General features: G+C 39.9%; 54 protein-coding genes, 3 pseudogenes and 1 other annotated feature. Of the genes and pseudogenes, 12 read left to right on the top strand and 45 right to left on the bottom strand.

Annotated features, from left to right (window positions below; translation table 11 throughout):
* A partial coding sequence (locus tag DOT_RS19515; protein ID WP_009622533.1) for an EamA family transporter occupies positions 1-824 on the bottom strand: 824 nt, incomplete at its 3' end.
* Between the two features lie 317 nt (positions 825-1141).
* Here DOT_RS19515 and DOT_RS19510 point away from each other — a divergent pair.
* From DOT_RS19510 to cax, 4 genes are all read left to right on the top strand, one after another.
* Positions 1142-1549 (top strand): hypothetical protein, encoded by a 408-nt coding sequence (locus DOT_RS19510; protein ID WP_009622531.1) that lies wholly within the window; start codon positions 1142-1144, stop codon positions 1547-1549.
* Between the two features lie 287 nt (positions 1550-1836).
* Positions 1837-2838, top strand: a complete 1002-nt coding sequence (locus tag DOT_RS19505; RefSeq protein WP_009622529.1) for a methyl-accepting chemotaxis protein — start codon at positions 1837-1839, stop codon at positions 2836-2838.
* Between the two features lie 562 nt (positions 2839-3400).
* The gene (locus DOT_RS19500; RefSeq protein WP_009622526.1) at positions 3401-3811 is read left to right on the top strand and encodes a DUF202 domain-containing protein; all 411 of its coding nucleotides are present in this window, start codon (positions 3401-3403) and stop codon (positions 3809-3811) included.
* A gap of 176 nt (positions 3812-3987) precedes the next feature.
* Positions 3988-5022: a calcium/proton exchanger gene (gene cax / locus DOT_RS19495; protein WP_009622525.1), complete on the top strand. Its 1035-nt coding sequence runs from the start codon at positions 3988-3990 to the stop codon at positions 5020-5022.
* A gap of 77 nt (positions 5023-5099) precedes the next feature.
* Here the strand turns inward: cax and dmpI are convergent, their stop codons facing one another.
* The 7 genes and pseudogenes from dmpI to DOT_RS19465 form a co-directional block, all read right to left on the bottom strand.
* Positions 5100-5294 carry a 4-oxalocrotonate tautomerase DmpI gene (gene dmpI, locus DOT_RS19490; protein WP_009622524.1) on the bottom strand — a complete coding sequence of 65 codons (195 nt, stop codon included), beginning with the start codon at positions 5292-5294 and terminating at the stop codon, positions 5100-5102.
* A 133-nt stretch (positions 5295-5427) separates the two neighbouring features.
* A pseudogene (locus DOT_RS31990) lies at positions 5428-5547 on the bottom strand (DUF3102 domain-containing protein); the annotation flags it as partial.
* Between the two features lie 338 nt (positions 5548-5885).
* The gene (locus DOT_RS19485) at positions 5886-6191 is read right to left on the bottom strand and encodes a type II toxin-antitoxin system RelE/ParE family toxin (protein ID WP_040412967.1); all 306 of its coding nucleotides are present in this window, start codon (positions 6189-6191) and stop codon (positions 5886-5888) included.
* Entirely contained in the window at positions 6178-6447 is a 270-nt protein-coding gene (locus DOT_RS19480; RefSeq protein WP_009622520.1) for a type II toxin-antitoxin system prevent-host-death family antitoxin, read from the bottom strand. Before DOT_RS19480 ends, DOT_RS19485 begins: the two co-directional genes overlap by 14 nt.
* Before the next feature lie 176 nt (positions 6448-6623).
* A complete protein-coding gene (locus tag DOT_RS19475; protein ID WP_040412964.1) occupies positions 6624-6857 on the bottom strand; it encodes a hypothetical protein in 234 nt (77 codons plus the stop codon).
* Positions 6854-7171 carry a hypothetical protein gene (locus tag DOT_RS19470; RefSeq protein ID WP_009622518.1) on the bottom strand — a complete coding sequence of 106 codons (318 nt, stop codon included), beginning with the start codon at positions 7169-7171 and terminating at the stop codon, positions 6854-6856. Before DOT_RS19470 ends, DOT_RS19475 begins: the two co-directional genes overlap by 4 nt.
* 65 nt (positions 7172-7236) lie before the next feature.
* Positions 7237-7632, bottom strand: coding sequence for an RHS repeat domain-containing protein (locus DOT_RS19465; protein WP_009622517.1), 396 nt, complete (start codon positions 7630-7632; stop codon positions 7237-7239).
* A gap of 670 nt (positions 7633-8302) precedes the next feature.
* On the opposite strand from DOT_RS19465, the gene DOT_RS19460 reads away from it, so the two are divergent.
* Complete coding sequence (locus DOT_RS19460) at positions 8303-8485, top strand: helix-turn-helix domain-containing protein (protein WP_040412982.1); 183 nt, start codon at positions 8303-8305, stop codon at positions 8483-8485.
* A gap of 265 nt (positions 8486-8750) precedes the next feature.
* Positions 8751-8891 (top strand): hypothetical protein, encoded by a 141-nt coding sequence (locus tag DOT_RS30685; RefSeq protein WP_009622515.1) that lies wholly within the window; start codon positions 8751-8753, stop codon positions 8889-8891.
* A 521-nt stretch (positions 8892-9412) separates the two neighbouring features.
* On the opposite strand, the pseudogene DOT_RS28915 reads toward DOT_RS30685, so the two are convergent.
* Positions 9413-11014, bottom strand: a pseudogene (locus DOT_RS28915) (IS1182 family transposase).
* Positions 11015-11140: 126 nt separating this feature from the next.
* Between DOT_RS28915 and DOT_RS19445 the strand changes: the two are divergent.
* From DOT_RS19445 to DOT_RS19435, 3 genes are all read left to right on the top strand, one after another.
* Positions 11141-11485 (top strand): hypothetical protein, encoded by a 345-nt coding sequence (locus DOT_RS19445; RefSeq protein ID WP_009622507.1) that lies wholly within the window; start codon positions 11141-11143, stop codon positions 11483-11485.
* A 67-nt stretch (positions 11486-11552) separates the two neighbouring features.
* The gene (locus DOT_RS19440; protein WP_009622505.1) at positions 11553-11777 is read left to right on the top strand and encodes a hypothetical protein; all 225 of its coding nucleotides are present in this window, start codon (positions 11553-11555) and stop codon (positions 11775-11777) included.
* Positions 11778-12322: 545 nt separating this feature from the next.
* Positions 12323-12625 carry a hypothetical protein gene (locus DOT_RS19435; RefSeq protein WP_009622503.1) on the top strand — a complete coding sequence of 101 codons (303 nt, stop codon included), beginning with the start codon at positions 12323-12325 and terminating at the stop codon, positions 12623-12625.
* Between the two features lie 781 nt (positions 12626-13406).
* On the opposite strand, the pseudogene DOT_RS31985 reads toward DOT_RS19435, so the two are convergent.
* The 27 genes and pseudogenes from DOT_RS31985 to DOT_RS19320 all read right to left on the bottom strand — a co-directional run.
* Positions 13407-13591, bottom strand: a pseudogene (locus DOT_RS31985) (hypothetical protein); the annotation flags it as partial.
* Positions 13592-14053: 462 nt separating this feature from the next.
* Positions 14054-14533, bottom strand: a complete 480-nt coding sequence (locus DOT_RS19425) for a hypothetical protein (RefSeq protein WP_157998497.1) — start codon at positions 14531-14533, stop codon at positions 14054-14056.
* Between the two features lie 230 nt (positions 14534-14763).
* A complete protein-coding gene (locus tag DOT_RS19420) occupies positions 14764-15183 on the bottom strand; it encodes a disulfide oxidoreductase (RefSeq protein ID WP_009622495.1) in 420 nt (139 codons plus the stop codon).
* Positions 15176-15868 carry a thioredoxin domain-containing protein gene (locus tag DOT_RS19415; protein ID WP_009622493.1) on the bottom strand — a complete coding sequence of 231 codons (693 nt, stop codon included), beginning with the start codon at positions 15866-15868 and terminating at the stop codon, positions 15176-15178. Before DOT_RS19415 ends, DOT_RS19420 begins: the two co-directional genes overlap by 8 nt.
* A 39-nt stretch (positions 15869-15907) precedes the next feature.
* Positions 15908-16234, bottom strand: a complete 327-nt coding sequence (locus DOT_RS19410; RefSeq protein ID WP_009622491.1) for a sigma-70 family RNA polymerase sigma factor — start codon at positions 16232-16234, stop codon at positions 15908-15910.
* Between the two features lie 394 nt (positions 16235-16628).
* Positions 16629-16832, bottom strand: a complete 204-nt coding sequence (locus DOT_RS28905; RefSeq protein ID WP_242833873.1) for a DUF5348 domain-containing protein — start codon at positions 16830-16832, stop codon at positions 16629-16631.
* A 40-nt stretch (positions 16833-16872) separates the two neighbouring features.
* On the bottom strand, positions 16873-17142 hold the full coding sequence (locus DOT_RS19405; RefSeq protein ID WP_192807829.1) for a hypothetical protein: 270 nt from the start codon (positions 17140-17142) through the stop codon (positions 16873-16875).
* Positions 17143-17314: 172 nt separating this feature from the next.
* On the bottom strand, positions 17315-17815 hold the full coding sequence (locus DOT_RS29390) for a transposase (RefSeq protein WP_282433475.1): 501 nt from the start codon (positions 17813-17815) through the stop codon (positions 17315-17317).
* Positions 17816-17848: 33 nt separating this feature from the next.
* The gene (locus tag DOT_RS30680; protein WP_157998496.1) at positions 17849-17989 is read right to left on the bottom strand and encodes a hypothetical protein; all 141 of its coding nucleotides are present in this window, start codon (positions 17987-17989) and stop codon (positions 17849-17851) included.
* A gap of 30 nt (positions 17990-18019) precedes the next feature.
* Positions 18020-18232 (bottom strand): hypothetical protein, encoded by a 213-nt coding sequence (locus DOT_RS29880; protein ID WP_157998495.1) that lies wholly within the window; start codon positions 18230-18232, stop codon positions 18020-18022.
* 48 nt (positions 18233-18280) lie between these two features.
* Positions 18281-18550, bottom strand: coding sequence for a DUF4372 domain-containing protein (locus DOT_RS29385; RefSeq protein ID WP_009622481.1), 270 nt, complete (start codon positions 18548-18550; stop codon positions 18281-18283).
* A 589-nt stretch (positions 18551-19139) separates the two neighbouring features.
* Positions 19140-19808 carry a GPR1/FUN34/YaaH family transporter gene (locus DOT_RS19395; RefSeq protein ID WP_009622478.1) on the bottom strand — a complete coding sequence of 223 codons (669 nt, stop codon included), beginning with the start codon at positions 19806-19808 and terminating at the stop codon, positions 19140-19142.
* Positions 19809-20465: 657 nt separating this feature from the next.
* The gene (locus tag DOT_RS19390) at positions 20466-22043 is read right to left on the bottom strand and encodes an ASKHA domain-containing protein (RefSeq protein WP_009622474.1); all 1578 of its coding nucleotides are present in this window, start codon (positions 22041-22043) and stop codon (positions 20466-20468) included.
* 245 nt (positions 22044-22288) lie between these two features.
* The gene (locus DOT_RS19385; protein WP_009622472.1) at positions 22289-23155 is read right to left on the bottom strand and encodes a GNAT family N-acetyltransferase; all 867 of its coding nucleotides are present in this window, start codon (positions 23153-23155) and stop codon (positions 22289-22291) included.
* Between the two features lie 312 nt (positions 23156-23467).
* Positions 23468-25066, bottom strand: a complete 1599-nt coding sequence (locus DOT_RS19380; RefSeq protein ID WP_009622470.1) for an L-lactate permease — start codon at positions 25064-25066, stop codon at positions 23468-23470.
* 67 nt (positions 25067-25133) lie between these two features.
* Positions 25134-26441 carry a phenylacetate--CoA ligase gene (locus DOT_RS19375; RefSeq protein ID WP_050809918.1) on the bottom strand — a complete coding sequence of 436 codons (1308 nt, stop codon included), beginning with the start codon at positions 26439-26441 and terminating at the stop codon, positions 25134-25136.
* 551 nt (positions 26442-26992) lie between these two features.
* The gene (locus tag DOT_RS19370) at positions 26993-27622 is read right to left on the bottom strand and encodes a DUF2238 domain-containing protein (RefSeq protein WP_009622465.1); all 630 of its coding nucleotides are present in this window, start codon (positions 27620-27622) and stop codon (positions 26993-26995) included.
* Positions 27623-27679: 57 nt separating this feature from the next.
* Entirely contained in the window at positions 27680-28411 is a 732-nt protein-coding gene (locus tag DOT_RS19365) for a hypothetical protein (protein WP_009622464.1), read from the bottom strand.
* Positions 28408-28995, bottom strand: a complete 588-nt coding sequence (locus DOT_RS19360) for a hypothetical protein (RefSeq protein WP_242833872.1) — start codon at positions 28993-28995, stop codon at positions 28408-28410. The genes DOT_RS19365 and DOT_RS19360 overlap by 4 nt, the downstream gene beginning before the upstream one ends.
* A 121-nt stretch (positions 28996-29116) precedes the next feature.
* Positions 29117-30019, bottom strand: coding sequence for an ABC transporter ATP-binding protein (locus tag DOT_RS19355; RefSeq protein ID WP_009622461.1), 903 nt, complete (start codon positions 30017-30019; stop codon positions 29117-29119).
* Between the two features lie 2 nt (positions 30020-30021).
* On the bottom strand, positions 30022-30402 hold the full coding sequence (locus DOT_RS19350; protein ID WP_009622459.1) for a GntR family transcriptional regulator: 381 nt from the start codon (positions 30400-30402) through the stop codon (positions 30022-30024).
* Positions 30403-30584: 182 nt separating this feature from the next.
* Positions 30585-31214: a histidine phosphatase family protein gene (locus DOT_RS19345; RefSeq protein ID WP_009622457.1), complete on the bottom strand. Its 630-nt coding sequence runs from the start codon at positions 31212-31214 to the stop codon at positions 30585-30587.
* Positions 31215-31350: 136 nt separating this feature from the next.
* Positions 31351-32193 carry a 1,4-dihydroxy-6-naphthoate synthase gene (locus DOT_RS19340; protein ID WP_009622455.1) on the bottom strand — a complete coding sequence of 281 codons (843 nt, stop codon included), beginning with the start codon at positions 32191-32193 and terminating at the stop codon, positions 31351-31353.
* On the bottom strand, positions 32193-32816 hold the full coding sequence (locus tag DOT_RS19335) for a futalosine hydrolase (protein WP_202798713.1): 624 nt from the start codon (positions 32814-32816) through the stop codon (positions 32193-32195). The genes DOT_RS19340 and DOT_RS19335 overlap by 1 nt, the downstream gene beginning before the upstream one ends.
* A 274-nt stretch (positions 32817-33090) precedes the next feature.
* On the bottom strand, positions 33091-33816 hold the full coding sequence (locus DOT_RS19330) for a nitrite and sulphite reductase 4Fe-4S domain protein (protein ID WP_009622451.1): 726 nt from the start codon (positions 33814-33816) through the stop codon (positions 33091-33093).
* 124 nt (positions 33817-33940) lie between these two features.
* Entirely contained in the window at positions 33941-34540 is a 600-nt protein-coding gene (locus DOT_RS19325) for a DsbA family oxidoreductase (RefSeq protein WP_083824190.1), read from the bottom strand.
* A gap of 5 nt (positions 34541-34545) precedes the next feature.
* Positions 34546-35175 (bottom strand): hypothetical protein, encoded by a 630-nt coding sequence (locus tag DOT_RS19320; RefSeq protein WP_009622444.1) that lies wholly within the window; start codon positions 35173-35175, stop codon positions 34546-34548.
* Between the two features lie 387 nt (positions 35176-35562).
* Here DOT_RS19320 and aspD point away from each other — a divergent pair, with 387 nt between their 5' ends.
* The 3 genes from aspD to DOT_RS19305 all read left to right on the top strand — a co-directional run bounded on the left by aspD (position 35563) and on the right by DOT_RS19305 (position 38578).
* Positions 35563-37212, top strand: coding sequence for an aspartate 4-decarboxylase (gene aspD, locus DOT_RS19315; protein ID WP_009622443.1), 1650 nt, complete (start codon positions 35563-35565; stop codon positions 37210-37212).
* A 35-nt stretch (positions 37213-37247) separates the two neighbouring features.
* Positions 37248-37436: a DUF2892 domain-containing protein gene (locus tag DOT_RS19310; protein WP_040412973.1), complete on the top strand. Its 189-nt coding sequence runs from the start codon at positions 37248-37250 to the stop codon at positions 37434-37436.
* A gap of 182 nt (positions 37437-37618) precedes the next feature.
* The gene (locus DOT_RS19305) at positions 37619-38578 is read left to right on the top strand and encodes an NAD(P)-dependent oxidoreductase (protein WP_009622441.1); all 960 of its coding nucleotides are present in this window, start codon (positions 37619-37621) and stop codon (positions 38576-38578) included.
* Positions 38579-38661: 83 nt separating this feature from the next.
* On the opposite strand, the gene DOT_RS19300 is transcribed toward DOT_RS19305, so the two are convergent.
* From DOT_RS19300 to DOT_RS19260, 9 genes are all read right to left on the bottom strand, one after another.
* Positions 38662-39552 carry a formate/nitrite transporter family protein gene (locus DOT_RS19300; RefSeq protein ID WP_009622431.1) on the bottom strand — a complete coding sequence of 297 codons (891 nt, stop codon included), beginning with the start codon at positions 39550-39552 and terminating at the stop codon, positions 38662-38664.
* 435 nt (positions 39553-39987) lie between these two features.
* Positions 39988-41163, bottom strand: a complete 1176-nt coding sequence (locus DOT_RS19295; RefSeq protein ID WP_009622428.1) for a cache domain-containing protein — start codon at positions 41161-41163, stop codon at positions 39988-39990.
* A gap of 381 nt (positions 41164-41544) precedes the next feature.
* Positions 41545-42690, bottom strand: a complete 1146-nt coding sequence (locus DOT_RS19290) for a bifunctional 3-deoxy-7-phosphoheptulonate synthase/chorismate mutase (RefSeq protein ID WP_009622424.1) — start codon at positions 42688-42690, stop codon at positions 41545-41547.
* 116 nt (positions 42691-42806) lie between these two features.
* Positions 42807-43062, bottom strand: a binding site (T-box leader).
* A 286-nt stretch (positions 43063-43348) separates the two neighbouring features.
* Complete coding sequence (locus DOT_RS19285) at positions 43349-44074, bottom strand: ABC transporter ATP-binding protein (protein WP_009622422.1); 726 nt, start codon at positions 44072-44074, stop codon at positions 43349-43351.
* The gene (locus DOT_RS19280) at positions 44067-44840 is read right to left on the bottom strand and encodes an ABC transporter ATP-binding protein (RefSeq protein ID WP_009622420.1); all 774 of its coding nucleotides are present in this window, start codon (positions 44838-44840) and stop codon (positions 44067-44069) included. The genes DOT_RS19285 and DOT_RS19280 overlap by 8 nt, the downstream gene beginning before the upstream one ends.
* A complete protein-coding gene (locus tag DOT_RS19275; protein ID WP_009622418.1) occupies positions 44837-45892 on the bottom strand; it encodes a branched-chain amino acid ABC transporter permease in 1056 nt (351 codons plus the stop codon). The genes DOT_RS19280 and DOT_RS19275 overlap by 4 nt, the downstream gene beginning before the upstream one ends.
* Before the next feature lie 2 nt (positions 45893-45894).
* Entirely contained in the window at positions 45895-46788 is an 894-nt protein-coding gene (locus DOT_RS19270) for a branched-chain amino acid ABC transporter permease (protein ID WP_009622416.1), read from the bottom strand.
* A gap of 160 nt (positions 46789-46948) precedes the next feature.
* The gene (locus tag DOT_RS19265) at positions 46949-48127 is read right to left on the bottom strand and encodes an ABC transporter substrate-binding protein (RefSeq protein ID WP_009622414.1); all 1179 of its coding nucleotides are present in this window, start codon (positions 48125-48127) and stop codon (positions 46949-46951) included.
* A gap of 173 nt (positions 48128-48300) precedes the next feature.
* On the bottom strand, positions 48301-48882 hold the full coding sequence (locus tag DOT_RS19260) for a hypothetical protein (protein ID WP_207637057.1): 582 nt from the start codon (positions 48880-48882) through the stop codon (positions 48301-48303).
* Positions 48883-49103: the final 221 nt, after the last annotated feature.

Genomic DNA, 49103 nt, shown 5'->3' with positions numbered 1-49103 from the left:
CCGATCCAAAATGTAATGCCAACACGTTCTCCCAGGAAAAGCCAAGCCAATAAGGTACCTGCAATAGGCTGAAAGAAAAAGTAAAGACCTCCACTACCTGCATCAACCATTTGCAACCCTTTGTTCCACAGAAAAAAAGCAGCAGCTGTAGCAACGATACCAAGATACAAAACTCCGCTCCAAATAGCTGGTTGTGAGAGAGCATAGATCTGGGCTTGGTCTATCTGGAAAAAAGCAAACGGTGTTATTAGCACTGTCGCTATTAAAATAGCGTAAGTGGTAACGACAAGTTGAGAATAACTACTGGGGATTCGTTTTATCAGCACAGACATTAATGCCCAAGATAAAGCAGCTATCCCTAACACCATACCACCAAGCTGATTTGCATCTCCTATATCTCCAACTCCTACTATGCATAATACGCCAATCATAGCTATGCAAGTTGACAACCCTTTTCGAAAAGTGATCTTTTCTTTCAGCAAGAGACGAGCAAATATAACCATTAACGCTGGTGTAGCCGAGGTAATCATTGCCCCCATTTGAGCGGATGAGAGCTTCGTTCCAACAAACTGAGTCCAGATTGAAATGTCATAACCGATCACACCGATTGCTAGAATATGGGGGAAATCCTGCCTACGAATACGCCAAGATTGGCGAGTGACCATTCCGACCGTTATAAGTGTGATAAGAGCCACCACATAGCGAAGCCAAACTAACTCTATTGGCTGGATGACTGTAAGCACAACTTTACTAACAACATACATGCCACCCCAAATTGTTGCAGCTGTAGCTAGGTATATTGAACCCAGATGTTTATTTGTCATTTATTTTCCTCCGTACTTCAATCTGTTCAAGACCGAAGTTCAACAGGAACATCATTTTCAAACAATGGTTTAAAAAACACCTTTATCACCTCCACAATTACAATTCAATTTAAGATAGGATTTTTCCTTCACGACAATCTGAAAAGTATTGATTTACATACCCCTTGCTACATTTCATTTGAGGAACTAAGGCTAAGGCATAATAACATACTATTTGTACTAACAGACTTTCAAGACTAAAATAAGTAAGCTATAATAGACAACACAATATTACTTTTCGAGCGGGTAAAGATAATTTTATATAGAGGGGGATTAAGATGTTTACTCAAGCTTACACACCTGAACAATCAGCCTTTGGCAAACTTGAAAATGGACGCGATGTGCTTATTCTATATGTAAAGGAATTTAGTAAAGAAGTTAAAGCGATCAATCAATCCGGTCTGTCAGGGTATACCTATAATTGGTTTGCGACTGAACACAAGGATGCCTATGTCCTCCAAGTAACTTGGGAGAATGAAATCCACATTACTATTCGCTTCAACTCTCAGCATTTCGGCCTTATTCACCAATTACTTCAACCAAAGGATGTTATCCTTACTACAACTCCGATATCTGAACTTATGGAGAATGCCCAAAAAAACGCTTATAACTTTCTTGAGTTCAATGACGTGCTCACGTTTAGTGATTTATCATTTGCCGTTCCTAGTCTAGAGTACTTATCGTAAGCTCACTAGTTGTGTTTCTCCTCCAACGAAATCTCTTTTATCGTACTAGTCAGAAAGTATAAACTTCGTTTGTATACTGCAAGAATGCTAATTCGTGCGAAGACAGTGTCTTCGGGCGCCAGCCAAGTTTTCTTTAAGAATATCCGCAAAAAATCCTTAAATTAGTTAGGCAAAAAAGAAATATGTTGCAATTTCCTACGTCTATCATATAATAAAAATCAGAATTGGCAATGAAGCCTACCTGATTTTTGGGTGGGCTATGTTTATTTTTAAGAGGTGGTGTCTACATGTCCAACGACAAACTTGTTATTGATTCTTCCATTCTACTTAGTGAACTTAAAGACGCTAACCAAGAAATGGGGCAAGTCATCGATTCCATCCGACAAATCGCCCAACATACCAATCTTTTGTCTCTTAATTCTGCAATCGAAGCGGCAAGAGCAGGCGAAGCAGGTCGAGGCTTTAGCGTGGTGGCGGATGAAATAAAAAAGCTGGCTACACGCAGTTTAACTTCAACTAAAGAAAGTACCAAAATCATTGAAAATATCCAAAGCAAGGCCAATGAAATAATGGCTGTACGTACTGCCGATGTCGCTTATGACACAATCGATAAAATTGATCGGAATCTTTTTGAACGCAATTGTGATGCCCAAGCATGGGCCGGTTTTGATAAAGTGAAAAACTGCTTTTGCACGACAGATACCGATCGCTTTTCTGTAACTAACACGTTACTTAAAAAACTTGTTGACATTTATGAAGTTTATCTAGACCTTTATGTGCTGGATACTGAAGGCACTATCGTTTCAGCAGGTGTCCACCATGAATTCATCGGACAGAACATGGCAGATAAAGTCTGGTTTAAAGACGCTAAAGCTGCAAACGCCATCTCTGTAAGTGATCTTTATCTTTCCAATATTGATAAATCGCATACCGTGGCTTATACATGTCCGATCCGCAATGACGAAGGTCAGTTATTAGGGTACTTCTCCACCAGGTTTAATTGGAATTTTATTTATGACATTATTGAATCAGCTCGCATCGGTAAGAATGGGGACATATTCATTATCAATAACGCTGGCTACGTCATTGCTTGCCGAAACCGCAAGGGTATTCTTTCGGATAATTTGAAGCACCTTAGTGCTGCCCAACTCGCGATGAAAGGCGAAACTTACGGATATATCTTTGAAAAGGATACTTCAGGCACTAAGATTTACGGTTACGCTCATACTCGAGGTTATAACGCTTATAAAGGGAAAAACTGGTCTGCACTAGTAAGTGAAATCCTCTAAAGCATAAGGCTCTGCTCCGCACTCAAACCCTTTAGAGCAAGTATTAAGGAGACGTCTTTTTCCTTCTTAAACCAATAAGCAAATTATTAAAACGGCTTGTGAGCCGTTTTAATAATTTGCTTATTTACATTGCAGTGTTTAACTTTTAGGAGGGCTATCTCAGTGTCAACCTTCCGCCATTGCATGTTTAGACATGCTTTCGTCCTCCTCTAGGTTTTATGAACGACAGGTGGCTATATTTAAGGAAAAGCATCACTAAAACAGCGTCAATTACAATAATGGCGAGGACACCTAAAACCATTCACTTTCACTCCCTTTTTTATAATTCACCGGACCTCAAGTAAAGATTAACATCGTGTTATCGCCAAGTCTATAGCAGATCTGTATGATCATAATCGATTTATACTATTGCTCAATTCCTTAGCTGACAAATATATTATGTCGTATTATTCAGATTTATGCAGAATAACTGCAATGCATGATCGAATTCATACCTTATAAATTAATTGTTTTTACAATTATTGTTTTAATTGTTAAACTATAATTATTGGGAGGTAACTGTATGCTAGAAATAATTGACCAAAAGAAACCTGTAGGTGTTGGTAACCGCCGTGTTCATATGGCAAATGAAAGGACATTTCTGGCGTGGATTAGAACAAGCATTGGGATAATGGCATTCGGTTTTGTTGTGGAGAGATTTGCATTGTTCATAAAGCAAATGTCCTACGTGTTAAAACAACCAAATATTGAAAGTGTACTACCTCCTTCTCATGGTTATTCTGCAATTGCCGGAATCTTCCTCGTAGGTCTCGGGGCCTTAATGAGCGTGCTTGCATATATCCGCTATAAGAAGGTCGAGAGACAAATAAACGAAGATACATATCATACCTCATCAATACTTAGCATACTGCTTACCATTTCAGTTCTTGCAGTCGGGATCTTCCTTGTACTCTATTTGATTCAAAGCACTTAAACCACGTCTGCTAACCTTATAATATTTGCCACAAGTCTCCCTTTAAAACGAAAACAGGTGGTAGCTTAGCTTCCACCCTTGTTATTGAGACAAAATATCAATTCCTTTATTTGACATATTTACTCAAATAGATTTTAATTGTTTTAGAAATGATAGATTAAAAGGAGGTTAGGTTTTTGAAGTTTCTCAATCTGTTACTTTTGGCGATTCCCGCCAGTATTTTCCTTCGACTGTCTGATTACTCACCTGTCTTACTTTTTATCGCTGCGGGTTTAAGCATAATTCCACTTGCCGGCTATATGGGGAAAGCCACAGAAGAAATAGCCATCTTTGTTGGTCCAAGAATTGGAGGTTTACTTAATGCCACCTTTGGTAATGCTGCAGAACTGATCATCACCATTTTCGCCCTAAAGGCTGGCCTTGTTGAAGTGGTCAAAGCCTCAATAACAGGCTCCATCATCGGCAACCTTCTTCTGGTCTTGGGATTAAGCATGCTCCTTGGCGGTTTTAAGTATAAGACTCAAAAGTTCAATCAAGCAGCAGCTGGTATGCATACTTCGATGCTCCTTATGGCTGTTACTGGACTGATCATTCCCGCTGTCTTTCTAAACACACACTCCAATCCCGCTGCAGAGCCCTTAAGCCTTGGCGTTGCCTTTGTCCTGATGCTCGTCTATTTATTAAGTTTAATCTTCTCTCTTCATACACACAAGGATGTTTTTCGGCCGAGTCAAGAACATTCAGAAAATCCAACATGGTCAAAACCGAAAGCTTTGTTGATTTTACTCATTGCTACGTTATTCGTCGTCTTAGAAAGCGAATTTCTGGTGGAAGGAATTGATCCTGTAGTTAAAACTCTGGGGATCAGCGAACTCTTCATTGGAGTTATCGTTATTCCGATCATCGGCAATGCCGCTGAACATTCCACCAGCGTAATCATGGCCCTGAAAAATAAAATGGAAATCAGTCTAGAAATTGCCATTGGCTCAAGCACTCAAATTGCGCTCTTTGTCGCCCCTCTGTTAGTATTTCTAGGCTACTTTATGGGCCACCCTCTTGATCTCCTGTTTACCAGTTATGAACTCATCGTCATCATCATGGGGATCGTTATAACCGCAATGATTAATTTGGATGGGCGCTCTAACTGGCTTGAAGGAGCACAGCTTTTGGCGGCCTATGCTATTATGGCTTTAGCCTTCCTTTTTGTGTAGAAACGTGTTTTTAAGTTTAACTATTAATTTTAAGAGGAGACGCTCAGGCGTCTCCTCTTAAAGATCATTAATCGTTTTTACTGCTCTGCTAATACCTTACTAAGCATCTTGCCCCCAGTACCCCAGTTGTCTAATTCATTTTCTTTCAGCAATACGATAAATTTGTCTTCTGGAATACCTAGAGTCTCACTAGCTAGCTTAGTAAAGCCACTAATCAGTTTTTCCTTTTGCTCTTTTGTGTATTTGCCTGCTTCCATTTGAATAAATGGCATTTGAATTCCCCCTTTAATTTTCAGAAATTGATATACGCTAATTATAAAATTAAACACCCTGCTTAACAAGGCGCTACATGAACAAACTACATCATCAAAATTAACCCCCTATCAAGATAACAGGGGTTCGAGAACCTGCCAGGATGAGCGCTTGGGTGTAAGTCAAATTCGTCAGCGCTGACGAATTTGACTTACCGTCACTGTCGGAAGAGGCAAGTAGTTTCATCTCTTACTCTTCGAAGAGCTGCATCAGCTCCTTCCATGCCTTACGAAATGTTTTTAGATAGAAATCTCAATCTTCATCATCTCGAAAGATATTTTGCTGATGAATACCTCTACTCGTGATATGGTAAGTGCCCCCAGGAACCCACACCCTCTTTTTCCTCGACATAGCCCCACCTCGCATAAATGCCTGCTCTTTATCGACATCCTTATTTCACCACATGCCGAGGTATCCAACTATAGCAAAGTATATAAACTCTAGAATATCGAATAATGAAAGAAACGAGAGGTTCCCGGACCCTGTGCGAAACGGCGACGCTAGGAGACACATTACGACACCGGGGGAGCGGACGAAGGAGGCGCTCTGCGTTATTTCAATAAGTCGGGATAGTCCCGCATTCCATGAAGTACTCTGTATACTACGACCTCGTCATCAATTACCTTATAAAAAATAATGTAGCTATCGATAATCAGCATACGGTATTCCTGTTTTGCCAGCTCATTATCCTGTACGATTTTACCAATGAACGGTAGTTCTGCAAGTGTATCAATTTTGTTAATAATCTTGTCAATCATCGCAAGCGCGGATTTCGATCTATCTTCAGCAATGTAAAAGAATATTTGCCCAATGTCCTCACGGGCAATCTGTAATATTGTGATCTTATACTTGCTCATTGTTCAAACCTTTGATATATTTTCTCACATCATCTGTAGTATAGGTTGGGGCACCGCTAAGACGTTGTTGTTCAGCTTCTAACAGCTTAGTTCTTAGGATTAGCATTGCTTCTCTGCGTTCAAAAGCAGCAATACTCATTACTACCAACTCGCCCTCACCATTTTTAGTTAAATAAACAGGTTCAGACCTTTCTTTACATATTTTTGTTATTTCACCAAGCTCTGTCCTCAGTGCTGATGTGGGTTTAATAATCATTTATTCATCACTCCCTGTGCAAAATTCCGACTTAATTATGCTCTTATTATATGTAGTTTCAGCACAGTTATCAACAGATTTTACTGTAACTTTAATAAGCCATCTTCTTATGCACATGTTTACAAAAAACTGGGTTTAAAATTCAGCTAGATTCGTCCTATGAATGAAGACTGCCGTTAAGCGATTCTCCGCATCATAGCTGTACCGGTAGCTGTCCCATACATTGCGGCGCTAGTCAGATTTCCGTTCGCATCATAGCTGAACCCGGAGTTCGTAATCCGATTATCCGCATCATAAGTGAACATCTTGGTTCCCAAGCCCGGCAAGCTCATGCTGGTAAGGTTACCTGCCGAATCATACTGGTAATTGAACGTAGTCCCGTCAATCACCGCCTTCGTTAGTCGGTTCAACTTTCAGTGCCGTTGTTATAGGTGTAACTCTCACTGAGGCCGGCACCTGACGGCCTGCTTCCCGTCACTGTGCTAATTCTTCCGTCCGCATCAAAAGTATACTGGCTGGACCATTGGGGAGTGAGGATAGAGCCTCCCTTCGAGGTGTCTACTTTTCCTGTTTTAACCCCTGTCACCTGACCAGCATCGTTATAGGTGTAGACATCTTGAGTCCCATCGGGATTGTTCCGGTTAATCAATTGGTCCCCGTCATCATAGATTAGAGAAAAGTTTTTACTGTCCGCCGTAACTGTACTTGGCAGGCCGTTCCCCATATAGCCGAAACTAAAAGGGATGCCCGTCCCGGCTTTATATGACAAGCTATAGCTGGTAATCCGGTTCAGCTGATCTCGAAGTATGGTGGTGCCGGACTGGGCACAGTTGCGGCTTTACCGTCCGAGTAGCTTAACAGATTGCCTATCGCATCATAGGTGGCTTGAATCTCATCGGTCATCGTAGCACCAGAGTACGCCTTCGCATCGAGCGGTCTGCCTTCTCGGTCATAGGTGTACGTGTATTTTTCTCCGCTGGAAAGCTGCACCTGACTCACATTATCCACAGAATCGTAGCTGAATGTCTCAGAACTGCCATTCGGAAGGACTTTAGAGGTTAAGCGCCCACCCTCATCATAATTATAGGTGGTGACCTTGCCGTCCCCATCGGTTTCTGTGATCAAATTGTCTCGGACATCGTAGACAAAGGAACTTTGGTCATACGTGCTTGTCCCAGCCTTCAAGTTGCTGCCTGTGACATTGCCCTCAACATCCAGGGCGTAGTGTCGGCTTTTTAAAAAAAGTAGGCCAACAATTTTTACGTCCGTTGACCTTGAATTAAACCATTCATTTTAATATCTACTTATTTTATAGTTTGAAATGTTAACAATAACATAGAATCTATCATCGTATTATTCAACATTAATAAAACCTTCTGTCCAATTATCTTCATCGATCTTATATTCATCAATATCTTATTTGAATACTGTCTCGCGCAATTAGAAGGCAATATAACAAATATATCAAAAATTAACATCAAGAGGACATATCATAAGATCAAATTAGTCTGAAAGAATATATATACACGTTCACAGGTGAGCCAGAAGACAAAAGTAAAAAAAAATAATATTACCCCTTTAGGGATGGTTTGAAGAAATGTGCGGCTGAAAGACCATTCAGCGAGCATTGAGTTAGATTCCCTTATGGGGCTAGAGCAAACCACCCACTAAGCGGGTGGTGTTTATTCTCAGAATATTCTAATCAGCTCGCAGTCGAAAAAAACGATAGAATAACCCAATATTCTCCATATACCTACAGTATAATTTGACATAAAATCGATTATTAGTCTGATAATATAAGTTAATATGAAGCAATTAAGAAATTAATCAGTTGAATTAAGGAAGGAGAGAAATTATGCAAACTAACGAAAGTTTGGAAAGTTTAATATTAAAAGCTAAAAGTGGAGAAAGAAATGCTTTATCACAAATAATTGAACGTTTTAATCCAGTTTTAAAAAAATATTGTAGCAGTTTGGAATACGAGGACGCTTATAATGATTTAGTAATATGGATGATTAGAGCTGTAAAACAATATTAAATAATCATTTTAAACCCTAACAGTTTTGGGGTATCGTGGAACCATAGTGAATATGTAATTTATACCAAAACTGTTGGTAGTTTTTGCTGACTGCTCATTCTGATGGAACGCCTTGTAATGGGAAACCTTCATTCACGGTGTGAACTGGGGGAAAATGAGCTTGAACTGGTAAAGCTGTTGGAGTGACATTACCTATCTCTATGAGAAATACAAGAAGATTCAAGTTGAAGCCATAGATAATAGAGATATAGTCAAAAACCTGCATTTGGAAGAAAAGAGTAGTTTAAAGGTAATCGATATCAAGGCGGATATTCGAGTCAGGGTCTTGGAAGATGAAGTTGTGGAATTGATTGAATCAGAATTGGAAGCTAACGGGCAGATTGTTTTTGATATTAAGGTATCGTAGAATAAAGTAATCTTGGTCAGGAATGAAAAGGATATGCTGGAAGTATTCAATGATATTCAGATCAAAGAGTATAGCTTGCAGAACTGCAAGACTATAAAATTTGAAATATTAGTAAATGTGTCACCCAGTAGAAAGAGCTTAGGATTAATGGCCACTGAAATAAGTTGATTCAGTTTAATTGGCTCTGATCTATGTTTATTGTGGGGCGTCCCGCCCCACTTTTGCGGAAAACCATTGTACTATAACCTTGGCTCCCGGAAAAAATTATACCTACACAAGTTTTTCAGTTAAAGTAGCATTTAGTTCATAAATATTACCTTTTCAAGGGGCTGTCTCAAAATGATGTCTACGACATCACGAAAAGGCTGTCTCTTTCTAATGTTTAGGAAAGAATAAGATAAGAGTGTGAAACCAAAATACTTTCTAAGGATTTCACACTTTTAATGTTAAATTTGGGAACGACAAAAGAGAGGGTTCGTTGACTCTCTCTAAAAACCCCCTTATTAAGGTCATAAGCAGAATTACGCAACCTTTATTTTATGTAAGGAACATCCGCATCGGTCTTGCTGTATTTTGTTATGCAACTTATTAAGGTTAAAACCAAAACTCAATAGCAAAAATTCAGTTTCAACATTCTTTTTACCACGCATTACAAATCTACGGAAACTATGATCTTCCTTCAGCACTCCAAAAGCCCCTTCAACCTGGATAGATCGATTCATTCTTAGCAAGATACCTTCAGCCGTTGTGATATTATGTAAGGATTCTGCTCGTTTTTCCAAAAATAGTTTTGATGCAGATAGTTTCTTATTACCAGCTGCTTTGGTACATTGTTTTTTGAATGAACAGCCTTCACAACTCTCGCATTCATATATAGTGACGTCGGATTTATAACCACTTTTTGAAGTTCTTGTCGTCTTCCCAACAACTATGAGTTTTTTATTATTACGACAAAGATATTCGTCTTTGTCCGCATCATAGACCATGTTTTCTCGTTTACCAATAATCTTACTAAAGCTCTTTTTCTTCATTATTTCATAGGTCTGTGGCTTAATGAAAGGCTTTAGTCCATGTTTCTCAAGATAAACATAGTTTTCTTCACTTTCGTAGCCCGCATCTGCAATGACATTAAGATATCTTTTAGGTAAGTTTTCAATGAGCTTATCCAAAAAAGGAATAAGCGTCAATTGATCGGAGCGCTCACTCGATAGGGCTAATCCAACGATATATTCAGCCTCCACGCCAATCTGCACATTGTACCCTGGCTTTAGCTGAGAATTTCTCATGTGATCTTCTTTCATATGCATAAATGTGGCGTCCGTATCAGTCTTTGAGAAGCTATTTCGACCATCAAAAAGCTCGTTGTAACGATCATATTTGGTTTGTTTTTCCAAGAACTCTTCCAGAGTCTCTGTCGCCCTTTGCAGATTAGTCTTACGTTTTCCCTTTCCAGAAACAAACTCTATTTTTTCGGCTTTTTGCTTCTCTTTCAGAAAAACAAGGTATTTCTGTAGGGTTTCTACGATTGACGACTCACCTAATGAAATACCGGTTTCGAACTCTTTATTGAGTTTTGCTAGAAACGCCCTGGCTTTCTATTGCAATTTTTGTTCATTTTTGATGGTGGTTTTCTTCCATACAAACGTATATTTATTGGCATAGGCCTCGATTTTTGTACCATCGATAAAAATATTTTCATACTGAATCTCGCCCAGTTCACCGAGTTTAACGACCAATTGGTTGAAGAGCCCTTCTATAATTCCTTTCAGTCTACCATTGCGGAAACGAGCAATCGTATTATGGTCGGGAACCTTCTGCCCTTGGAGCAACCACATGAAATTTATGTCTCTCCTACAAGCTTCTTCTATTTTTCTGCTTGTGTAAATGTCGTTCATGTAAGCATACACTAATACTTTGAATAATGTCTTAGGTTTAACTGCTGGATTTCTCCCCTTAGAAGAGTACGCCTTATTAAGATTTGTATAATCTAATCCCTCAGTTATATGGCATAGCAGTCTTACCGAGTCATCTTCTGGTATTATTACTTCCATGTTCAGTGGGAGAACGAGTTGATAAACCCCACTATTTTCTGCATAATTCTTTTGTATAGTTTGTTTTTGCATATAACAATTATACCAAAAAGACGGGTTCTTTGAACTCGTCTTTTTGCATAACTGCACGAAAAAGGGGTTGCCTCTCCATAGAAATTATATTTCTATTTTGAGACAGCCCCGAGGAGATAGGTGCCTATGACTTCTATCATAAGACAAAAGGTCAGTGACAAGATTTACCTTTACGAGTCGGTTTCTTTTCGGAATGCCGATGGTAAACCAAGAAATAAACGTGTCCCTATTGGTAAGATCGATCCCGTAACCGGAAATCCGGTTTATAGGCCAGAGTATTTAGCCAGTATGGCTAAAAAAGGAACTCCTATTGAGATACCTACAACGACCATGATGTTTTCCATTGATGATATCCAGCATTCATCCATAAAAAATTATGGAGCCTTTTACCTGTTCCAGAGTATTGCGAAAAGCACCGGACTGCTCAGCCAAAGAATCAATCAGAATTTACCGGGAAAAGGATGTTGTTGAAAAGGGCTTCCTCCGTTTAAAAAACAGTCTAGACCTTGGGAGATTAAGAGTACATAGAGAAGACATCATGCAGAACAAGCTATTTGTCGGCTTCATCTCATTAATACTTGCAGCACATATCCATAAGGTCATGTTGGAAAAAGAACTTTACAAAAGGATGACTATAAAGAAGTTGCTGATTTCTCTGTCGAAACTTCGCTTACAGATAATAAATGGAACTCGAATTCTATTTCCACTAACCAAGGATCAAAAAGCGATCTATAAGGCATTTAATGTGGATGAGCCCGTGTAGGTATAATTTCTCAAGGGATTTTAGGTTTTCTGTTAACGTTATGAACATAATATTTTAAGAACTCATTCTATCAGAGTAATCTGACAAATTTAATTCCCAGATTGCAGAACTCATAAAGTTTTTTTGTAATCTACGCAGCCACAGTCAAAACTGTTGATGGCACAACCTTCGTCTATAACCGTTTGCCTTTTTAACTGAATGATTATAGATTTATTAAGCTAAGAATTGCCGGTTAAACTTTAAGCTGAGATAAGTTTTATACTACCTTTTGTTTTTCGGAATTTAACCTATTTATTGCAGTGCAGTCAAATACTGATGATGATTGAGTCAATCCACAGTAAATTAAGCTTTCTATGTTTTTGCGCAATTGCTCATAATTTTTTGAAAGCAAGTATATGAGTTACATTTATAAAAAAATTATCTCAGGAACTGTAATGGAAAAAGCCTCAGCATATTAGCTATTTCGCCTATAATGCTAGCAGGAGTTTCATTTAATGATGGAGAAATTGGTTAACTAAAGAATATTCAAAAAAGGAAGGATATTTATGTTACTTACTATTACATATATAAAGTCTTACTTTAAACCTGTAATAAAAGAAACTTCTGATCAAATTCAAATTACAATAAGAGGAATTACATTGAGAGGAAATTCTTGGCCTGAAATATTTGAAAAAGTGCAATTAACAATTGACTCTCTAAAAAAACAACTTAACTTTAATTCTTCACATACTATTAATATGTCAATGAGTAGCGGTACCCATGGTAAATGGAACGTTGGAGCAGTTATGTTGAAAAATACCCTTAAAACCTTGGAAGCATTCCAAGAATTTTCTGACAAAAATATTTAATGTAAAAAATGCTACGTACTTATTAAAAAGCCGTTTACCATAAAATGGAATCTGTGGAATAGACACTTATAAAAAGGGTGTATAAATGTCTAGAGGCCGTGACCTCTCCCCCAAAATTAGTCCAACCGATAAGTTGTAATTTTTTAGTCCATAAGCATTTTGTTTATGAACTTATTTTGTTTGTTGTTAGCACTCCCTCAATAAATTGAATGTATCTCGCTTATACTCTTATTTTAGCAGTTTTACATTTTATTTAGCAGATCTTGAACTGGTTGAATACTAAGAGGTTCCCCTGTTTTTGAAAGAAGGGTACACTAAATCAAAGGTCATCTCATATTCTCCACAATATGGTTGCACCTCGGATCTCTACGAATCATCCCTTGTGGTTTACCCTCCCATTTCTCACAGGGTCTCACACTTTGTGTGGCCCGAACATTCCTTCGTACAACCTGTCAAGGGGTAGAGGCTAGGAAAGCTTTCTGACAGGGTCATATGCCCGTACGTATAAAATTCCACCCAGCTGCTCCGCGCTAAAATTGTGATGTAATTTTGCTAGGAATATAGAGCTTTTTGCGGACCTACGCTTTTTAAATCGGTTTTAAGTCTAAATTATCAACAAGATTCTGTAGCCGTCGAGGCTGTGGATAGTGTGGGCAGGCTCTTTTAAGGAATACCCCATATGGCCTGTCCAAGCATTGTAGGTAACCTGAAGCGTCTAGCGGAGGGTTATCCACAATGCGGCACTATCCACAGCCTATTGGGTAATAGAGAGTTTATCTACAATAAGCTCCTTGAAAAGTTCTATAAACTGAAAGTTTACGGCCTCAGTGACCGTGTGGTTATCGAAAGTGACGGTGCGCATTTGCTACATTGTTTTTTTGATCCGCCGCCGTTCTTGCAAAATTTCAGATCTGCGTTTCTTCTTGTCTTTTGTTCTGGCACATGGGGGTGGTTTTTGCTAGTCACTTTAACCGTTTGACAAGAGGAGCCAAGTGTCCTGTTTTTTTTGCCAAATAACTTACCCTTTTTACATGGTCAAGATGCTTCATGCTACTGGATTTATACAGATTTTAAAAAATTACTTACCGAATCCATCTTATTAATAAAAGACGAGACTAGAAGACATTCGGTGGTATTTGGGACAAAAGAATTATATTCGTAAAAGCGTTTTCTGCAGGAAGGATGTTTTTTAATTCATTAATATAGACAACGATATGTTTGTCCCAATTAGTGGACATATTTTAATTTTCGTGTTTAATTCATTGGGGTCATTATAAAAAGTCGTTGACCTCATTTTGATCAACGACTTTTCTAACTGGTCTAACTCTCCGTTTTGGAGTTTACCCTAACATTTGACAGAGAGCCAGTAGTTTTTACGACACTCCCTCAAGGATGGGGAATACAGCATTATTTTGTAAAACAAATTATTTAATATGAACTAACAACAATTACATCGGTATCATCAGGGTCACAATTATAACTTTGACATGTAGCCATATCCCCGAGTAATTGCTGAGAAACCTGCACTCTACGTTGGGTAGTGTAATCCGAATCGAAAATTACTCGGAATGATGTGCTAGGGTTTAGACCTGCAAACCCTACGTATGAATTGCCTTCTCCACCATATATTGTTTGAACACAATCATAACCTGACCCTTCATTACAGCTAATAGAATAAGACGAAACCGTCATTCCATCAAGTCCAGTATAGGAGATATAGTCATGCAAATAAGCATCTGTACTACTTACATTTCCAGTAATGTAAGCCCCCGGACTAGTAGTAGCATACATATTTCCACTTAACGTATAATCAGCCCACATAGTACCATCGGTGGTATAGTTATAAACATGCGAATTGTTGTAGCTTGTAGAAGTAGCAGCAAAAGCTGTGCTAGATGACAATGACATAATAAGTGTTGCGAGCGTTAACACTGATAATATTTTCTTCTTCATAAAAATGCCTCCTTAACTTTTTAATTCTAAGCCCACCATAGAAGTTCTGAACTAAAACTTTCTATAGCACCTCCATTCTTTGATTACACCCCATCCTTATCATATAAAAAGAAATTAGGGGTAATTTTAATAACCCCTAATTTAAACTTGAATGTATTTTTGTTAATTTTAGTAATATGACACGACTAGCCATCATTTTGATAATAAAGAAACCATAATAGTGTTGAAATACTGATAAAGACCAAAAATGCAAGTAAAGGTAACGTAATAAAACCAAAAAAATTAAAATATTCTTTTATACAATTAGTATCTGTACAAAATAAATTTAAGAACGGTTTGTTTGATTTCTGAGCAAGGTAATTAATAAGTGATACTGCTCCACCTGAAAGTGACAAGGGTATTGCGTATATAGCAATATTACGGTCATTACGATAAAAGGCTATTCCCAATAATCCTACTAATGGATACATTGCGATCCTTTGATACCAACAAATTTTACAGGGTTCCCAGCCAAATACCTCACTAAAATAAAGACTGGAACATGTAGCAATAATAGATATAAGCCATGCCAGATACAGACTAACTCTTTTATTTAATTTAATCATGATTTTCACCTTTCAATTTATTTTCTAATATTGAAATAAGTTGTGGCCACTGTTGTACCATTTCTCCATTAACAAAAAACTTTGGAACTCCATTTACTCCCACACTCTTACCAATTTCTTTGTCTAAATTTAATGAATCTGTACAATTATTATTATATAACAACTTAATTAGTTCATTTTGATTGAAATCTGGTATATTCTCTTTTGCTATATTAATTAGGGATAGAAGATCAAACGTTTTTTCCTGATCGTAGTTTTCTAAAACAACATTATAATAAATCCAAAATGCTTTATTTCCATATTTACCAAAAATTTCTTCAGATACTTTAGCAGCTAATTCAGAATCTTCACCCATAACCGGATAATTAAGAAAATAGAAGGCTACTTTTCCTGAATCAATATATTTATTTTTAATAATTTGAAAATCTGTTTTTTTAAAGTCAGCACAATGTGAACAGTTAAAATCAGCAAATTCAACGACTTTTATAGGAGCATTAAGTTCTCCCATTACAGGTTGTATGTTAAGATTAAATACTTTCTCATCAAATTGCGGAGTTGATTTGTTTATTTCCTCGCTACTTTTTATGAAAGTGTTACTGAAAAACAAACCTAATACTAATACTAGAATAATTATAGTTATTAAAGTTACTCTTTTTGTCCATCGGTTTTCCATTTGTGTGTCCAAAACGTATCCCTCCTTAGATTTCTGTAATTGAACCCTTTGTTATTGTTGAAGTTGTTTTCTCAACCTTTTAAGGGCTCGGTATTTAATTTTGTTAACTGCAGGTTGTGAAATATTCAATAGCACAGCTATTTCTTTTTCCGTAAAACCTTCCAATATAATTGCACTTACGACTGTTTTTTGTTTATCATTCAATAATGATAGGGTTGTCTCGACAAAGAAATTATCTTCTATTTGCGAAAGAACATCAATTTTACAAGCAATACTATCAATCAGTTCAAATTTTCCTTCATGCGTAGTTTCCTTATTATTTTTTTGATTCAATATTAATAATTCCGAATTTTTTAAACGTTTATATTTTTGGGCCAATCTAATAGTTTCATGATGCAATCCTACTAAAAACCAAGTTACTATTTGTGCTTCGCTATAGTTTTGTTTATATTGATTTATTTTTCTCCCCCCTTACAACCAGTAAAAGTAACTATCTTAGTTATAGAAATAAAAAAGGGTTAATTTTAATAACCCCCTAGATGGTTAAGATTTAGTTTTTTTAAAAATCTCATCTCTTAATGATCCGTGATACGTAATTGTCAAATCCTAAGCACTTAAGTAAAGAAAAAGCCCAACTCAAAGGTTGGGCATGGATCCTCAATTTCTAGTTTTATAGCAGTTAGGCGGAAGTTCTTTCGACCAAGGAACAAACTTATCCACACTGTTTATCGTATTGCCTTTATACTTTGAGCTATCAGTATCGGTATATGGCTCATATGCTAACGGTATAAACGGCCGATGGATGCAAAATAATAGTAATCTCTTGAAGAATTACATACCAGTTAGCCCCTAACTCTAATCGGCATGAAAACGGGGTTTTTCCAATATGCAATAGAAAGGATTCGCCGCAGTGCATAGGATACGTTCGTCCGCTTAGTTTTAAGTACCATTGGTCTTGCTCACGGCTGTAATGCAATGTTGTCTTTTTGGTTACAATTCAGCCCCCTCTGAGTGGCTTAAGCGCACACAAAATCGGTACAGATATGATTTTCAGGTTCTTCAACTGCAACAATAGTCAGAACAGGTGGAGTGATGTTAAACGACCGCTTTTCTTTTCCTTCTGCAATTTCTTTTCCAATTTCATTTTCCACTTCAAGCATGCTATCAACCATTGAGATATAAAACAGTGAGCGTAAGCCATCACCCATATCATCTATACCATATTTTCTTCCTGTAACAGATGGAGAGAACACTACTTCCGATTTTTTTAATATAGAGTCCATCATTAGTGTTGCATTAAAATAATCTGTCCTTGTCAAGTGGAAATCAAGAAGGATTTTCCGTTTCTTATAACATCCTTATTTAGTACATACAACCAATCGTTTTCTCGTTCTATGGGAAAGTCGACCACTACCTAAGAGGGTAGCTTTTTCCATATTTTAACATTTGGTTTAGTGTTTAGAAAATCTCGTTGCTATGCAAAATGTCGTCCATCTCTCCCGAAAGTACCTGTTTCAACGTTTCTTCGTAGATCTGTTCAGGATCCAGGCGCTGACGCCCCTTCGTTGGGGGGCCTTTCCTGTGAAGCTTTTGCACGAAGGATGTGAAGGGTTCGTATAGACACGTTATTAAGAGTCGTTGAATATTGAGCAAAGGACCTTGGTAGGCTGATCTATACTTGACCAACATCATCAAACAATAGGTAATTAAGGCGATGACCAATTGGTTCACAACGGATGCTTTACTCTTACCAAACAGATGTTTAATCGTCAAATGTTGCTTGATCCACTTGAAGAAAAGCTCTATTTGCCATCTGTAGCGATAGATATCACCGATCTCTTCCGCCGTCATAGTAAAATCGTTGGTTAAAATCATGATGGCTTTACCTTCGGTATCCTTCGTGATCACAAGACGCAAGTCGTGCTCCATTCGGTTTTTTCCCTTTACCCAACGTACGATGAGGTCTTCTTCTATGACGCTCTCTTCGTCAACCTAAAGTTCCTTTAGGACTTCAACACAGGCGTTATTTTTTAAGCGTGTGACGAAACGAATGCCTTCTTTGCAATAATGATCAAACTGCTTATACTCCAGATACCCTCGATCAAAGACATTTAAGGCATCCTCATCCTCCACAATCAGGAACTCCAAATGACTTTTGTCAGATTAACGAGCGACTGTAATAGTCGCTTCATCCGGTATAGGATCGCCATCAAATCGAATCCGTTGGTGGAGCTTCACGCCACCTTTAGTCTCTCTAAAGTCTGCCCATAAGTATTGAGAAAGACAAAGACTGATAGTCGAAGCATCGATTAAGTAGAGGCGGCCTAAGGAGTGATGGAGAGCCTTGAAACCCTGTTCGACTCCTAATGTTTGCACAATGCTTTTATGGATAAGATCTGCGACATCGGTTGACATTTCTCTGAATCATCGAGAAATCTGAGAAGTACTAATAGAGTCCAAGTGGATAGCTTTGGCAAACGCTTCTTTGTTTAAACTGTTGCTGATTTCATCCAGACTTGTATATTCTTGCATTTCAGCATTGATCATCAGTTGGACGAGCTGAACGGTTTTTAACTTCTTAACATACTTATCAACGGACTCAACTTTTTGGCTAATTTTTCGCCAAAGATCCTGAGATAAAATGGGCCCTAACAATTGAAAAAATGTGGATTCCGCGGTAATCTTGTCCTGCATTTTCTTATTCCTTATACTTAGATTTGGACAAGAACTACTCCATCTCTAATTATAAGGCTTTTTTACATCAGAATACAGGGATTTTGGCATATTACATACATTTTTTAGCTTCTTACGTAAGATATCGCAGTTATCCTCTTCTTGACAATCTGACAATAATTTTATACAAGGCTAGTGATTTATGTTACATTAAACCAATCATAAAATCTATAATATTTAATTTTTAAAGTCAAAAATATTAGATATTTATCTTTATGTATAAATAAATACCAATAAACTACTTTAGCCGAATGGTTATGTCATCACTATTTACGTGTCAATGCTTAATTAATAAGAATAAAATAAATAATAACCCGTAACCACAATTAGTCCTATTAGATTAAATGCCCAAATTTTTGCTGAGAGAATAAGATAGAATTTAAGATACTGCCAAAATAATGCTAATTCTCGCCTTGTAACATTTCCCAACAAAGCGCTTAACACTTTCGAGGTTAGGTTCTTAACATGGACCCAAATTAAGACCAAGAAAAGCCCATCATAAAAAGCTCGAGCAATGCTCGAGCTTTTTTACAAATAAACTTGATGAGAATTACATTGCCTGCTTAAGATTCTGAGCTTGAGCAGAAGGAGGAGTTGCCTTTTTGATAATATTCCAGGGCTTACCCAATGGTAATATTTCACGGCCGTAGAAGTTCTTGAAAAATATTGCCCCTGAAGCATAGAAACCAACGAGGGAGATAATTAATTCAGACCAGCCGGCTAGCTGGGCAAATGTGGCGACAGGACCCATTTTAAACGTTACAGCTGCTAGCGAAATAAATAGCACGTCGATGAGCACTAGCATTACAATAAAAGGGAGGTTCACTTCGAAAGCCGCTACAGTAATAAACAGCGAAAAAATCAGGTAGCCAACATATACTACTCCCAACATTTTAGGATCAACTGCAGCTTGCATGCCTGGACCAAGCATCCCATTCATAATTGCCATCGAAAAAGCCATACCTACCCAGAAAAAGCCATATGCGCCTAGAACTGTGCCACCGAATACATTACCTTTTTTGAAGTCAATATTTGCAGCCATAATTTGAACAATTCCACCCAATAATGCTGCCCAGACAACAATTAAAGCAGTTGATTTAGGGTTAGTAAAGCCTAATTTTGCAGAGGATGCGACGAAACACACCAACGATAAACCGAGAACTCCAAACGCTGTAGGATCTGCACCACTATAAGTAATTTTTACTTCTTGTGTACTCATTAAAATTCTCCCCCTTAGTTTGAACAATCAATACTCCATATAAATTATAATAATAAATCCGCACAACTTAAAAAACTCTATTCTCCTCCCTCTCAAATTTTCTCTTCCCCAACAACTTGGCAATTCGTAGATTTAGAATTGCTCTATTCTGAATCTACGGAATTATCTTGCAATTCTTATGCCAGAGAATTTTATCTTTGATTCTAAATCTTCTGTCTTAAGCAATGGCAACGCTTACAGTTCTTTTTCCCTCAGGAATCTCTCATAAAATTTACTTAAGCCGAATGTATATGATTATTTACACCTTTAAATATTAGGCCTTATAACCCGCTTCAGCTCTGACTTCAGTAGTATGTCAACTAATGAATACATGTACAAATTTGTTGGCAGCTAGGATTATCGATTTTCATGACCATTGACTTAATTTTCTCCAATATTGAGCTAAAGAAACTTGGCTGACACCCGAAGACACGGCCTTCGCACGCATTAACCTTCTTGCAGGCCGGCGAGAAAGGTCCTTCCATAAAATTACAACTGTCGATTATGGTTTCTAACTAATATAAAAAGCTCCCCCTTTAATGTCAATTAAGGGGGAGCCATCAGATCAATTAAGATTTACGAAAGGAATCATCCTATTATCTTACCATTATTTCCAGCTCACAAGCGGCGGGCTTGCAGACGTTCTTTAACGCTAGGGTAACGGTCAATGTCCGTGTGGGGCAAGAATTTACTGCCACTAAATTTCTCCATGAAAGCGGGATTGGCATTTAGCTCAAAATATGTGACCTTTGCGGCGATAGCCTCTGCTTCCAGACGTTTGGTGCGGGACAGGAGAACTTGACGGGCTGCTTCCCCAGAACTATTGCCCAGACGCACAATGGCAGAGCGCGGCAGGTCAGGATATAGACCAATAGTAACGGCTGACTCGATCGGCAAATACTGGCCAAACGCTCCGGCAGCATAAAAATGGCTCATTTCCTGCCAAGCACATCCTACATTTTCCATCAGGAAATCCGTTGCCGCGTTGACTGCTGCTTTCGTGGCTATGAAGTTAGTTATATCTATCTGCGTTATGACGATATCTTCTCCCGTGGCCGATTCTGCGGCAGGGACTACAACAAACGAATCTTTCCCAGTCTGAAAACGGGCAGTCCTGTTAATGATGCCGTTGAGGAAAAGTTCGGCAAGTGTGTCCACCAGGCCAGAGCCGCAGATGCCACGAGCAGGGGCATTATCTATAGTTGTATACTCCACCTTACCCGTCTTCGGATCTATAGAAACACGGTCTACGGCTCCTGGTTCCGCTCGCATACCGTAGGTTGTTACCCCGCCCTCCAGAGCCGGTCCGGCAGCTCCAGCGCAAGCGACAAGCCATTCTTCGTTGCCCATGACGATCTCACCATTAGTGCCGATGTCCACAAATAGAGAAACGTCTGGCTGTTTGTGCATCCCGCTCACTAGGATTCCACCGATGACGTCTCCACCAAGGTAACTGCCTATGCTTGGCAGACAGTATATAGGGGCCAAGGGATTAATATCAAGCCCTATTTCTCCAGCAGGAATCAAGCCTGGGTTGTTTACAATCGGAGTATAAGGATCCCGACAAATAGAAGCGGGGTTCAAACCTAGCAAAAGGTGAACCATGGTTGTGTTAGCCCCAATGGCCACAGCAGTGATTTTTCCTGTCTCCATTGGCAACGGACAAAGGAGTCTAATCAAACCGTTTAGGGTATCTACTACTGCTTTTTGGAGGCGGGCTAAACCGCCTGGTTCGGCAGCATGACGAATGCGGTTTAGAATATCCTCGCCCAAGACAATTTGAGCGTTATAGTCGGCTGCATGTTTAAGAACCGTGCCGTCACATAGATCAACAAGGTATACAACCACCGTTGTCGTGCCAATATCAATGGCCAACCCGAATTGTTCCTTGGTAGTGTCGCCGGGTTCCAGATCAATTAATTTCCATCCTTGTCCAGTGTCCGCAAGGGTCGCTGTGACTTGCCAATCGGCGCTGCGGCATATGACAGGTACCCTGGGCATAATTGCTAGGGGCACATTGACAGAGCCGTAGCTGCGTTCCAATGCGTGACGCACTTGGTCAACATCTGCCCTATTATCCTGTGGGCTTGGCGGATTAAGAGACAGAAAAACCTTCTGGGTGAGAGGATCTAGATTAGCAAGAGATGTCTGAACCTGATCCGACAGAATAATAGGTTTCGTTTTATCGTTTAACATAAGCTAAACCCTTCTTTTAATTTATTTTCCATAACTGAGCTAACCTTAATTACACTTATTCCATTATTTAACTAAGTATACTACTTGAGTTCAAAGTTGTAACTACGAAAATCTAAATATTCTAATAATATTCTCGAATCGTATTGTTAATAACCATTATCGTCATTATTGCTTTTTCTCAAATTAATAGCGCAAGAATTTTAAGTTCCGCGGTACATTGATGTCTTGAAATCATATCTTTTGTTTCATATTTCACTTACTTTCTTTCTATAATATTCAAAGGCTACCTCTATTTGAAAACCGGATTTTTTATAGAGTTCTAAGGCACATACATTGTCGCTATCGACATCAAGCATTAGTTCAGTTTTTCCCATTTGCCATAGACGATCAATGATTAGCTGTAATAATTCCTTTCCGTATCCTTTACCCCTATGTTCAGGTACTATCCCCAACCCAAATATTAAGGCTTCATCTCGCTCCTGGTTTATTGAACCCATGCCAATAATTTCATCGTTCAAAACTGCAAGGTAAAGTTCCCGAGTTTCCGATTGAAGACAATTTTCAATTATGCTTTTGGAATCTTCGTAGCCATCATTGAAAATCTTCATACTTATATCAATTAATTTATTAAGGTCCTTAAAATGGGTAGTTATAAGGGATAGACGAAACATGTCCCTATATTCATATCTAGTCTTGTTGAATCTCATAGAATACTCGGTATGGTCATACTCAGCATTGAGGGTAGTCGATACCCCTTTACCAGAAATTGATTGCTTTTCACATACAAACAATATATTTTGAATATCGAGTTTCCTTAGTTCTTCGACTGCTTTATCTAACAATGCTTTAAAGTAGCCATTACGCCTGTACTCAGGCAAAGTAAATGCTGATATTTCAGCTTCCTCTTGTGTGGGGATAAACATGGATAAGATACTTATTAGCTCACGATTTTCATATAGGAGAAATGTACTCTTAATACTCTGATCAAAATTCAAAGAAGTATCTAAGAATACGCTTCCTTTAAGCTTGTCATGTTCTTGGCAAACCTTTTCGAGGTTAAGAACTTCATTAATAGCCTTTTTATTTAATTTGTTATAAGACTTAATAATCATTAGGGCCTCCTTCAATTCAACGTGTGCCGCCACAGTTTCGATTTCTCTTCAGGCTCTACAGTTATTATAGGCTTTTTTGACTTCTTAGGACAGTTCTCGTGTTTATCCTTTGCCAGACTACCAGTTCCCATAATTGTTAATTCCAATTTCTTCCTTGGGGGGTCGATTCCGCTTTTCGTGAAAGGTTTTATTTAATAAAAAAGTCCATTATCCATCGCATGGATAACGGACCGTTTTTTGCTTCAAAAAGCTATTCCCTAAATTGCGTCTAGATTTTCGTTCATAGCGTTAAGCTATGTAGTGCGCTGTTTTTCAAACCGCATAAATCTTCAATAACACGACAACCAAAGCGGATGTTACTGCTGTTAATATTAATGAAAATACAAAGGCAATTCTTATTACCTTAGTCTCTTCACCCATTTTATCGATTGCTGCTGCAGCGTTCTGTAATTTTGCCGGAGATATGACGCTCGCTAGACCACCACCAAAGGCCAATCCTGCAGTTACTATAAGCATTTCTTTTAGTCCCATATGAAGCAGATTTGCAGTCTTCATTGTATAAATTGAGAACATTGCTATTGTAGAAGCTTCACTGCCTGTTATAAATCCTCCCAATAGACCAATGAAAGTAACTACTGAACCGTAAGCGTTACTAAAGATCTGGGACGAAAAATCCGCCAAAACCTGCACCATGCTGGCCACAACAAACTTTTTTGTGACAATATTATAGCCGGACATATTCATAATCTCCCCTATGCTAAAGAAAATAGCCACAGCAAAAACTGGCCTAGGAGCCCTCTTCCACCACAACCTAAAGGTTTCTTTCAATTGGGAAGACGTCGGTTTTATGAAGACCATAGAAAGAATGGTGCTCACCAAAATCCACGTATAGGCATTCCATAATGCTCTTGTCATTATCGGTTTACCGTCAGCAGACAGACCGACGATTGGAAGGGTAACCTTCCTGTAAAGAAAATTAAACATATCTGTAGGAACGTTAAGGAGAAGTATTAGGACAATAAGAAGGACCCACGGTGTTAAAGCTTTCCAGAGAGGATATGTTTTTTCATAATTCAGTTCCTCAACAGTTAAGCTACTTTTATCGATTACCCTTTTTCCCGTAGCCATTAGATAAAGTACCATAGCAATAATAACTGCAGCACCGCACATGATACCGGTTAGAACCACTAGTCTATCTACTTTGTTTGTATAATAGGAGACAATTGTGATGACCGCTCCAGTAATCGCACAAGGAAGCCAACCGTCTTTGATGCCCTGCCACTTTCCAACAATCCAGAGCATGCAAAAACCGATTAATGTGGAGACAACCGGTAGGAACATAAAAAACACGCTGCCCGCCTGAGATAAACTAATTTCATGACCCTTGCCGAGAAATGAATTGGCCATGTCCACGAAAACAACTACAGGTGCTCCCAACAAAGCGTAGGTGCAGAGAGCATCATAGCCAATACACGGAAGGGCAATAGAAACGTAAGTTGAATAACCCAGGGCCAGCATAATAGGCGGAAGTAGGGAGACAGGGGTAGCTCCAACTGATACCATAAGCGTGCCGAAACCAATATTGATAAGCATAATTTGTACGGCCCTATTATCACTGGCGATCGTTTTAATTAAAATAATAACTCTCTTCAGTGCTCCTGTCTTCTCCATATAAGCCATCTGTAACAAAGACGTGGCAACCACTAAAGAAACAGCAAAAGACTTTACTCCTCCAGCTATGGTAGACCTGAGGATTACTTCACCACTCGTTTGGAAAAATAAAAATGCTATAACAGAAACTGCAATCCATCCTACGATGCCACTTATATCTGCAGGCTTTTTCCAAACAACGAGCATCAATATTATAACGGCAATAGGAATCAATGTTAGTAGAAGTGAATTAACTGACATCTAGTTTCCACCTTTATAAAATCAAAAATTAAATAATAAAAATGAGGAATTGATGCTGAATAATGTCCTATTCGGCAAGCTGGTGGCGGTAATCGAAGACCCGCTTTGCTTTACCGGCGCTCCGTTCCAGAGTTCCAGGTTGGACGATCTTCAAACGAACGTTGATAGAGAGAACACCGTGAAGCTTCTGCCGGATGTAACCCTTAAAGTCTTCTAGCCGGGAATAAGGTTCGAGCAGATCTTCACGGGTGAGCTCAACCACTACCTCCAGTTCATCCAGATAATTGCGCCTGTGGACGTTGATTAAATAATGAGGACCTATGCCCTCGATATTCATGAGAACGCTTTCAATCTGGGAAGGAAAGACATTGACACCGCGAATGATCAACATATCATCCGTGCGACCAACGACCTTGCGCATACGTGCTGTGGTCCGACCACACTGGCAGGGCTCCTGGGTAATACAAGAGATGTCTTTGGTCCGAAACCGGATCACCGGAAAAGCTTCCTTGGTCAGAGAAGTGAATACCAGTTCCCCTTCTTGGCCGGGTTCCAGCGCTTCACCTGTCTCGGGATCGATCGTCTCTATAATAAAGTGGTCCTCAGCAATATGATGACCACACTTATATACACATTCCCCAGCGACACCAGGACCCATTACCTCACTTAGACCATAGTTATCCGTGGCAATAATATTGAGCCTGGATTCAATTTCCTTACGCATTTCTTCAGTCCAGGGTTCACCCCCGAAGAGCCCGATCTTAAGCTTCAAAGAAGAGATATCTATGCCCATCTTCTCAGCAGCTTCAGCGATATAAAGTGAATAGCTCGGAGTAGCGATAAGCACAGTAGTACCAAAATCCTGCATTAACATGATCTGACGTTCGGTATTCCCACCAGAGACAGGAACAACAAGGGCGCCAGCTCTTTCCAACCCATAATGTAGACCAAACCCTCCGGTGAAAAGACCGTAATTAAAAGCAATCTGAGCAACGTCGTCGGAGGTGACTCCGGCCAGCGTGACCATCCGAGCTGTCAGATCGGTCCAGGTATTGAGATCGTTACCCGTATAGCCAACGACCACTGGTCGGCCAGTGGTACCGGAAGAGGCATGGACGCGAACCACTTCCCTCTGAGGAACAGCGAAGAGCCCAAAAGGGTAGTTGCTCCTTAAGTCATCCTTCGTAGTGAAGGGCAAACGCTTTATGTCGGCTAAGGATTTGATGTCCTCAGGTCTAATCCCTAGTTCTTCAAACTTAGCTCTATAATGCGGCACCTTGTTGTATACCCTGTTAACCGTCCACTTCAAGCGTTCTAGTTGCAATTCTTCCAGCTTACTGCGATTCATACATTCTTGCTCAATATTCCAGATCACAATTAACCAACCTTTCTTCAACTGCTACTTCAAGTAACCATAAATAAGAGATGTAGAAACTTAGCCAGCACCCACACCCACACCCACACACAAAGACACTGTCTTCGCACGTATTAACTCTTCTTGCAGACACTGTCTTCGCACGTATTAGCCCTTCTTGCATCCCTAGCGAAGGCGGCAACCTTATTGTACTAGCGCAAGCCATCAAGGGCTGACCAAGGATTGTCAGGTATAAAGAAAACTTGACTGGCGCCCGAAGACACTGTCTTCGCACGAATTATCCTTCTTGCAGCTTTGCGCAGGCGGCTGCCTAGTTGCCCTTGACTTTCTAAATAGTACAAAAAAAAGCTACCACAAAAAGGATAGCTGATAAATCAAATCACTTAATCGTCATTCTACCATCCTTCCATGCTCATAAGTTTTATTATTCAAATTGGTCGAACTACCTGTCTGCCTTACTACTAAACCTGTGAAACAACTCACAGATTATCTACAGTATCCATTTTAACCAACTATTCTGCAATTGTCTATTGAAAAATGGTTCAATGATCTCATCGCATTTGTTTCAGAACGGAATCATGAAAATTCCCAAGCGATACAAGCGAAATAACAGCACCACACAAAGCCATAAACATATCCCATTGTGTATCCCATACATCCCCTTGTGTGCCTAGAAAAGCATCGGCAGCACTCCCTGTAGCCTCCGCTACACCCCACTCAATTAATTCGTACGAAGCGCTAATCGCTAGACAAATGCAAATTACAAGGAATGAAAAAAGTTTCCCTCTCTTTAATGGAGACTTGCGCAATAATACTTCTCGACAAATAATTGCCGGCACAAACCCCTGGGCAAAATGGCCCAAGCGATCATAATAATTCCTGGCAAGGTGAAAATTATCTCGCAGCCAATTAAAAAAGGGCATTTCGGCATAGGTGTAATGGCCGCCGATCACAAGAATCAAAGCGTGCACTAATACCAAAACATAAACTAAGTTAGTCAACCGAAATCGATGATACGTAAGGAGAATAACTGCCAACCCGATAAGGGCTGGAAAAACTTCTAGAAACCAAGTAAACAAATCCTTAGGATTAATGACAGACCAAATGAGAGTTAACGCAAAAATCACTAACAAACCGATATGAAGTGGTTCAGTAGTTCTGCTCGTTTGCCCTTGATTCACTTAACATCCTCCTCATGAAGCAACACTCATTATTCGAGTTTCAAGTCCATGCAGTACTCAATCGCTGCTAATCATCTGAACATTACTGTTTGTTTTTGTTTCATTATCAATTTCTAAACTTTGGGGAACACGTATATATACAATCCTATCTCCAAAACTTGTTGACAACCCATTCGTGCCGCCTGCATTTTGATTTCTGAATTGATTGACCGTAAAATCAGCAGTACCTTGGATAAATTTTAATGACTGGTGAGTGGCTTTAAAAGACAACGTCCCGTCGTGATATGCAATAATAGGGGGTAAAACAAACTTTGTATAATCAATGTCTTTTATAAATTGAGTTGCAACGTAAGTGCTAACATCAATTTGTCCGTCATCAACGTTCTTTCTGGCGACCAAAATCGGATACAAACCTATATTAGCTGGTACATTAAAGAACAGTTTCTCGCTATCGACTTTAAAGTTATGACTGCTATTTCTGTAAAGTCCTGGTATTTTATCCAAATCTTTCTCAGCGGGCAAATCATGACGATACAAGTCAGAGATTGTATTCTGTGATAACTTCACTGCTCGGTCCCTATTTTCATCATTTTGGGTCAAGTTTGCTTTTGGCAACAAAAATAATAGCGGAACTAGCATAAGGAGAATTCCAAGATATAAACCTGATATCATTAAACTTCCTTTCCATGATATCCAGGCAAGCTTAGATCCTATTTTCGGAACAATAAATGCTATTGCTATAATAATTATGACAATAAGCGATAGCTGTGCTGAAACTATTGTTGTCATTTACTAACCTCCTTTCTGTTTGAAAGAAATATACTAAAGCTAAATAAAATAGTTGAAGTAATTATTACTTTTAGTACAAACATGATTAATGAAACTTCAAAAGCAAAAAACTTAAATACGGATTGGGAAAAATCATTATAAACTCTTAATACTCCCAGAATTACCGCTGGAATGATTATGACAAAAGAGACATTCAACTGAGCTAACACCCCTATAAAATAACCGAGTGCAGAGAATAGGAGCATATATAAAATTGCGACGAATATACCAAGCAACAGATCGGATAAGAAAAATCTGTTAAAAACAACTTGCGACCTGTCAAACATAAAATAGGTTATAAGCCTTAGAAGCACACCGACAAGTGATGAAGTAATACCTCCGAAAAGGCAGCCTGTCACCAAAAAACCTATGTTTGATAAATTCCCTGACAGTCTATTTGTGACCAGAGGAAATTCCATCTTTTTATACGGCCTGGAGATTAGCTGTACGGCTATAAACATGATCCACAAAAGCGAGAATACTATAACTATATTCGAATTATAGCTCTTCACCGAAACAGATAATTCTCCATTACCACTCGACATGTTAAACACTCCACCCATAGAGAAAAGCAGCGCGATCAGTTGTACAATAATAAGACTATGGACCAAAAAAGAATAAGCTTTTAGTTTGTAAAAATATTGTTTACACGAAATTGATAGCAGGTTAACTTCTTTTGAAGACATCCTCAATCCCCCCATTTGTTTTTGCCGTTAAGTAAACGCACAGATCATCCGTTGAAACCGGGACAACTTCTAAGTTACTTTGCTTTACTTGTTCAAACTGATCTCGCAATAACTCCTTTTTTAAAACAACGTATAAGCTGCCTTTAGAAAATTCTTCTCGATAGAGAATTTCCTTACCTTCTACCAAATTCAGCACGACTTGCGTATTTCCCCTAATTCCAACTGCAAATTCCCTTAACTCAATCGCCGGAAGATGTAATCGCTTTGTACCTTGATTGATCAAGAGAATATCCTCCAATATTTCTTCAAGTTCATTTAATAAATGACTTGATAGAATGATCGTTCGGGGGTATTCGATATAGTCTTTCAGCAAGGCTTTATAAAAATCCTTTCTTACTGCCGAATCCATACCTGTTGTTGGCTCATCGAAAATAGTAAGCGGGCAGCGTGAGGCCAGACCAAGAATGTTATTAAATGTACTTTTTGTTCCCTTCGATAAATTACTGTGCGGTTGTTTCGGATTCAATGAAAAATAGTCAAATAAGCCACTTGCCAGGTCGCTATTCCAATCGGTATAAAAGTGAGACACCTCTGTTAATATATCCTTGAGTGTCAGTGAATTGGAAAATGTCATATTATCATCGATAAAAATTGTCTTTGCTGAAACTTCCAAACTGTTGAACGGATTTCGGGAATGGACCATGAGCTCACCACTTGTTGGCCTTATATATCCCGCAATCATCTTTAACAAAGTTGTTTTTCCTGCACCATTTCTTCCTATTAAGCCCGTTATTTTGTTTTCTTCTATATCAAAGGATAAATGATCTATAGCCTTAATCTTGCCGTAGGACTTTGTAACATCTCTGGCTTGAATTGTACTCATCTCTATTTTTCCTCACTTTCTGCTCTTGCTTGTTGGATCATCCTAATAAGCTCGCTTTCGCGCACATCTAACCGTTTTGCTTCCATAACTAACGCTTCAATCATTTGCCCTAAAATCTGATTTCTGCGCTTACTTAAGATATAATGCTTGGCATTGGGTGACACAAACATACCTAGGCCACGTTTTTTATAAACAATGTTCTCGTCAGCTAGAATATTTAGCCCTTTAGCAGCTGTTGAGGGGTTTATAGTAAACATATCCGCTAGCTGATACTGCGAGAAGATTCGTTCTTCTTCCTTGATGTGATCATTAAGTATTTCTACTTCCAGCCATTCGGCAATCTGTACATATATGGGTTTCATACTTTTGTTATTTAGGATCATAATTCCACCTCCTGGCATTTCCACACTTGTACATTAGTACTGTAATGCACTATACTATAAATGTTATAAATTGTAAAGCGATTAAATAAGGCACAAATCAAACAAGCCCCCCTGAAATAGGCGGAGCTTGTTTATATTCATTCCATAAAAAAGGTGGTCAGTGAAACCCGCTACCTTTAATCTTATAATTTTATATCCGTTAGGTGAGCAATATCATTTAGCTTGGAGATTGTTTTTTCTCCCCATTTATTAATCCTGAGATAGGTAATACTACTAGGTTCGATATCAAATGATACTTTCTTAATATAGTCTTCGGAGAATTCCAACCACCAATGAATTATTGCTAAAATTATTCTTCTGTGAGATACAATAAGCACGGTCTCCATAGATTCTTGTTCAATTACATTCATAAACTTAAATACTCTATTATTAAAACTTCTCCAACTTTCAGCATTCGGATAATGTATCCAATCCATTATAGGTTCTGAAATCGGAGAAGATATTTTTTGGGCTTCTTCAGTGCTAAGATTTGCTGCGTTACCATTATTCTGTTCCCGCAATTCGATTAATGCTACTGGCTTTTTGTCTATATAACTACCGATAATCTCTGCCGAATCGTTTGCTCTGCACAGATCACTACAGTAAAATCCAACATCAATTTTCCCCAAAAAGTTCAAAATACTTTTTCCTGTTTCGTGGGCTTGTGTTCTTCCTTTTTTTGTTAAAGAGGAGTCCGTCCATCCCCCAGTTAACCCCTTACCTATCAGGTGCTCTGCCTCACCATGTCTGACGAGATACAAATTCTTGATCAAATTGTTCCCCCTATCGTATTTTTACTTAGAAACAAGACTGGAGTATTCGGTTCCAACCTTATTTCTCTATATAACAATTGTTAAATATGCTCATCGGATAAAATATCCGGAGCAGCTGGCTATAATTATATCTCACTTATAAATATAGGGCCGCTAAATCCACCTTTGGTACCAGACCTTCTTGCGCAGCTCTACTTAGCAAGGAGGCAACCGCCTGATAACCTATCTCACCGATATTCTCAGTAAACTCGTTAACGTAAAGCTTAATGTGGGCTTTGGTTACTTCTGGGGACAACTCTTGGCTATGGTGGAGTATATACTCTTTTGACTCCTCTGGGTGTGCCCAGGCGTATTTGACGGACGCCTGAATCCAGCCAGTGATTGCCGAAAGATCCAGTGACCTACGAGCCACAATCGCACCTAGCGGGATGGGTAGGTTAGTATCTTGCTCCCACCAACTACCTAGATCAGCCATGAGGGTTAGCCCATACGAGGGATAGGTAAAACGGGCCTCGTGGATCACAAGCCCAGCATCAACTAAGCCGTCACGCACCGCGGGCATAATCTCATGGAATGGTAAGACAACAATCTCACCCACTCCCCCCGGAACATGCTGAGCCGCCCATAACCGAAAAAGCAAATAGGCGGTTGATCGTTCACTCGGAACCGCCACCCGTCTGCTTGATAGCCTTGCCGGATCATTGTTACCAGTTTCTCTAGTAGAGGTTAGCACCAATGGTCCGCAGCCTTTACCCAAGGCACCGCCACATGGCAACAGGGCGTACTCCGACAATACCCAAGGTAGAGCCGCATACGAAATCTTAACGACATCCGGCCCATTGGATCCAGCTGCCAAACTATTCGTGATATCAATATCAGCATAGGTTACTTTAATCTTTGGGGCACCTGGTATTAATCCGTGTACCCAGGCGTGAAAAACAAACGTGTCGTTGGGACAGGGAGAGATGGTAATATTCATCACAAAACCTCCATCAATACTGAGCTAGCTGCTTCTAAAATGTCTAAAGCCTCCTTGATTCGCCATGAAGACCGCTGACGAGGACCAACCATGTTCGAGATTGCTCGAATCTCTAGGACTGGTAAACTGCGATCAAACGCCGCGAATCCGACACCATAACCTTCCATAGCTTCTGCAGCGGCTCCTGGTATTCTTGCAGCCAGCTCATCTGCGCTCGCAGCCGTACCTGTAACCGTTGATACCGTGAGCACCGGTCCAGTGATAACGGGCAGCTTAGCTGCTAACAGTGCCCTAGAAACGCGGTCCAATAGGCTAGCCTCAATCTGGACATGACTGCAGCCAAAACCTAATTCATCCACACTAGCAAACCCTTCTGCGGTCTCCGCTCCCAAGTCGGCAACGACAATCTGGCTCGCCACTACGAGCGAACCCACCTCAGCTCTGCCAGAAAAACCTCCACCAATACCAGCACTAATTACCAAACTATATTCGTTAGAAGCTAACGCCCTGGCCGTGTTAACTGCTGCAACGACTGAACCAACACCTGCCACCAAAACATCAAACCTTGGATCGTGGTTTAGACCACGCAAGACTGCGTCCCGCTCAGCCGCCACCGCGGTCATCACAAGGACCCGTAGTTCTGATTGCTGTTTTCCAGGAATTAAACTAGTTGTATTTTTTGCGTCTTTATCTAAATTCACTATCCTACTCCCTTGTATAATATAACCAAACTTATATTTTTCTTTTGATCAACATTTTTTGTACAGCCGCTCGATAGACAAAACTAGGTGCGAAAATCCTTGCCCGACAAGAATTTAAACCCCTAGTTTTTATTTGATAGTTTTATTTTGATATGTACAGAGAGCCAACAGCGAAGAGTTATCAGCTCTTCTGTTTTTAAAGATTGTTGAATTCTGAAAGAGCTAGACCAGTGAGAGCGCTCCCTACTGTTTCAAAACCGATTCTTTCAATAGTTTTGGCGAGTCGTTCACCCTGTATGCCGTTTTCTCGATAATAAGCTATTGCTTTTTCACAAATATCCAAAGCCTCATTTATTGAATACAAGCCAGGCAATTCTCTTCCAATCGATTGCTCTTTGCCAAATTTTCCCCCTAGAGAGATTGCGACTTGGTCTGATTTTCTGCCTTGTAAACCTATACACCCGAGGCGAGGCTTTGAACAACCATTGCCACATCCACTAACGATAATTCTCAGCTTATTAGGCAGCGCTTGATCGTATTGTCCTTTATAAAATCGCTCATCGATCATTTTAGCAACCTCTTCTGTATCAAAGAAGCTCATCTGACAGACGCTCCCCTTACAGGCAAGTGCAGGTCTTGGTCTCATCCCTGTGCCGCCAATAGATAAGCCCACTTCCATAAGCTCTCGTTTGACATTATCCAAGTCCTGATACTGGATCCAAGGAATTTCGACATTCAGTCTCTGTGTTAGACTAAAAGAACCTTTTCCATATTTCTCACAGACATCCGTGATCTTGCGCGCTTGTTGGGCATTCATTCTACCTGCCGGAATTACAACCCGACAAGAAAAATGCACGCCATCTTTGTAGGCGATATAGCCCTGCCCTTTTAAAGATTTCTTCTGTGCATCGGTCAATTCCATTTCTAAATACCTCCTCTACTCTTACACCTGAAAAATGTGTTTATACATCAATAATATAACAGAATGTTAAATGATGGTAGTCTTTAACATCAGAATATTCATTATAGTCAAATCGAGAGATGTATTATCCCAGGGTTAGCTTGTGAGGTTCTTGCCCTTGGAGAAGTTTCTCCAGTGCTTCATAGCTTTGAGCGCCAAAAGCCTTGCGACCTTCTACAATAAAACAGGGAACCATTTGAATGCCCAACTGGTCAGCTTCTTCTTCATCCAGAGATACAGCTTGTTTATACTTTCGAGAAATGAGAGCCTCCAAGAATTTCTCCTGATCTAGCCCTATCTGGAGAGCTAAATCAGTCAAAATATTTAAGTCATTGATGTTTTTTTGTTCTTGAAATTGCGCTGCAAAAACTGCGTCATGATATTCGTTTCCGAGTCCGTGTTCCTCAGCGAATTTAGCTCCTTCTAAAGCTAACCTAGAGTGTTTACTCTTCTCATTAAAGGTCATGTGGAGTCCATATTTTCGACTCAAATTTTCGATACCCGCTTTTGCTCGGGCCAAATACTCAGCTGGTTTTGGAGGGATTTCCAAACCTTCTGGTCTAAGTTCAAAGGCTTTCCATTCTAAAATTAAATTTTTATCCTTGGCCAACTGGTCAAGTGGGACTTTCCCAATCATACAGAAGGGTCATAAGAAATCTGAGTAGATCGTCATTTTATTTGTCATGAGAATTACAGCTCAACATAGAAAGGCAGCTGTTCGCCCATCACTACTGCAATTCCCCAGAGATAATCATTACCCATTCCCTCGCGCTTATCTTCTTTGAACCCTTTAGCCTTAAATAGCTCTAAAGTACTTTTATTCGCTGCATAACCAGACAAGTATTTAGCCCCCTGATCTTTAGCAAACCTCCGCAAATTATTAAGTACCTCATCAAGGATGCCATCGCTTAATGAGTCGAACTCGATATTTTTCACTAAAATAATATCATTAATAAAAACCTCTTGCTTGTTAAGCTTAGTTATATGAAGACTAATTAAGTTTTCTTCAAGACCTAACGTATCAACCCACATGATTTGCGGTAATTGTACTCCTAATAACTCCGCAAGCTCCGGTTTGTATCTATAATCTTCATAATACTCATGTAAAAGCTCAACTAAAGACTGATTATATGCTCGAGCTTGCACAGAGATATTATATTGAGCGGGAAACTTTAATCTTATTTCATCATCAGTAAAGACCTTTATCCCAGGATCCTTTCCAACTTCAGATATGATGTCATTAATTGGAAATAAACTTTTAATCTGTTCCTCCGATGGACTCCACTGTTCAGAATAGATACGCATTGGCTTAAGTGGCATCTCCTAGTTCACACCTTTCATGCTCTATTACTTTCATTTTATACTTCTTTTACCTAATCAATCAAGCTAGCCTTTACTAATAAACATCCCTCTTTATTTTCCTTTAACCCTTTTACTTTCGGCAAAGTCCCATAAATTCCTCCTATCCTCGTGAAAGAAGTTTCAATTTACGTAGAAACAGGCTGCAGCAATATTTGTCAGACCTTATTCCTAGCTTGTGAAAAATCCTGATTCACCATACCCATGCTGACTAACTGACTTAATTACGGGTGTATAAATGTATCATGTACAGCGCAGAGTACCTTTAAGCGCTTTGCTTATACCTAACTAGGTCGGCTCAACATATATTGGTTTCAGAACGAAATGGCTCACCAAATTCAAGGAGGCATGATTACCATTAATAACGACAATACGCTTCGCAGAGAAATTGAACGAACGTACGAACAACTTAGTCCTTTTGAACTTAAGGACAAATTAATTAGTCTAGCTCATGATCGAGGCGATCATAGCATTTGGTCAATGCTCAATGCCGGAAGAGGCAACCCCAACTGGATTGCAGCAACACCACGCGAGGCGTTCTTTACTTTGGGCCACTTTGCCATGGAGGAATCGCGCCAAATATGGAAAGATAGCGATCTGGCTGGTATGCCTAAAAAAGAAGGCATCTCGGCTCGGCTAAAGGCTTACACTGAAAAACATCACGACGCACCCGGAGTCGGCTTTCTCAGCGCTATCCTTGATTATGGGACGTTCAAGCTAGGGTTCAACCCAGATGCTTGGGTATATGAACTTGTCGATGGAATTGTCGGAGATAACTACCCTGTGCCGGATCGAATGCTCGTACACTTAGAGCAGGTTGTCCACGAGTATCTCATTCAGGAAATGTGTAATAAAGTTTCTCCCCCTGGCAAATACGACTTATTCGCTGTTGAGGGCGGCACTGCAGCCATGTGTTACATTTTTGACTCCCTGATAGCAAATAATTTGCTTTCCAAGGGGGATACGATTGCACTTATGGTACCAACCTTTACCCCTTATCTTGAGATTCCTCATTTATCTCGTTATCAATTTGAGGTTATTGAGATTTATGCTTTAGAAATGGATGAGGGAGGTAGCCGCACTTGGCAATATCCAAACTCAGAGATTGATAAATTAGCGGATCCCAGCATCAAAGCTCTTTTTGTTGTTAACCCAAGCAACCCACCCTCTGTAGCCATAAAAGACTCGTCGAAGCAACGTTTAGTAGAAGTAGTCAAGAACCATAATCCGAAAATAATGGTCATCACTGATGATGTGTATGGCACATTTGTAGATAATTTTCGTTCACTCATGGCTGAGTTGCCATTTAATACACTCGGGGTTTACTCCTTCTCCAAGTATTTTGGAGCTACGGGTTGGCGTTTAGGAGTTATTGCTGTGCACCAAGACAATGTATTTGATCAATTATTGAGAGAACTGCCGCGCGAAAAAGTGGAAGCTTTGGCAGAACGCTATGGAACAATAACCTTGCATCCCAACCAAATTCGTTTTATTGATCGGATGGTGGCAGACAGTCGTCAAGTCGCACTTAATCATACGGCGGGTTTATCAACACCTCAGCAAGTACAAATGGCGCTTTTTGCACTTTTCGGCCTACTTGACAAGGAGAACCGTTATAAGAAGTTGACACAAGGAATTTGTCACCAACGACAAAAATTATTGTACGAAGGTTTCGGGCTCGAGCTGCGTAAGGATACTTATGACGCCGCCTACTACAGTCAAATTGATTTATTAATTTGGGCAAAGATAAAGTACGGCGACGAATTCGTTCAGTATTTACAAGCCAACTATGAACCCATAGACATCTTATTTCGTTTAGCTGAAGAATCTTCAATCGTACTTCTAAATGGCGGCGGGTTCGAAGGCCCAAAGTGGTCAATTCGCACATCTCTGGCAAACTTGAATGACGGAGCTTATAAAAAAATCGGTGAAACTGTTCAAAGAACGTTTGAACAGTACGCCGCCTCTTGGAGAGCGTCAAAGGCATCACAGGAGTAGGTTTGATGGGCAAACTAATTAGAGGGGGTATTTCAATGAAATGTAACATTGGGAGAACTGAGCGGATTATTAGGATTTCAGTTGGAGCAATTATCCTGCTATTAGGTCTGTACTATAAGAGTTGGTGGGGCATAATTGGGTTACTCCCAATTATCACCGGGGCAATTCGTTATTGCCCAATTAGTTCGCTTTTAGGGATCTCCACTTGCAAAGTTGAAGACTAAAATTGATAACTAATTTCTTCGGGCCACATAAGAGTGGCCTTAATTTTACTATTAGTCAACCAAGGCAGCCACCATTTACCGTGATCAACTACTTGCAAACTGGTCTTATGAGTTGACCATCAGCTAGGATAGAACTATAATATTTAGTGTTTATAGAAAATTTTAAACTTTAGGGGGAACATATGCAAAACACCGTATTTCTTAATTCTGCAAAACTTAACTTTGACAACCGACTCGATTTTTCATCGATAACCAAACTCACTACTTTTACAAACTACGAGGAAAGTAGCGATAAAGAAATTTTAGAACGAGTTAAAGATCAAAGTATTATCATCACGAAAGAATTACCTCTAAGTAGGGATTTGATCTCCCAATTTCCTCCCTCAGTTAAACTGATCTGCGAAGCTGGAACAGGTTATAACAATATCGACATTGTTGCCGCAAGAGAAAAGAATATTACCGTCTGCAACGTACCTAGCTACAGCACTGAAGCCGTTGCTCATCTAGTGATTACCTACATCTTAAATTTCAGCTCTTCGTTGATCCAGAGACAGATGATGATTAAACAGAAAAACTTTGATGATTTTAACAAACATGTAGATTTTCCCCATTTCGAGTTACAGAACAAAACACTAGGAGTCATTGGTGGAGGCGGCGCTATTGGACAGGCGGTCATAAAAATCGCTCTGGCTCTGGGAATGAATATTCTCATCTATAGTCGAACTCCGAAACCATTGGATAACCCCAACGTACGCTTTGTCTCGCTAGACGACTTACTCAAACAAAGTGATTTTGTCACCCTCCACTGCCCTCTCACCGCCGATACATTACACCTTATCGATAAGGACCGGCTGAATCTGATGAAACCTTCAGCATTTATCATCAACACCTCCAGGGGATCAATAATAAAAGAAACTGATATAATCGAAGCCCTACAAAACGGGAAAATTGCTGGTGCAGCACTTGATGTTCAAGAGCAAGAACCACCGGAACCGACTAACCCTTTGTTTTACATGGAAAATGTCATTCTCACTCCGCATATAGGATGGCGGCGTTTTGAGTCAAGACAGAGACTCATTAAGCTCATGGCTGTTAATATTGAATCATTTATTCAAGGAAAATTGATTAATGTTGTAAATTAAGTCCCAATATTTCCAAAAAATCCTGTCCTTGTTTATTAAGGACAGGATTTTTTTGCTGAATTGATTCAATTGCTTCATTTGGTTTATTTAGCAGCACTTGGTCTAGCCTGGTTTGATGATACACTTTCTTTCTTCGACACATTTTTGATATACACAAACCAATAGACACCAGCCACAAAAAGTGATCCCCCAACAATGTTTCCAAGGGTCACTGGAATTAAGTTATTAGTTATAAAGGTTCCCCAGTTTAATTTCGCAAGCACTTCTGGGGCAACATGGGACTGAGCAACCCAACTTGGGTTTGCTTTTGCCAATATTCCAGCTGGGATATAATACATATTTGCGACACTGTGTTCAAAACCAGAGGTAATAAACAGCCAAATCGGAAAGAAAATTGCAAATATTTTACCTACCATGTCTTTTGCTCCGTAGGCCATCCAAACTGCCAGACAGACTAACATGTTACACATAATTCCTAAATAGAAAGCAGACATAAACGGTAATCCTACTTTATAGGAGGCTATTTTGATAGTCATCCCACCCAGGACATTGGCACCACTGTTGAATAATCCAGAATGCACCATCATATAGGCGAGAAAGACGGAACCAACAAAATTACCGCTATAAACAAAAAACCAATTTTTAAGCATCGCACTTAATTTGATTTTTCCATCTAAGACTCCGCCCAAAATCATCGTATTTCCAGTGAACAATTCTCCGCCTGCTAAAATAACTAGCATAAGACCTGTTCCAAATATTGAACCTGCTAAAGCTTTCCCGAGACCATAAGTTTCTGGCTTTGCAAATAAATTAAAAGCTGCCATATTTGATCCTTCAGCTGCGAAAGCAATAAAGGCTCCCGCTAAAATTGCAAGTATAAACTGATTTGAATATTTCATACCTACTTTTTTAATCCCTGTCTGGATAGTGGTATAAGTTATCTCTGAAGGTGTCGAATAATTATTTGTTTCCAAATTTATCATTCCTTTCTAATTTGGATATTGAAGCAGGGACTTTGTGTTGTATTCGGATAGCTACACTTTATGAGATCTTAAGCCAAATATTCTTACCTCCTTTCTTAACCATTGGCCAACCGGCAACCCACGATTTCAAGATCTCGTAAGCAAGGTTCTTATGCTCTTAGTTTATCTTCCTTCGCTCTGTCTGTCGTGTTTTTGAACATTAATAAAGTATTTTGTCAATAAATAAAATGTTGAGAAAGTTTAGTAAATTAAAAATAGGTGCGCATATTTAGTAAATAAAAAAAACTCGACTGGCACCCACGAAAACACTGTCTTTGCACTTATTAACCCTTCTTGCAGACACTGTCTTCGCACGTTTAGCCTTCTTGCAGCCTTGGCGAGGTGGCTACCCAAGTTGCATAAAAAAAAGGCCCCCAAGGGAGCCTTTTATAATGGGATAAACAGCTTAACCGGTCGACCGACAGTACCGTATTTCTGTTCAGATTTTAATAGTCCACTTTGTTCTAAAAATTCAAGGTAGCGACGTACTGTGACCCGAGTCAGCTTAACACCTTCCGCGACATCCTCAGCAGAGAGGGGACGGTGAGTTGCTTGTAGAAACTGTACTATTTGAGCGAGAGTGGATTGGTTTAAGCCTTTGGGCAGTCCTTCTTCGCCAATACACAAAGCCATATTCAGTCCAGGTCGTGGCTGCTGATCTGTAGGGACCGTATTTTTGATAGTTAGTTCAGTTATTGCTTTATTAGTCTCGATCGGTTGTGTAGCTGTATTAATTTCGCCTTCAGTTGGATCATCGCTATTATTGCTGCTTGTCGTCGCCCGGCTAATTTCCCCTGTCAGCGATTGGATCTGCTCTACCATCTGGTTGAAGGCATCTTCCAGCTCCCCAATTTCCTTAGCGCCGGAAACCTTGATCTTCTGAGTAAGATGTCCCGTTGCTACGTCCCGAGTTCCTAACATGATATTGTGCAAGGGGTGGATGATAACTTTCTGAAGGAAAAACCAAGTCAGAAGCGCTACCAAGATAGTTAAGGCTAGTCCTATTTCAGCCATTGTGATCAAAGACCTTGTGATAATTTCCTGCTCATAGGCATGGGAGATTCCTACATAAAAGATCCCAATAATGTTACCTGTCGATGTTCGTAAAGGGACATAACCTGTTTGGTATCGCTGTCCAACAACCGTAGCCTCGCCTAAATAAGTCTGGCCATTTTGCAATACTGTCTGGGCTACATTAGCGGCAACCTTGGTACCTATCGCTCGTTCGCCGTTTGAGCCGAGCACTGTGGTAGCTACCCGCGTCTCCCCACAAAATAAGGTCACAGTGTCCCCTGTTAGAAGGGCTAAATGATCCACTAAATCATTATTAAGACTGATTTTAATGGTCCCTTTATATAGGTTCCCGTCCTGAACTGACCATGAGCCAGGATATGTCTTATCTATAATTTCCCTACATGTTGCCAGATCTGTTTTAGCTTTAATCATAGCGGCAGCTACATCACGATCTTTCATATACCAACCTAGGATCGCGAGGAAGCTACCGGCTAGTAAAACAAGCGAACATAGCAGGAGTATGAGAATTTGATGCTTAAGCGAACGCACACAAGTTCACCTCTTTCGTCGACTTTATTACCTTATTATGGCCCTCAATAAGATCATTTAAGGATAAATTCGCGAATAATGTTGAAAAACCTTCTTTGAGAAAACTTTATTAAGCAAATAATATTAAAAAAATGAACAATCAAAAAATTTTGAGTGTTAATTTCCATCCCTTTATTCATTTCCCCTTGTTTCCTTCGACATCCTCCGTAGTAAGGGAGTAAGCCTCTGTCAATTCTATGTGTTTTTGGAGCAAATATGATATTAAACCTCTTCACAAATGGAAAAGCCTAGGATATTTCTACCTAGGCTTGACAAATGCAAGGTACTGAACACATTCAGCTAAAAAAACATCAGGATTTCTGTGGCGCACCTACCTGAAAATCATTTACTTCCCAGGGGATAACACGAAAGGTCTAATTCTTTATCTAGGGCAACTTTACTTTTGATTTGGGATTGAACTCCGAACTCAAAAATTAAAGGGTAGATCTTTTTGACTAGCTCAGGGGGAAGTTGTAATTCCTCAGCTAAGTTAACTAGGCGCTGAATAATTTCTTTTTCCCGGTTGGTGTCTTTAACCCGATCCAAGCGTTTCTGATCTCCTACTTTTCCGACGATTTTCATGCGGGCCACTAGACATTCGATGATACTTTGATCAATGTTATCAATCTGAGTGCGCAGGGATTCAAGGGTATCCTCATCTTCCTGTCCACTACAAGCAAAAACTCTATTTACTGACCCGGCGACTATTCCTAGCTCCCGAGCTAATTGGATAAATTGTTCCGGGTACAAGGACTGGGGTCCATCACTTGTGGCCTCGGCAGGATTCGGGTGCATTTCGATCAATAAGCCGTCCGCACCTCCTGCAATAGCGGCTTTAGATAACGCGGAAATCAAATCTCTTCTGCCCGCTGCATGACTTGGATCAACAATAACTGGCAGATGAGAAAGTTCTTTAGCCACTCCTACAGCACTTAGATCTAAGGTATTTCTGGTACTGGGCTCAAATGTGCGAATTCCTCGTTCACAAAGGATTACTTGGGGATTACCGGCAGCTAATATATATTCGGCAGCCAACAACCACTCCTCTATAGTTGCCGACAATCCTCGTTTCAAAATAATCGGTTTACTGATTGTACCAGCTAACTTTAGAAGCTCAAAATTTTGCATATTCCGAGCACCGATTTGAATAAGGTCAACCTTGTCACCCACTAAATCTAAACTTGATGCGTCAATGACTTCGGTGACACAGAGTAAGTCATTTTCTCTAGCAGCTTGAACCAAATAGTTAAGTCCTTCCAAACCTAAGCCCTGAAAACTATAGGGTGACGTGCGTGGTTTAAAAACCCCACCCCGCAGGATCTTGCCTCCTGCCTTTTTTACAGTTCTAGCTGAGTGACTCATTTGGATACTCGATTCCACAGCACAGGGTCCACCCATTAGGATAATCTCTTTTCCTCCTATGGTTACCCCCTTGACCTCGATAGTACTTCGCTCAGTAGAAAATCTCGCCAATCTCAAATCTTTCATATAAATAACCTCCCTCAAATTTAATAATTTGCGGGGTTCCTTCTCTGCACGTTCCACTCATCTGCGTTTATGATGATAGAACGAAGTGTGGCGCAAAAACAACACGTCTGTCCTTAGATAAGGACAGACGTTAATCTGCGGTACCACCTTAATTGATGCACAAAAGACAAATGCATCCTCTCCTGCAGAGTGCCAACACACCCTTTGCCCAATAACGCTGGCTTTGCGTTGGTAGCTACTAAAGCCTAAGCAAGCCTTTTCGCTCCACCCTCCAGGGCCCATTTACCCGCTCCGTTACCTGCCGAGCTTCCAGCCTACTCGACTCTCTGTGAGGTTGGTCTTGCGGTTTTACTTCCCCTTCAACGGTTTATATAATAATAGCACTCAAACCTATGAATTTCAACTCTTCAAGCCCGATTTCCTTATTTTCGAAAACCTCCCAAAACCGACTGCTTTCTTTCAATACATCGTCTACTAAATTGTCCCCATGGTCTTTGCTATGTCATTGTTTACATCAATGAATAGCACCAACGTTATCTAAAAAATAAAACGTCTGTCCCAGATAAGGACAGACGTTAAGCTGCGTAACCTTTAATTAATGCACAAACTATAGCATCTTCTCTTGTGAGTGCTAACACTATTTCAACAGATAACGAGCTTAGCCCTTCTGCATTGTGACACTCTCACCTAAATAGGCTTTTTTCACATCTTCATTGGCCAATAACTCTTTGCCAGTTCCTTTAAGGATAATTCGCCCAGTTTCAATAACATAACCCACATCTGCAATGTGTAATGCAGCATTGGCATTCTGCTCAATCAAAAGAATAGTCATCCCTTGGCGATGAATTTCCCGCACAATATTAAAAATATCTTTGACAATGAGTGGAGCAAGCCCCAAAGATGGTTCATCCATCATGAGCAGTTTAGGACGTGACATTAGCGCGCGTCCCACCGCCAGCATCTGCTGCTCACCGCCGGACAGTGTGCCTGCGAGTTGCCATTCTCGTTCTTTAAGCCTGGGAAAAAGGGTATAAACCCATTCAATGTCTTCTTTAATTCCTTGATGATCCTTGCGGGTAAAGGCCCCAAGTTTCAGATTCTCCAAAACCGTCATATCCGGAAAAACTCGTCGCCCTTCTGGAACTAAAGTAATCCCATTTTTTACGATGTTATGACGTTTCTCTGTCAGTAAGTTTTTCCCATGATAAGTGATAGAGCCCTCTTTTGGTTTAACGAGACCAACAATTGAACGCAGAACAGTGCTCTTCCCCGCACCATTGGCTCCCACCAAGGTGACAATTTTTCCTTCTTCGACTTCCAAACTGATTCCTTTTAAGGCTTCAATCCCACCGTAGGCGACACTCAAATTTTCGATTTTAAGCATAATCTTCCGCCACCCCCAAGTATGCTTCAATCACCTTCTGGTTATTTTGAATCTCATAAGGATTACCTTCAGCAATTGTGACTCCATGATCGAAAACACAAATACGATCAGAAATCCCCATGACCACTTGCATATGGTGTTCAATCATGAAAATAGATAAATGAAACTCATCCCGAATTTGGCGAATAAACTCAGTCAAATCGTCTGTTTCCTTGGGATTCATTCCCGCAGCTGGCTCGTCCAAAAGCAGAATCTCCGGATTCGTAGCCAAGGCACGAGCTATCTCCAAACGCCTCTGCTTACCATAAGGAAGCGAGCTGGATTTTTCATTCTGAGCATCCACAAGCCCTACCTTTTCCAGTAGGCTAAGGGACTTCTCCAAGATTCTTTTCTCCTCCCTACGATAGCGAGGAAGTTTAAAGGTGGCTTCTAGAAAATTAGATTTAAGGTGCAAATGATTAGCAATTAAGACATTATCGAGTACAGTCAGGTCCTTAAACAAGCGGATATTTTGAAACGTCCGCGCAATACCTTGCTTAGTAATCTGATCCGGCCTTTGCCCTGTAATATCGTTTCCTTTGTAACTAATCCGCCCGATTGTAGGTCTATATACTCCAGTAATCATGTTAAAGGCCGTTGTTTTTCCTGCACCGTTTGGGCCAATCAAGGCAACAATTTCTCCTTGGTTTAAATCAAGGTTAAACTCCTTGACTGCTGTTAACCCGCCAAAAATCATTGAGACATTTTCAACCTTTAATAGGTTCACTGTTTGCTTCCTCCTTTGGCCAAAGGTTTTTTGCCAAACTTAGCAAAAAGCCTGTCCCAGGTGAATTCATTGGTCCCCATAATTCCCCTATTAAAGAAAAGGACGACAATCATGAGCAGAGCTGAAAAAACAACCATTCGCAAACCAGAAATGCCTGGAATAACAAGGTTACCAATTGTCATAGATTCATCAAGGAAACGTAGGGCCTCTCCCCCGATGGTGATAATAAACGCCGAAATAATAGTTCCAGTGATACTCCCCATCCCTCCAAGAATGATAATAAGCAAAATGTTGAAGGTAAGGAAGAAACGAAACATCAGGGGATCAATAGTTCCCATCAAGCTTCCTAAGAGTCCACCACCAACTCCCGCAAAAAAAGCTCCGATGGTAAAAGCTAGGACCTTATGCTTAAAGAGACTAATTCCCATACTTTCAGCCGCGATCTCATCTTCCCTAATGGCTTTAAACGCCCGACCATAACTACTGTTAATGAGCGAGCCTATAAAAAGTACAGTTACCGTAGCAACCCCGACGGTCCACCAAATATTGGACGATTCTGGAATACCCTTAAGCCCAAGTGCCCCGTTAGTAACACTTTGTATATTTGTGAAAACCACCCGAATGATTTCTGCAAAACCCAAGGTCGCTATTGCCAGGTAATCCCCTCGAAGCCTCAAAGCTGGTGCACCAATCAAATAACCCACAATGCCCGCAAAAATCCCTCCAATTAGAAGCGCTAGGAAAAAGGGCACGTGCATGGTGTCTAGAGGCTTCATCATCGGAACCATGAAGAAATTTTGCCCCTTCACAACGTCCGGCATCGTGAGAATGGCCGTAGTATAGGCACCTACCGCCATAAAACCAGCATGTCCAAGAGAAAAGAGCCCGGTAAAACCATTAATTAAATTCATACTCAAACCAAGCACAACGTAGATAGCGCAAAGATTTAAGATCCTCATCTTATAGGAATCAAGATTTTGATCGGCCAGATAAACTCCTAAGAAAAGAACAACAATCGAGATAACTGTCAGCAGTGTCTTTTTTTGTTTCATAGTTACACCTTCTCCGCTATTTTCTCACCGGTAATTCCTGTCGGCTTAAATAACAGAATGACAATCAGAAAGATGAAGGCAAACGCATCTCTGTAGCCACTCAAACTTGGGAGAAAGGCAACAATCATTATTTCCCCAATTCCTAAAATAAAACCGCCAATCACAGCACCTTTAATATTTCCAATTCCTCCGATAACAGCCGCAATAAAGGCTTTAAGGCCCGGCATTACACCCATCAGTGGGGCAATCTGGGGAAATTTAAGTCCCCACATAATCCCTCCTACAGCAGCTAGCATCGAGCCAATTGCGAAGGTTTGAGAAATCGTCTTGTTTACATTCACACCCATGATCCCAGCTGTTTCGTAATCTTTAGCCACCGCCCGCATAGCCATCCCTGTTTTCGTATGATTAATTAAGTATAAAAGCCCCACCAGGAATATGATAGTGACTATTGGAATAACGAACGTCAATTTTTGAATAGAAACTGTTCCCCACTGAATGCTATCGGTTAAAAGTTTGACACTCGGGAAAGCCTTAGGGCGTCCGCCAAATAACACGACCGCCAAGTTTTCAAGTAAAAACGACGCACCGATCGCCGAGATCATGATCGAGATCTTCGGTGCATCACGGAGCGGACGATATGCCCCTATTTCCAGTAACATTCCGAGAGCTGCAGTTAAAATAATGGCCAAGATAAATGAAACATACCAAGGCAGCATAAACGTGGCGACACCATAAAAGGCAAAATATGTTGTCATCATAAACACATCGCCATGAGCAAAGTTTATGAGACGTAGAGTTCCGTAAACCATGGTATAGCCGATAGCCACCAAGGCGTATAAACTTCCTAAAGAGATTCCGTTCGTCAAATGCTGGAAAAACGTACTTAAGTTCATCACCTTAGTTTATCACCTCATTGTCCTTCATTATTGATTTAAAGAGCCTGTCAAAATCAGTTCATAAGAGATACGCTCCCCTTACAACGAAGGAAAGCGTATCGGTAACCAAGAGTAGATATTGATTATCTATTTACTCCAATAAGTATAGTCTCAACTATTATTGGGCTTTGATAATATCCATATAAGTGAACTTACCATTCTTAACCTGCTTAATGACCGCGTCTTTAACGGCATCCCCGTTCTCGTCAAGGGTAATCATACCAGCTGCTCCAGGGAAGTCTTTTGTTTTAGCAAGTTGTTCTTGGATTTTAACAGCATCTGAGGAATTGGCTTTCTTGATAGCATCAAGAATTACGATATAAGCATCATATCCCAAAGCAGTGACCGCAGCCGGCTCTTTATCAGGGTTTTCTTTGCGGTATTCCGCTAAGAACTTCTCGGATTCTGGAGTAATTGGTTTCTCAGAAGTAAAGAAGGTCGAGAAGACAGCGCCTTCAACAGCATCTTTACCGATATCTATAAATTCAGGTGTCTCCCATGTATCTCCGCCAATGATCGGTGCTTTAATGCCAAGTTGTCGAGCTTGTTTAATAAGAAGTGCTGATTCAGTGAAGTTACCTGGTGCAAAGATAACATCAGGATTCTTTGCTTTTATGTTGGTTAATTGGGCGGAGAAATCTTGGTCTCCTGTATTATAGTTAGCCACACCGACAATCGCATTTTGGTCTCCCGTCAATTCTTTAAACGAATCTGTGAAGAATTTGGCGAGACCAATAGAGTAATCACTGGAGACTTCTTGAACAATGGCCACTTTTTTAGCGTTCAGTTTATTAAAGGCGTAGTTGGCCATTACTTTCCCTTGAAACGGATCAATAAAGCAAACTCGGAAATAAAAGTCATTATTCTTTGTAACGAGTGGATTAGTTGCGGATGCCGCTACTGTCGGGATTTTGGCATTCTTTACAATATCTCCAGCGGCCATGGAAAGTGAGCTTCCCCAACTCCCAATGATTGCCGATACTTTCTCTTTTTCTACCAGCCGGGAAGCCGCGCTAGCTGCCTCGACTTTATCTGATTTATTGTCAACTGTTATTAATTCAACTTTCTTACCAAGAACCTCTGGATAGAGTTTATTAGCTAGTTTAATACCTTCAACTTCTAACGCCCCCCCGGCAGCATTTGCTCCGGTCATTGGTTCGAAGACCCCAATTTTAATCACATCTTCGTTTCCACTACTCCCAGTAGTGCTGGTATTTGGCGTTTGGGTTCCACATCCGGACACAACAAGTGCACCTACTAATAATGCAGATACGAGAACTGAAGCCATTTTTCTCATTCTTATTTCCTCCTTATTCTAAAACACAAAATAACCTTAAATGTAAAATTTAACCTCCTTTTCTCTTTTTTCTCATATTTTCGACTCTATATGTCATAAACGAAGTATAGATAGGTATGTCCTTCTTGTCAATACATATGTGCCTATGGCTAGGATACAGATATCTGAACCATCTAATTTAAATTTGATGTTGCTTCTGATGGATTAAGATTCACATCTGAATAGACAGTACGAATATTACTACTTAGTGCCCGATTTGCTGAATTCGAGGTTTCATTGCTGAATTCCTTTTGCGAAAAAACACTTGGATCAGCCAAGGTTACTATCGCCTGAGATGTTGCCAAACCATAGATGAGATGGTGCCAAATTGCGGTATAGCTACTTTTGGTTAAACGAGGATTCGTTCTATAAAAACCCATTCTTTGTCCAAAATTATATAAAAATCCCCATGTAGTCACCGATAAGAAGAGGCCTTTAATAATATGGTGGTCCTTACCAAATCTTTTTAAGATTTCTGTCATCCCAACACCTAACACTGAACCTACCGTCATATGAAACAACTGACCAATAAAAAAATTTTTACCTTTCTTTAATTTTGCTGGTTTCATAATCATCGACCCAGCTAAATGCCCATATAGAGCTTCCGTTCTCCTATTTCGATATAGAATTATATTAGAGATATCCATACAAGTAACCCCAATTAATCCGCCAATTATTCCAACTAATATTGAGTCTTTGATTTTCAGCTTACTCACCTTCATCAATGTAGACAACAAAAAAAGCACGCTCCTTTTTCAGGATTATTAATTTATACGATGCCTTATTATTTGTAATAACAAGTAGTTTTATTATACGGAGTTATGAATCTTCCATCACCTTTTTAGATCCTTACAATCAATACAATATTATTTTTCTTAATCTGAACAGCATGTTTAGTTAATCATCATGCGTGGCGCAATCGGGTAGGAGGCTGATC

It is taken from the genome of Desulfosporosinus sp. OT (genome assembly GCF_000224515.1).
Lineage (GTDB): Bacteria > Bacillota > Desulfitobacteriia > Desulfitobacteriales > Desulfitobacteriaceae > Desulfosporosinus.
Note: the sequence above shows the minus strand (reverse complement) of the source record. Positions and strands in the feature narration are given on the sequence as shown.

Coding starts and splice junctions, on each gene's coding strand:
- DOT_RS19510 (WP_009622531.1), top strand. CDS start 1,142: ATGTTTACTCAAGCTTACACACCTGAACAATCAGCCTTTGGCAAACTT.
- DOT_RS19505 (WP_009622529.1), top strand. CDS start 1,837: ATGTCCAACGACAAACTTGTTATTGATTCTTCCATTCTACTTAGTGAA.
- DOT_RS19500 (WP_009622526.1), top strand. CDS start 3,401: ATGCTAGAAATAATTGACCAAAAGAAACCTGTAGGTGTTGGTAACCGC.
- dmpI (WP_009622524.1), bottom strand. CDS start 5,294: ATGCCATTTATTCAAATGGAAGCAGGCAAATACACAAAAGAGCAAAAG.
- DOT_RS19485 (WP_040412967.1), bottom strand. CDS start 6,191: ATGAGCAAGTATAAGATCACAATATTACAGATTGCCCGTGAGGACATT.
- DOT_RS19480 (WP_009622520.1), bottom strand. CDS start 6,447: ATGATTATTAAACCCACATCAGCACTGAGGACAGAGCTTGGTGAAATA.
- DOT_RS19470 (WP_009622518.1), bottom strand. CDS start 7,171: ATGGGGAACGGCCTGCCAAGTACAGTTACGGCGGACAGTAAAAACTTT.
- DOT_RS19460 (WP_040412982.1), top strand. CDS start 8,303: ATGCAAACTAACGAAAGTTTGGAAAGTTTAATATTAAAAGCTAAAAGT.
- DOT_RS19445 (WP_009622507.1), top strand. CDS start 11,141: ATGACTTCTATCATAAGACAAAAGGTCAGTGACAAGATTTACCTTTAC.
- DOT_RS19440 (WP_009622505.1), top strand. CDS start 11,553: ATGCAGAACAAGCTATTTGTCGGCTTCATCTCATTAATACTTGCAGCA.
- DOT_RS19435 (WP_009622503.1), top strand. CDS start 12,323: ATGTTACTTACTATTACATATATAAAGTCTTACTTTAAACCTGTAATA.
- DOT_RS19425 (WP_157998497.1), bottom strand. CDS start 14,533: ATGTCATTGTCATCTAGCACAGCTTTTGCTGCTACTTCTACAAGCTAC.
- DOT_RS19420 (WP_009622495.1), bottom strand. CDS start 15,183: ATGATTAAATTAAATAAAAGAGTTAGTCTGTATCTGGCATGGCTTATA.
- DOT_RS19405 (WP_192807829.1), bottom strand. CDS start 17,142: ATGATGGACTCTATATTAAAAAAATCGGAAGTAGTGTTCTCTCCATCT.
- DOT_RS29385 (WP_009622481.1), bottom strand. CDS start 18,550: ATGCAGGACAAGATTACCGCGGAATCCACATTTTTTCAATTGTTAGGG.
- DOT_RS19395 (WP_009622478.1), bottom strand. CDS start 19,808: ATGAGTACACAAGAAGTAAAAATTACTTATAGTGGTGCAGATCCTACA.
- DOT_RS19390 (WP_009622474.1), bottom strand. CDS start 22,043: ATGTTAAACGATAAAACGAAACCTATTATTCTGTCGGATCAGGTTCAG.
- DOT_RS19385 (WP_009622472.1), bottom strand. CDS start 23,155: ATGATTATTAAGTCTTATAACAAATTAAATAAAAAGGCTATTAATGAA.
- DOT_RS19380 (WP_009622470.1), bottom strand. CDS start 25,066: ATGTCAGTTAATTCACTTCTACTAACATTGATTCCTATTGCCGTTATA.
- DOT_RS19365 (WP_009622464.1), bottom strand. CDS start 28,411: ATGACAACAATAGTTTCAGCACAGCTATCGCTTATTGTCATAATTATT.
- DOT_RS19360 (WP_242833872.1), bottom strand. CDS start 28,995: ATGTCGAGTGGTAATGGAGAATTATCTGTTTCGGTGAAGAGCTATAAT.
- DOT_RS19355 (WP_009622461.1), bottom strand. CDS start 30,019: ATGAGTACAATTCAAGCCAGAGATGTTACAAAGTCCTACGGCAAGATT.
- DOT_RS19350 (WP_009622459.1), bottom strand. CDS start 30,402: ATGATCCTAAATAACAAAAGTATGAAACCCATATATGTACAGATTGCC.
- DOT_RS19340 (WP_009622455.1), bottom strand. CDS start 32,193: ATGAATATTACCATCTCTCCCTGTCCCAACGACACGTTTGTTTTTCAC.
- DOT_RS19335 (WP_202798713.1), bottom strand. CDS start 32,816: ATGACCGCGGTGGCGGCTGAGCGGGACGCAGTCTTGCGTGGTCTAAAC.
- DOT_RS19330 (WP_009622451.1), bottom strand. CDS start 33,816: ATGGAATTGACCGATGCACAGAAGAAATCTTTAAAAGGGCAGGGCTAT.
- DOT_RS19320 (WP_009622444.1), bottom strand. CDS start 35,175: ATGCCACTTAAGCCAATGCGTATCTATTCTGAACAGTGGAGTCCATCG.
- aspD (WP_009622443.1), top strand. CDS start 35,563: ATGATTACCATTAATAACGACAATACGCTTCGCAGAGAAATTGAACGA.
- DOT_RS19310 (WP_040412973.1), top strand. CDS start 37,248: ATGAAATGTAACATTGGGAGAACTGAGCGGATTATTAGGATTTCAGTT.
- DOT_RS19305 (WP_009622441.1), top strand. CDS start 37,619: ATGCAAAACACCGTATTTCTTAATTCTGCAAAACTTAACTTTGACAAC.
- DOT_RS19290 (WP_009622424.1), bottom strand. CDS start 42,690: ATGAAAGATTTGAGATTGGCGAGATTTTCTACTGAGCGAAGTACTATC.
- DOT_RS19285 (WP_009622422.1), bottom strand. CDS start 44,074: ATGCTTAAAATCGAAAATTTGAGTGTCGCCTACGGTGGGATTGAAGCC.
- DOT_RS19275 (WP_009622418.1), bottom strand. CDS start 45,892: ATGAAACAAAAAAAGACACTGCTGACAGTTATCTCGATTGTTGTTCTT.
- DOT_RS19270 (WP_009622416.1), bottom strand. CDS start 46,788: ATGAACTTAAGTACGTTTTTCCAGCATTTGACGAACGGAATCTCTTTA.
- DOT_RS19265 (WP_009622414.1), bottom strand. CDS start 48,127: ATGAGAAAAATGGCTTCAGTTCTCGTATCTGCATTATTAGTAGGTGCA.